Source organism: Pseudomonas sp. KBS0707 (assembly GCF_005937945.2).
Taxonomy (GTDB): Bacteria; Pseudomonadota; Gammaproteobacteria; order Pseudomonadales; family Pseudomonadaceae; genus Aquipseudomonas; species Aquipseudomonas amygdali.
This window is the reverse complement of sequence record NZ_CP041754.1, coordinates 3196814-3254484: the sequence shown is the minus strand read 5'-3', so window position 1 is coordinate 3254484 and position 57671 is coordinate 3196814. Positions and strand designations below refer to the sequence as shown.

General features: G+C 58.5%; 50 protein-coding genes and 2 pseudogenes (2 of these 52 running past the window's edge). 29 read left to right on the top strand and 23 right to left on the bottom strand.

Annotation, left to right across the window (positions count from 1 at the left end):
* From glsB to FFH21_RS15290, 6 genes are all read left to right on the top strand, one after another.
* Positions 1 to 509 carry the 3' portion of a glutaminase B gene (gene glsB / locus FFH21_RS15315; protein ID WP_002553827.1) on the top strand. It extends 400 nt beyond the left edge of the window, so the window shows 509 of its 909 coding nt (coding positions 401-909); its start codon lies off the left edge, out of view; the stop codon is at positions 507 to 509.
* Between the two features lie 80 nt (positions 510 to 589).
* Complete coding sequence (locus tag FFH21_RS15310) at positions 590 to 1660, top strand: DUF1615 domain-containing protein (protein WP_004658518.1); 1071 nt, start codon at positions 590 to 592, stop codon at positions 1658 to 1660.
* 305 nt (positions 1661 to 1965) lie between these two features.
* Positions 1966 to 3777, top strand: a complete 1812-nt coding sequence (locus tag FFH21_RS15305) for an ABC transporter ATP-binding protein (protein ID WP_041924574.1) — start codon at positions 1966 to 1968, stop codon at positions 3775 to 3777.
* A gap of 87 nt (positions 3778 to 3864) precedes the next feature.
* Positions 3865 to 4902 (top strand): NADP(H)-dependent aldo-keto reductase, encoded by a 1038-nt coding sequence (locus FFH21_RS15300; RefSeq protein WP_054072974.1) that lies wholly within the window; start codon positions 3865 to 3867, stop codon positions 4900 to 4902.
* Positions 4903 to 4969: 67 nt separating this feature from the next.
* Positions 4970 to 5770, top strand: a complete 801-nt coding sequence (locus FFH21_RS15295) for an SDR family oxidoreductase (protein WP_011168842.1) — start codon at positions 4970 to 4972, stop codon at positions 5768 to 5770.
* Positions 5763 to 7589, top strand: a complete 1827-nt coding sequence (locus FFH21_RS15290; protein WP_011168841.1) for a glycoside hydrolase family 15 protein — start codon at positions 5763 to 5765, stop codon at positions 7587 to 7589. The genes FFH21_RS15295 and FFH21_RS15290 overlap by 8 nt, the downstream gene beginning before the upstream one ends.
* A gap of 48 nt (positions 7590 to 7637) precedes the next feature.
* On the opposite strand, the gene FFH21_RS15285 is transcribed toward FFH21_RS15290, so the two are convergent.
* The 5 genes and pseudogenes from FFH21_RS15285 to FFH21_RS15265 form a co-directional block, all read right to left on the bottom strand.
* Positions 7638 to 9065 carry a hypothetical protein gene (locus FFH21_RS15285; protein WP_011168840.1) on the bottom strand — a complete coding sequence of 476 codons (1428 nt, stop codon included), beginning with the start codon at positions 9063 to 9065 and terminating at the stop codon, positions 7638 to 7640.
* Positions 9066 to 9119: 54 nt separating this feature from the next.
* Complete coding sequence (locus tag FFH21_RS15280) at positions 9120 to 10085, bottom strand: lysylphosphatidylglycerol synthase transmembrane domain-containing protein (RefSeq protein ID WP_041924573.1); 966 nt, start codon at positions 10083 to 10085, stop codon at positions 9120 to 9122.
* Positions 10082 to 10822 (bottom strand): SDR family oxidoreductase, encoded by a 741-nt coding sequence (locus FFH21_RS15275; RefSeq protein WP_004658507.1) that lies wholly within the window; start codon positions 10820 to 10822, stop codon positions 10082 to 10084. The genes FFH21_RS15280 and FFH21_RS15275 overlap by 4 nt, the downstream gene beginning before the upstream one ends.
* Positions 10819 to 12135, bottom strand: a pseudogene (locus tag FFH21_RS15270) (FAD-dependent oxidoreductase). The gene FFH21_RS15275 and the pseudogene FFH21_RS15270 overlap by 4 nt, the downstream one beginning before the upstream one ends.
* Complete coding sequence (locus tag FFH21_RS15265) at positions 12132 to 13583, bottom strand: UbiA family prenyltransferase (protein ID WP_011168838.1); 1452 nt, start codon at positions 13581 to 13583, stop codon at positions 12132 to 12134. The pseudogene FFH21_RS15270 and the gene FFH21_RS15265 overlap by 4 nt, the downstream one beginning before the upstream one ends.
* Positions 13584 to 13953: 370 nt before the next feature.
* On the opposite strand from FFH21_RS15265, the gene norR reads away from it, so the two are divergent.
* Together norR and FFH21_RS15255 are read left to right on the top strand one after the other, a co-directional pair.
* Complete coding sequence (gene norR, locus FFH21_RS15260) at positions 13954 to 15504, top strand: nitric oxide reductase transcriptional regulator NorR (RefSeq protein ID WP_002553816.1); 1551 nt, start codon at positions 13954 to 13956, stop codon at positions 15502 to 15504.
* A gap of 116 nt (positions 15505 to 15620) precedes the next feature.
* A complete protein-coding gene (locus FFH21_RS15255; protein WP_004658504.1) occupies positions 15621 to 15845 on the top strand; it encodes a DUF6555 family protein in 225 nt (74 codons plus the stop codon).
* A 22-nt stretch (positions 15846 to 15867) separates the two neighbouring features.
* On the opposite strand, the gene FFH21_RS15250 is transcribed toward FFH21_RS15255, so the two are convergent.
* Positions 15868 to 17286, bottom strand: coding sequence for an MFS transporter (locus FFH21_RS15250; RefSeq protein ID WP_011168837.1), 1419 nt, complete (start codon positions 17284 to 17286; stop codon positions 15868 to 15870).
* Between the two features lie 316 nt (positions 17287 to 17602).
* Between FFH21_RS15250 and FFH21_RS15245 the strand changes: the two genes are divergently transcribed.
* Together FFH21_RS15245 and FFH21_RS15240 are read left to right on the top strand one after the other, a co-directional pair.
* Complete coding sequence (locus FFH21_RS15245; protein ID WP_162885670.1) at positions 17603 to 18910, top strand: Nramp family divalent metal transporter; 1308 nt, start codon at positions 17603 to 17605, stop codon at positions 18908 to 18910.
* 61 nt (positions 18911 to 18971) lie between these two features.
* Positions 18972 to 20423 (top strand): MFS transporter, encoded by a 1452-nt coding sequence (locus FFH21_RS15240; protein ID WP_004667692.1) that lies wholly within the window; start codon positions 18972 to 18974, stop codon positions 20421 to 20423.
* An 8-nt stretch (positions 20424 to 20431) separates the two neighbouring features.
* Here the strand turns inward: FFH21_RS15240 and FFH21_RS15235 are convergent, their stop codons facing one another.
* From FFH21_RS15235 to FFH21_RS15225, 3 genes are all read right to left on the bottom strand, one after another.
* Complete coding sequence (locus tag FFH21_RS15235; RefSeq protein WP_041924572.1) at positions 20432 to 20629, bottom strand: hypothetical protein; 198 nt, start codon at positions 20627 to 20629, stop codon at positions 20432 to 20434.
* A 159-nt stretch (positions 20630 to 20788) separates the two neighbouring features.
* Positions 20789 to 20992 (bottom strand): hypothetical protein, encoded by a 204-nt coding sequence (locus FFH21_RS15230; protein ID WP_002553810.1) that lies wholly within the window; start codon positions 20990 to 20992, stop codon positions 20789 to 20791.
* Positions 20993 to 21055: 63 nt separating this feature from the next.
* Positions 21056 to 21544 carry a DUF3828 domain-containing protein gene (locus FFH21_RS15225; RefSeq protein ID WP_004665537.1) on the bottom strand — a complete coding sequence of 163 codons (489 nt, stop codon included), beginning with the start codon at positions 21542 to 21544 and terminating at the stop codon, positions 21056 to 21058.
* A 198-nt stretch (positions 21545 to 21742) separates the two neighbouring features.
* On the opposite strand from FFH21_RS15225, the gene FFH21_RS15220 reads away from it, so the two are divergent.
* Entirely contained in the window at positions 21743 to 22327 is a 585-nt protein-coding gene (locus FFH21_RS15220; protein ID WP_004667690.1) for a LysE family translocator, read from the top strand.
* A gap of 9 nt (positions 22328 to 22336) precedes the next feature.
* On the opposite strand, the gene FFH21_RS15215 is transcribed toward FFH21_RS15220, so the two are convergent.
* From FFH21_RS15215 to FFH21_RS15205, 3 genes are all read right to left on the bottom strand, one after another.
* A complete protein-coding gene (locus FFH21_RS15215) occupies positions 22337 to 23170 on the bottom strand; it encodes an AraC family transcriptional regulator (protein ID WP_011168831.1) in 834 nt (277 codons plus the stop codon).
* 183 nt (positions 23171 to 23353) lie between these two features.
* On the bottom strand, positions 23354 to 23659 hold the full coding sequence (locus tag FFH21_RS15210) for an RcnB family protein (protein ID WP_002553806.1): 306 nt from the start codon (positions 23657 to 23659) through the stop codon (positions 23354 to 23356).
* Between the two features lie 97 nt (positions 23660 to 23756).
* On the bottom strand, positions 23757 to 24614 hold the full coding sequence (locus FFH21_RS15205; RefSeq protein WP_004667689.1) for an SDR family oxidoreductase: 858 nt from the start codon (positions 24612 to 24614) through the stop codon (positions 23757 to 23759).
* Positions 24615 to 24702: 88 nt separating this feature from the next.
* Between FFH21_RS15205 and FFH21_RS15200 the strand changes: the two genes are divergently transcribed.
* The 12 genes from FFH21_RS15200 (at position 24703) to FFH21_RS15145 (ending at position 40332) form a co-directional block, all read left to right on the top strand.
* Positions 24703 to 25131, top strand: a complete 429-nt coding sequence (locus FFH21_RS15200; RefSeq protein ID WP_011168830.1) for a helix-turn-helix domain-containing protein — start codon at positions 24703 to 24705, stop codon at positions 25129 to 25131.
* Positions 25132 to 25269: 138 nt separating this feature from the next.
* Complete coding sequence (mrdA, locus tag FFH21_RS15195) at positions 25270 to 27159, top strand: penicillin-binding protein 2 (RefSeq protein ID WP_011168829.1); 1890 nt, start codon at positions 25270 to 25272, stop codon at positions 27157 to 27159.
* Between the two features lie 151 nt (positions 27160 to 27310).
* Positions 27311 to 29029 carry a ubiquinone-dependent pyruvate dehydrogenase gene (poxB, locus tag FFH21_RS15190; protein ID WP_054073207.1) on the top strand — a complete coding sequence of 573 codons (1719 nt, stop codon included), beginning with the start codon at positions 27311 to 27313 and terminating at the stop codon, positions 29027 to 29029.
* A 430-nt stretch (positions 29030 to 29459) separates the two neighbouring features.
* A complete protein-coding gene (locus FFH21_RS15185; RefSeq protein ID WP_041924820.1) occupies positions 29460 to 31376 on the top strand; it encodes a methyl-accepting chemotaxis protein in 1917 nt (638 codons plus the stop codon).
* 628 nt (positions 31377 to 32004) lie between these two features.
* Positions 32005 to 33165, top strand: a complete 1161-nt coding sequence (locus FFH21_RS15180) for a hypothetical protein (RefSeq protein WP_230383631.1) — start codon at positions 32005 to 32007, stop codon at positions 33163 to 33165.
* Positions 33166 to 33347: 182 nt separating this feature from the next.
* The gene (locus FFH21_RS15175; protein WP_230851978.1) at positions 33348 to 34331 is read left to right on the top strand and encodes a glycerophosphodiester phosphodiesterase family protein; all 984 of its coding nucleotides are present in this window, start codon (positions 33348 to 33350) and stop codon (positions 34329 to 34331) included.
* A 516-nt stretch (positions 34332 to 34847) separates the two neighbouring features.
* Complete coding sequence (locus FFH21_RS15170) at positions 34848 to 35675, top strand: energy transducer TonB (RefSeq protein ID WP_004665076.1); 828 nt, start codon at positions 34848 to 34850, stop codon at positions 35673 to 35675.
* 11 nt (positions 35676 to 35686) lie between these two features.
* Complete coding sequence (locus FFH21_RS15165; protein WP_011168823.1) at positions 35687 to 36373, top strand: MotA/TolQ/ExbB proton channel family protein; 687 nt, start codon at positions 35687 to 35689, stop codon at positions 36371 to 36373.
* A 1-nt stretch (position 36374) separates the two neighbouring features.
* Positions 36375 to 36779, top strand: a complete 405-nt coding sequence (locus FFH21_RS15160) for a biopolymer transporter ExbD (protein WP_032704150.1) — start codon at positions 36375 to 36377, stop codon at positions 36777 to 36779.
* 71 nt (positions 36780 to 36850) lie between these two features.
* The gene (locus FFH21_RS15155; protein ID WP_011168822.1) at positions 36851 to 39151 is read left to right on the top strand and encodes a TonB-dependent receptor; all 2301 of its coding nucleotides are present in this window, start codon (positions 36851 to 36853) and stop codon (positions 39149 to 39151) included.
* A 39-nt stretch (positions 39152 to 39190) separates the two neighbouring features.
* Positions 39191 to 39586 (top strand): prepilin-type N-terminal cleavage/methylation domain-containing protein, encoded by a 396-nt coding sequence (locus tag FFH21_RS15150; protein WP_011168821.1) that lies wholly within the window; start codon positions 39191 to 39193, stop codon positions 39584 to 39586.
* Between the two features lie 23 nt (positions 39587 to 39609).
* Complete coding sequence (locus FFH21_RS15145; RefSeq protein WP_019741675.1) at positions 39610 to 40332, top strand: general secretion pathway protein GspK; 723 nt, start codon at positions 39610 to 39612, stop codon at positions 40330 to 40332.
* A 95-nt stretch (positions 40333 to 40427) separates the two neighbouring features.
* On the opposite strand, the gene FFH21_RS29995 is transcribed toward FFH21_RS15145, so the two are convergent.
* Positions 40428 to 40754: a hypothetical protein gene (locus FFH21_RS29995; protein ID WP_155007587.1), complete on the bottom strand. Its 327-nt coding sequence runs from the start codon at positions 40752 to 40754 to the stop codon at positions 40428 to 40430.
* Positions 40755 to 40888: 134 nt separating this feature from the next.
* Here FFH21_RS29995 and FFH21_RS15140 point away from each other — a divergent pair, with 134 nt between their 5' ends.
* The 3 genes from FFH21_RS15140 to FFH21_RS15130 all read left to right on the top strand — a co-directional run bounded on the left by FFH21_RS15140 (position 40889) and on the right by FFH21_RS15130 (position 42500).
* Complete coding sequence (locus FFH21_RS15140; protein WP_004665081.1) at positions 40889 to 41206, top strand: hypothetical protein; 318 nt, start codon at positions 40889 to 40891, stop codon at positions 41204 to 41206.
* 224 nt (positions 41207 to 41430) lie between these two features.
* Complete coding sequence (locus tag FFH21_RS15135; RefSeq protein WP_019741673.1) at positions 41431 to 41949, top strand: chalcone isomerase family protein; 519 nt, start codon at positions 41431 to 41433, stop codon at positions 41947 to 41949.
* 17 nt (positions 41950 to 41966) lie between these two features.
* Positions 41967 to 42500 carry a DUF3833 domain-containing protein gene (locus FFH21_RS15130; RefSeq protein ID WP_011168816.1) on the top strand — a complete coding sequence of 178 codons (534 nt, stop codon included), beginning with the start codon at positions 41967 to 41969 and terminating at the stop codon, positions 42498 to 42500.
* 39 nt (positions 42501 to 42539) lie between these two features.
* Here FFH21_RS15130 and moaA read toward each other — a convergent pair whose 3' ends face one another.
* From moaA to FFH21_RS15085, 9 genes are all read right to left on the bottom strand, one after another.
* On the bottom strand, positions 42540 to 43538 hold the full coding sequence (gene moaA, locus FFH21_RS15125) for a GTP 3',8-cyclase MoaA (protein ID WP_002553792.1): 999 nt from the start codon (positions 43536 to 43538) through the stop codon (positions 42540 to 42542).
* A gap of 278 nt (positions 43539 to 43816) precedes the next feature.
* Positions 43817 to 45163 (bottom strand): sodium:proton antiporter, encoded by a 1347-nt coding sequence (locus FFH21_RS15120; RefSeq protein ID WP_041924569.1) that lies wholly within the window; start codon positions 45161 to 45163, stop codon positions 43817 to 43819.
* 149 nt (positions 45164 to 45312) lie between these two features.
* Positions 45313 to 46365, bottom strand: a complete 1053-nt coding sequence (locus tag FFH21_RS15115; protein ID WP_011168814.1) for an ABC transporter substrate-binding protein — start codon at positions 46363 to 46365, stop codon at positions 45313 to 45315.
* Complete coding sequence (locus FFH21_RS15110; RefSeq protein ID WP_004658470.1) at positions 46362 to 47546, bottom strand: FAD-binding oxidoreductase; 1185 nt, start codon at positions 47544 to 47546, stop codon at positions 46362 to 46364. The genes FFH21_RS15115 and FFH21_RS15110 overlap by 4 nt, the downstream gene beginning before the upstream one ends.
* Positions 47543 to 48934, bottom strand: coding sequence for an NAD(P)/FAD-dependent oxidoreductase (locus tag FFH21_RS15105; protein ID WP_011168813.1), 1392 nt, complete (start codon positions 48932 to 48934; stop codon positions 47543 to 47545). The genes FFH21_RS15110 and FFH21_RS15105 overlap by 4 nt, the downstream gene beginning before the upstream one ends.
* Complete coding sequence (locus tag FFH21_RS15100; protein ID WP_011168812.1) at positions 48931 to 49221, bottom strand: (2Fe-2S)-binding protein; 291 nt, start codon at positions 49219 to 49221, stop codon at positions 48931 to 48933. Before FFH21_RS15100 ends, FFH21_RS15105 begins: the two co-directional genes overlap by 4 nt.
* A gap of 17 nt (positions 49222 to 49238) precedes the next feature.
* A complete protein-coding gene (locus FFH21_RS15095; RefSeq protein WP_011168811.1) occupies positions 49239 to 50033 on the bottom strand; it encodes an ABC transporter permease in 795 nt (264 codons plus the stop codon).
* Positions 50034 to 50036: 3 nt separating this feature from the next.
* Entirely contained in the window at positions 50037 to 50909 is an 873-nt protein-coding gene (locus FFH21_RS15090) for an ABC transporter permease (protein ID WP_003317898.1), read from the bottom strand.
* Positions 50906 to 51934: an ABC transporter ATP-binding protein gene (locus FFH21_RS15085; RefSeq protein WP_011168810.1), complete on the bottom strand. Its 1029-nt coding sequence runs from the start codon at positions 51932 to 51934 to the stop codon at positions 50906 to 50908. The genes FFH21_RS15090 and FFH21_RS15085 overlap by 4 nt, the downstream gene beginning before the upstream one ends.
* 241 nt (positions 51935 to 52175) lie before the next feature.
* Between FFH21_RS15085 and FFH21_RS15080 the strand changes: the two genes are divergently transcribed.
* From FFH21_RS15080 to FFH21_RS15070, 3 genes and pseudogenes are all read left to right on the top strand, one after another.
* Positions 52176 to 53015 carry an IclR family transcriptional regulator gene (locus tag FFH21_RS15080; RefSeq protein WP_004665088.1) on the top strand — a complete coding sequence of 280 codons (840 nt, stop codon included), beginning with the start codon at positions 52176 to 52178 and terminating at the stop codon, positions 53013 to 53015.
* Between the two features lie 1042 nt (positions 53016 to 54057).
* Positions 54058 to 54837 (top strand): annotated as a pseudogene (locus FFH21_RS31055) (methyl-accepting chemotaxis protein); the annotation flags it as partial.
* Between the two features lie 438 nt (positions 54838 to 55275).
* Entirely contained in the window at positions 55276 to 56769 is a 1494-nt protein-coding gene (locus FFH21_RS15070) for a methyl-accepting chemotaxis protein (RefSeq protein ID WP_019740793.1), read from the top strand.
* 62 nt (positions 56770 to 56831) lie between these two features.
* On the opposite strand, the gene FFH21_RS15065 is transcribed toward FFH21_RS15070, so the two are convergent.
* A protein-coding gene (locus FFH21_RS15065) for a class I SAM-dependent methyltransferase (protein ID WP_011168808.1) crosses the window boundary here: on the bottom strand, positions 56832 to 57671 show its 3' portion. 123 nt of this gene lie beyond the right edge of the window; only the last 840 of its 963 coding nucleotides appear in the window; its start codon lies beyond the right edge, outside the window — the gene reads right to left on this strand; its stop codon occupies positions 56832 to 56834.

The following is a 57671-nucleotide window of genomic DNA, read 5'->3' as shown; positions in this document are numbered from 1 at the left end:
ACTTCGTTCGACGCCTGTGCGGCAACCGTGCGATCACCTCCGATTCCAAAGTTGCGGAATCCGAATACCAGCACCGTTCGCGCAATGCCGCAGCGGCCTATCTGATGAAGTCATTCGACAATTTTCATGGCGATGTGGAAGACGTGCTGCGCAGCTATTTCCACCATTGCGCGCTGAGCATGAATTGCATTGATCTGGCCAAGGCGTTCGGTTTTCTGGCCAATCAGGGCTTCTGCACTCACAGTGGCGAGCAGATACTCACCGCACGCCAGGCCACTCAGGTCAATTCGATCATGGCCACCAGCGGTCTTTACGATGAAGCCGGTAACTTTGCCTATCGCGTCGGCCTGCCGGGCAAGAGCGGAGTAGGGGGTGGTATCGTTGCGATTGTGCCGGAGCGCGCTTCGGTCTGTGTGTGGTCTCCGGAGTTGAACGCGGCGGGCAATTCCCTTGTCGGTATGGCTGCGCTGGAAAAACTCAGCGCGAGGATCGACTGGTCGGTGTTTTAAAGCCTTCTGAAGTGAACGGTGCGGTAAAGCGCGAACCTGGCAGGAGTCATGGATTGAATCGAAGGCTAAGCAAATCGCTCATGCTGAGCGTCGGGCTGCTGGTGCTGGCAGGTTGTGGCACTCAGCGTGTGCAGGAACCTGAACTGAGCCCGGAACAGGCGCGTGCGCAGATCGTGCGCCTGATGCCTGCCACTGTTACGGATCGGCAGGCTTGGGCAACGGATATCCATGCCGCATTTGCCGCGCAGAAAATTCCGATGACCACCGAAAACCTGTGCTCGGTATTGGCTGTGACCGAACAGGAGTCAACCTTTCAGGTCGACCCTGCGGTGCCTGACATGGGCCGCATTGCCCGTGCCGAAATAAACCGCCGCGCGGCGCGCTTGCATATCCCCAATGCGTTGATAGCCACTGCATTGCGCGTACGTTCACCAGACGGCAAGACCTATGGCAAGCGCCTCGATTCAGCCCGCACAGAGAAAGACCTCAGCGCGATCTTTGATGATTTCATCGGCATGGTACCGCTGGGCCAGGCACTGTTCGGCAATTTCAACCCGGTCAAGACCGGCGGCCCGATGCAGGTCAGCATCGCCTTTGCCGAGAAGCATGCGGAAGATTATCCCTACACGGTGGATGGCTCGATCCGACGCGAAGTCTTTACTCGCCGTGGCGGCATGTATTTCGGCATCGCTCATCTACTGGGTTACCCGGTGAACTACACCCAGTCCCTTTACCGCTTTGCCGATTTCAATGCCGGTTGGTACGCCAGTCGCAATGCCGCGTTTCAGAACGCGGTGAGTCGTGCGACCGGCATCGAGCTGGCGCTTGATGGCGATCTGATTCGTTTCGACTCCACCTCGCCAGGCTCCACCGAGCTGGCAGTGCGAACCCTGGCTGACCGGCTGGGCATGAACAAGTCACAGATATGGAACCAGCTCAAGCAGGGCGATACCCTGGAGTTCGAAGAGACCGATCTGTACAGCAAGGTGTTTGCACTGGCGGACAAGGCAGCAGGCAAGCCCTTGCCAAGAGCCATCCTGCCCGGCATCACCCTGAAAAGCCCGAAAATCACCCGCAACCTGACCACCGCCTGGTTCGCCGAACGCGTCGACGACCGCCGCGAACGCTGCGTACAGCGCGCACCGAAGTGAGGGTGAGTCCGGAATAAGCGATCACACATCGATTATCGTTACCACGCTCCGTGTGGTAATGCAGTTCGTGACGCTCCGCGTCACACATTAGAGCCTTGACACCTGATTCAGGCCGTACGAGATGCAGGCCTGAGCTCCGGTTACGCCTGCTGTTTCACCAGACTGAAGATGTGTGACCAGAGCGTCACGAACTGCATGCCAACGCGGAGCATTGGCACGATAGTCATCTCAAGGCTTTGTGTATAACGATGAGCGCTCCAGTGAACTGCCCCCTATATGTAAGGCTCTTCAGGATTTTTTAACGTATGCCGGTTTTCAAACGCTTCACGTCGTTCATGCAGCAGGCCTTACGGGCCATGCATCTGGTCTGGACCACGTCCCGAGCGCTGTCCGTTGGCTTGATCGTTGCCACGCTGGTGGCAGGCTTGCTGCCCGCGCTGGCCGCCTGGCTGGGGCAGCGGATTGTCGATGCGGTGGTCAGTGCCATGCAACTGCATGCCAGCACTGGCGAGGCTCCTTTATGGCCGGTGTTGCGTTATGTGTTGCTTGAGGCCGGTGTACTGGCGCTGCTGGCCGGTGCGCAACGCGGGCTGTCGGTGCAGCAGGCGCTGTTGCGGGTGTTGCTGGGGCAGAAGGTCAATACGTTGATTCTGGAGAAGGCCCAGACCCTGTCACTGTCGCAGTTCGAAGACTCGGAGTTTTACGACAAGCTCGTGCGCGTCCGGCGTGAAGCCTCGACACGGCCGCTGGCACTGGTGACCAAATCCCTGGGATTGCTGCAAAACCTCATTTCGCTGATCAGCTTTGCCGTACTGCTGGTGCATTTCTCGCCCTGGGCGTTGCTGATTCTGGTGCTCGGCGCATTGCCGGTGTTCTTTGCCGAGGCGCATTTTTCCGGCGACGCGTTCCGCCTGTTTACCCGGCGTGCTCCGGAAACCCGTCGGCAGAACTACATCGAAACACTGCTCTCCCACGAGGGCTACATCAAAGAGGTCAAGCTGTTCGGCTTCGCGCCGCTGCTGCTCAAACGTTATCGCGACACCTTTGAACGGTTGTACGCCGAAGACCGCCGCTTGACCGTGCGCCGTGATGGCTGGGGCTTTCTGCTCGGCTTGCTGGGCACTGCTTCGTTCTATCTGGCGTACGCCTGGGTGGTGGTCGATGCGGTGCATGGGCGTATTACCCTGGGGCAGATGACCATGTACCTGGTGCTGTTCAAGCAAGGGCAGGCCGCGGTGAGCAGCAGCCTGAGTGCGATCAGTGGTTTGTACGAGGACGGGCTGTACCTCGCCGACCTGTACATTTACCTCGGTCAGCCGGTCACGCCGTCTGCTGGCAGCCTGACCCAGGGTGCGCTGCCCGGCGATGGCATGCGTTTCGAGAACGTCAGCTTCACTTACCCTGGCACCAGCCGCGCAGCACTGGAAAACATCGATCTGCATCTTGCACCGGGTCGCAGCGTTGCGCTGGTGGGCGAGAACGGCTCGGGGAAGACCACCCTGATCAAGTTGCTGACGCGCCTTTATCAGCCCGACCAAGGCCGCATTCTGCTGGATGGCAGCGATCTGCAGGACTGGGACGAAGACGCCCTGCGGTCGCGCATCGGCGTGATTTTTCAGGACTTCATCCGCTATCAGTTTCTGGTCGGTGAAAACCTCGGGGTCGGCGATACCCACGCCTTTCACGACGAAACCCGCTGGCGCGAAGCCGCTGCGCAAGGCATGGCAGCGCAGTTTATCGAACAGCTCGACAAGGGTTACGCCACACAATTGGGGCGTTGGTTCGCAGGCGGTCAGGAGCTGTCCGGCGGGCAGTGGCAGAAAATCGCGCTGTCACGCGCCTATATGCGCCGCGATGCCGATATTCTGATTCTCGATGAGCCCACTGCCGCGTTGGATGCCGGGGCAGAAGCTGCGGTATTCGAGCACTTTCGCGAGTACGCCAAGGGACGCATGACGCTGCTGATTTCCCACCGTTTTTCCAGTGTGCGCAACGCCGAACATATCGTGGTGCTGGAGCATGGGCGGGTGCTGGAGCGCGGTGATCACGACAGCCTGATCGCCGCCGAAGGGCGCTACGCCGCGCTGTTCGATCTGCAGGCGCAAGGCTATCGTTAGATAAAAAGTGTTGCAGTGAATGACCAGTCGGCGTTTTATGGGAGCCCTGTTTCAAGCTGTATCTTTTTGAATCAAACGGAGACATCGATGCAATTTCGTAAATTGGGCAAAACCGATCTGTCGGTCAGCGCGATCTGTCTGGGCACCATGACCTGGGGCGAGCAGAACACCCAGGATGAAGCATTCGAACAGATTCGTATGGCCAAGGATGCCAAGGTCAACTTCCTAGACACGGCAGAAATGTACCCGGTGCCGCCGCGTGGCGAGACTTACACCAAGACCGAAAGTATCATCGGTGAGTACTTCAAGAAGTACGTGGACCGCAACGACTGGGTACTGGCCAGCAAGGTCGCCGGTCCAGGTCGCATGGATCATATCCGCGATGGCAATCCGCGGCTTGACCGCAAGAACATCACTGCGGCGCTGGAGGCCAGCCTCAAGCGCCTTAATACCGATTACCTGGACCTGTACCAGTTGCACTGGCCGGATCGCAAGACCAACTTCTTCGGCGTGCTCGGTTACACCCACGACCCGGATGATCAGGCTGTCGAAATCGAAGAAACCCTGTCGGTACTGGGCGATCTGGTCAAGGCGGGCAAGATTCGCCACTTCGGCCTCTCCAACGAAACGCCATGGGGCACTCAGCGTTTTCTGCACCTTGCCGAAACCCTCGATCTGCCACGTGCTGTCTCGATCCAGAACCCCTACAACCTGCTTAACCGCACCTTCGAAGTGGGTCTGGCAGAAATCGCTATTCGCGAACAGATCGGCTTGCTGGCCTATTCGCCACTGGCGTTCGGTGTGTTGGCCGGCAAGTACCTGGACGGTGCACGTCCGGCTGATGGCCGCCTGACCCTGTTCGAGCGTTTCCAGCGCTACAACAACCCGCAGGCCGTCACTGCCACAGCCAAGTATGTCGCGCTGGCTCGCGAGCATGGTCTGGATCCATCGCAGATGGCGCTGGCCTATGTCACCAGCCGTCCGTTCGTGACCAGCAATATCATTGGTGCCACGAAACTGGATCAACTGAAGATCAACCTGGAGAGCATCGCCGTCACGCTGTCCGACGAGGTCATCGCCGGCATCGAAGCCATTCATACCACTCAGCCCAACCCGGCACCCTAAGCCGAACTGAACTTACTTTCAGCCTCGTCAGTCAGCACTAGTACGCTTACTCCGAGGCTGAAATTCGATGCATATCTCACTCAAGCAACAAGTCGCTATCGTCACCGGAGCCAGTTCCGGTCTCGGCGCGGGTGCCGCGCGAGCGCTGGCGGACGCCGGGGCGGCGGTGGTGATCAATTACAACTCCAAGGCTGAACCTGCCGAGAAGCTGGCTGAAGAGATTCGCGCAGCGGGCGGTCGCGCCCTTGCTGTCGGGGCCGACGTGTCGAAAGAAGCAGACGTCGAGCGCCTGTTTGCGCAGACCATCGAGCACTTTGGCGCATTGGACATCCTGGTCGCCAACTCGGGCCTGCAAAAAGACGCAGCCATCGTCGACATGAGCCTGGAAGACTGGAACACGGTCATCAATGTCAACCTGACCGGGCAATTTCTCTGTGCCCGTGCGGCGTTGCGCCAGTTCATCAAGCAAGGCATGCGCCCTGATGTGTCACGGGCGATAGGCAAGATCATTCACATGAGTTCAGTGCACCAACTGATTCCATGGGCCGGGCACGTCAATTACGCAGCATCCAAGGGCGGCGTCGACCTGTTAATGCGTAGCATCGCTCAGGAAGTCGGCGAGCTGAAAATTCGCGTCAACAGCGTCGCGCCGGGTGCTATTCGCACGCCGATCAATGCCGACGCGCGCAAGCGCGACGCCGAGAAGGAAATGCTCAAGCTGATCCCTTATGGCCGTATCGGTGAGCCCGAAGACGTCGCCAATGCCGTGCTATGGCTGGCCTCCGATGCCTCGGATTATGTGCACGGCACGACCCTGTACATCGACGGCGGGATGACCCTTTATCCGGAGTTCCGTGGCAATGGCTGACTTTCCCCAAGAAGCGCAAAACCGTATCGAAGACCACGGCATCATCGGCGACATGCGCAGCGCCGCGTTGATCGCCAACACCGGCAGCATCGATTTCTGCTGCTGGCCGGACTTCGACAGCCCGTCAATTTTCACCGCGCTGCTGGATACGCCCGATGCCGGGATCTTTCAGCTGGCGCCCAATTTGCCTGACGCCAGGCGGCTGCAGATCTACCTGCCGGACACCAATGTCCTGCAAACCCGCTGGATTTCCGAGGACGCGGTGGTGGAAGTCACCGACCTGATGCCGATCGGTGAAGATCAGGACGATCTGCCGCGCATCGTGCGTAGGGTTCAAGTGCGTTTTGGCGAGGCCACCATTCGCATGCGCTGTCGGGTACGCATGGACTACAGCCGTTCTGAAACCACCGCTCGCGTCGATGGCCAGGACATCTGTTTCGAGGCCGAAGGGCAGCCAGGCATGCGCTTGTCGGCTGCTACGCCGCTACAGCTGGAGCAGCAGGACGCTGTAGCCGAGTTTCACATGCATAAAGGCCAGACCGTCGAGTTCATTCTTGGCGGTATCGACGACCCGAACGTGGCCGCAGGCAAATGCTCGCGCTATTTCGACGACACGCTGAAATTCTGGCGGCACTGGGCCGGGCAATCGCAATACAAGGGCCGCTGGCGTGAAATGGTCACTCGTTCGGCGCTGGCGCTCAAGCTGCTGACCTCGCGCAAGCATGGCGGCATTGTCGCAGCCGCGACGTTCGGTCTGCCGGAAACCGAGGGCGGCGAGCGCAACTGGGACTACCGTTACACCTGGATACGTGACGCATCATTCACCGTGTATGCGTTCATGCGCCTGGGGTACACCGATGAAGCCAATGCCTTCATGAGTTGGGTGCGCGGGCGACTGGATGACTGCTGTGAACAGACCGAGAAACTCGGCATTCTGTATGCCCTCGATGGCCACGCAGAATTGCCGGAAGACAATCTCGATCATTTGTCCGGCTACGGCGGTGCTCAGCCGGTACGCATCGGCAGTGAGGCCTACAAGCAGGTTCAGCTGGATATCTATGGCGAACTGATGGACGCCGTCTACCTGGCCAACAAGTATGGAGACGCTATTTCCCATGATGGCTGGCAGCATGTCGTTCGCCAGGTCGACTACGTGTGCGAACACTGGAGCGACCGCGATGTAGGCATCTGGGAAATGCGCGGTGGCGATCAGCATTTTCTGCATTCGCGGCTGATGTGCTGGGTGGCACTGGACCGGGCACTGCGCCTGGCGTTCAAGCGCTCGCTGTCGAGGCCCTTCGAGCGCTGGACCAGGGTACGTGAAGAGATCCACAACGATATCTGGGAGAATTTCTGGAACGAAGACCTGGGCCACTTCGTGCAGCACAAGGGCAGCCGCAATCTGGATTCCTCAATGCTGCTGATGCCGCTGGTACGCTTTGTCGGTGCCAATGACCCGAAGTGGCTGGCGACGCTGGACGCCATCGAAGCAGCACTGGTGCGTGACGGGATGGTATTCCGCTATCGCAACGATGATGATCACGATGACGGACTGGCAGGCGAAGAGGGCGCATTCGTTGCCTGTTCGTTCTGGTACGTCGAATGTCTGGCCCGTGCCGGTCGGGTCGAGCAGGCGCATCTGGAGTTCGAACAATTGCTGCGTTACGCCAACCCGCTGGGCTTGTACGCCGAAGAATTCGACGCGCATGCTCATCATCTCGGTAATACACCGCAGGCCCTGAGCCATCTGGCGTTGATCAGCGCGGCCAGTTTTCTGGACCGCAAACTGGGCGGCGGGCAGGCGCTCTGGCAGCCTTGAGAGTGTGCACGAACGTGTCATGAATGTGAGTCAGAGGTTCATTCATGATCAGTTCGCCTGCAATGAATATCCTGCCGGCTGTTCTTCCAGCCGGTAGTTCTGTGTAAGCGTCCCGCAATAGCTCAACCGTGGCAGATAGACGCCGTTGCTGTTCAAGGCCGCTCGAATGGCAATGTTGTCGTCGCACATGGCCAGCCTGCGACCGCCAAGCAGCCCGATGGCTTGCCCGGAGCGCATGGCACCCATCGGTGTCCAGTCGGCGATGATCAACGCACCGTTGGGCACGACCTGTTCATAGGCGCGCACGAACTGCTCGGCAAAGCGGTCGCGCAGGTAAGGCACCATGAAATAACGGATATCGTCGCGGTAGGGCAGCTTCTCCTTATGCTCAGGAAAATGTATGACCCCGTTTGCGTAAAGTGAATACGCCAACAGAACCACTGTCGGCGAGGACAATACCGAGAAATTGAGCAAGGTGCTGCGTGTCACATTGTGTGGCAAAACCCGCCGCAGCTGAATCATGCCGATGATGCTCAGCATCGCCACGCCGGGTAGAAAAAAGGTGAAACGGTCGGTCACGTTATAGGAAATGGCAAAAACCAGATTCAACAGCGCCGCACTCCACAACAACCGCAGCCGACTCTCCTTGGGAAACAGCAGCAGCCCCGCCAACTGCGGCCCTATCAGTGACAGCAGCACCAGTATGGCTGCGTTCCTTTCCTCCAGGAGTTCGTCGAAACGCAACAGGCTGCCTTCCCACTCCGGCCCCGCAATGGTCGCGGACGCACCGGTCAGGTAACGTCGAGCAATATCCAGCAGGCCCAATCCGGTGTTCAGGTCATTGAACACTGCGACAGCCGCTGCTGCGAAGCCGAGCATGAAGCCGGGCAGGGTGATCAAAACGCGCGCTTTATACAGGTACAGCAGATGCAGGTACAGCGGCAGCAGGACCACGAAGGTCAGTTGATGAGTCGAGGCCGCCATTCCAGTCAGCACGCCAATCATGAACAGCTTTTTCAGCGGCGTCAGACGGTTACTGTCATTGAACTGCAGCGTATAAGCCAGCAGTACGAACAGCGTGTGCAGCAGATAAACCTCGGCTTTGGTCGACACCCAGAACACTCCGTGCGCCAATACCGTCGCTGTGCCAGCGAGTACGGCCTGATGTGGCCCGGCGCCGAGGCTTTGCGCCAGTCGATAGACGATCCATGCCAACGGCACGAGGAGTAACGAATTCAGCAGGCTGAGCGCGCGTGAGCCGAACAGTGTGAAGAATACCGAGTTGAGCAGTTGATAAAGCGGATGCTCCAGCGGTCCGAGCGACTGACTGAAATAATGGCCTTCGCGGGCGTTGGCCAGAAACATGCCATTGTCCATCCATTGCACCGGCCCGCTGGAGGCCAGAAAACTTGCGGCGATGGCGGCACCCAGCAGAAACAGGGGCATGGCAATCGAGGTGCGCGAATCGGGTGGCATTGAACAGCTCCTCCGTGAGGTGAACAAAAGGTGTCGGGTGCCTGCTTTACTGCCTCAAGGCTGACGTCCCGTTGGTGCAGCGTTGAATCGGGAAAGCATCACGGCACCGATCGCCACTGCGAACCACAGGGTCGCCAGACGTATCAGCAGCGTGGCGGCAATCGCGTCGGCCCCAGGCATGCCCTTGAACATCAGCAGCCCGACCATCACTGCTTCGGCACTGCCCAGGCCACCCGGCATGAAGCTCAACGCTCCGGCGAGCATTGCCAGTGCATAGGTGAACACGGCAAACGTCAGTGGGATCTGCGCGCCCATCCAGCCAAGCATCCAGTAAAACGCTAGTGCCTCGGCGCTCCAGGCAAGCAGACTGAGCAGGCTGGCGGTCAGCAACACTCTCCCGTGCAGGCATTGACGGGCGGCGAGCAGGATGTCGAACAGCTGCCGCCGCAGCCTGTGCAGTCGTGTGCTCTTCTCCGTCCGCAGCGCACCTCGCATGCGCTTCAGCAAATGACCCTGAGACAGCACCAGCAGCCCCGCCAGAACCAGCGCCAGGCCGATAAAAATCATGGGTTGCGCCTGCGGGTACCACGACAAACCGAACAGCGTCAGCAGCACGATGGCCAGCAGATCGGACAGGCGTTCGCTGAAAAATGCAGCAAAACTTTGTGGGTACGGTACGCCCAGCGGCCTGAGCAATACGCCACGCAATGCTTCGCCGGCCTTGCCGGGCGTGGTTGTCAGGGCGAAGCCGGCCAGGTAGATCCGCAGGCTTTGCCGCCAGGCAAGCGGATGCCCCAGCACCTCAAGGTAAAGCTGCCAGCGTCCGAAGCGCAGCGCGTAGTTGATTGCCGACATCAGCAAGACCAAGCCAATGCCCTGCACCCCGACCTTGCCGGTTGCTGCGCTGACTGCCTGCCAACCGCCCCACAGGGAAAATCCCAGATAGCCCAGTGCCGAGACGATGACCGACAGCAGCACCGCCCGATAGCGCCAGCCTGACAGCAGCGGCATGTCGCTCAAAGGTCGAGCCTTTTGAATAATGGCTGTGGAATCGCGCGAATCACCCACATGATCCATGCCCAGAAGCCCGGCGCATAAAGGCTTGTAGACCGGCGTGCGATGCCCTTGACGATGCGCTCGGCAACAGCTGCCGGTTGCGCAACCAGCAAGGCAGGCAACGGCAGGCCGTGGGTCATGGGCGTGTCGACAAAACCCGGCTTGATGGTCACTACGTGTACGCCGAACTTGAACATCCGCGCCTGCAACCCGTCGCAGAACGTCGAGACGGCAGCCTTGGCCGAGCCGTACAGGTAATTGGAAGGGCGTCCTCGATCACCAGCGACGGAGGAAAGCACTGCCAGTGTGCCGCAGCGCTGCACTTCGAAATGCCTGGCCAGCAGGGTCAGCAAGGCAATAACCGATGCACCGTTGGTGATGAATTCCTGTATGGCCAGGCCTGCGTATTGCTCGCAGGCCTTCTGGTCGGGCAGGGTGCCGTGAGCCAACAGGACGATATCGATCTGCCCCAATGCAGCCAGACAGTCGGCCAGCATCGCCGGGTGCTCTGAAAAGTGCGTAACGTCCAGTCGGTGTGTGTCGATACGCCCGGCACCGCGCGCCTTGAGATCGGCTGCATTGCTGTCGAGCTTCTCCATGTCGCGCGCCACCAGAAAAAAATCACAGCCCTGCGCGGCCCAGAGTCGGGCACAGGCGTGGGCGATGGCTGATGTCGCGCCGATGATCAGAATTTTTTTCATGGCATCACTCGTTTCCAGAAGCGGGACATCAAGGAAGGGTCACGCAGGGCTTCAAGTTGCTCCCAGGCTGGATAGGCCTGGCGGAAATCGCTCCCGGTCATGTGTGCATCTTTTGCCGGATATAGACGTCCACCCGCTTCACGGACAATGGCATCCAGGCGTGGGAACAGTGTTTCGGCCAGCTCGCGCGTCTGCGAAAAATCCAGTGCCAGCGAAGTACCCGGCATCGGGAAGGACAGCAGCCCCGGCGAAGCGATATCGCCGCAGCGCTTGAGTACCGCAAGGAATGAACCCCGGCCCGATGCAGCAATCGCATCGAGCAGCAGTTGCATGGCCTTGGGCGCGCAATGCTCGGGGATCACGCACTGGTATTGCTGAAACCCTTTGCGACCATAAAGACGATTCCAGTGCTGGATGCGATCCAGCGGGTAGAAGAACGCTTCACAAGCGCTGCGGTGGGCCTTGGCCTGTTGTGGATGGGCGTGCCAGTAGATCGAATTGAATGCACGCAAGGACAGCTTGTTGGCCAGTGAAAGCGGGGCAATGAACGGTATGCTCAGACGCTTGGGCGCATCGACCGTTAGCGACCCGTAACGAGCGTGGTCGCCGACGATGTACACGCCACGGCCACTATTACTGCCTCGCGCCAGGCAATCAATCCAGGCCACGCTGTATTCGTGCTGCGCGTCCAGCTCGTGCGACAGGGTAAAAAATTCTGCCAGATTGGCGAAGCGCACCACCGTGCTGTTGATCTGACTGGTACGGATCGGCATTAATTGCAGCTCGACCCGACTGATAACGCCGGTCAAGCCCAGGCCGCCGATGCTGGCAGCGAAAAACAAAGGGTTTTCCACGGCCGAACAAACCATCGGCGGCTCGCCATGACGGATCAATTCGAAACGCATGACATGACAGCCGAAGGTGCCGCGTAGATGATGATTCTTGCCGTGCACGTCGTTGGCAAGTGCGCCGCCTATCGTCACAAACTGCGTGCCCGGTGTGACCGGTAGAAACCAGCCGCGCGGGATTGCTGCCGCCAGCAGTTGTGACAGGGTCATGCCTGCTTCCAGTTGCACCACGCCGTTCTGCTAGTCTGCGGCGATGAAGCGATCCAGTTTGCGCATGTCCAGTACGTGACCACTGCTGGCCAGACAACTGTCGCCGTAGCTACGGCCGTTGCCGAACGGCAGGCTGGTGTGATGGTGCGCAAGTGTTTCCGAGATGTGCGCCGGCAAGCGATTTACCGCCTCACAGTCATGACCTTGCTGGGCAACCTGCGGGTAGCGCCCCCAGGAGTAGAGAGGCGCGCTCATGCGGCGATCCAGAACACCAGCAGGAACAGAAAACCGATCCCCTGGCTGATCCGGTCGCGGATTGCGAAAACTACCGGGTCCTCGTTCATCTGGCCGCGATGGGTGAGCATCCAGATCCGGGTGATCCAGAACAACAGCAACGGGCAAGCCAGCCAGATCACATGCGGATGCTGATACAGGGCAACCGTCGCGCCCTCATGGATGTAAAGCGCCAGGACCATTACCGCCAGATTGCCCGACGATGCACCCAGGGAGGCGATCATGTCCAGATCGCCCGGGTAGTAGCCGCGGCCGCGTGTCTTGACGGTCACATCGCACAGCCTCGCGTCGCGCAGTTCGGCATAGCGCTTGACCAGCGCGAGGCTGAGAAACAGAAACATTGAAAATGCCAGAATCCAGAACGTCAGCGGCAACTGAAACGCCGCTGCACCGGCCAGGATGCGCGTGGTGTAGAGCATCGCCAGAACAATGACGTCCACTGCCATGTGGCGCTTGAGGTAAAGCGAGTAAACCAGCGTCAGCAAGTAATAGGCAGCCAGCACCGCCGCAAATTGCCATGGCAACATGATTGCCGCGCCGGCGAAGGCTGCTGCGAGCAACAGCGGGATCACCAGTAAGCCGGATTCGATCGACAACTGACCGCTGGCGAACGGGCGCTCGCGTTTGCTTCGATGGTGGCGGTCATCTGCCAGATCAAGCAGGTCATTGAGCAGGTAAACACTTGATGCGCAGAGCCCGAAACACAAAAATGCCAGCAAGCCGTCGAGCAGCAATTGCGTGCTCTGGACTTGGTGAGCCGCGAGCAGGGGCACAAAAATCAGTGTGTTTTTCAGCCATTGGTGGAGGCGCAACGCCTTGTACCACGCACTGCGTCGGGACGATGTGGATTTGATCACCTGTTCGACGTTTCCTTGTGCCCGCGCCGCGCGCTCCACACCTGCGAGCGGGCTGGCTACGATGGCCTTGCGTGAGACTTTCCAGATGCACAGGTCGTCCCGGGAATTACCGATGTAATCAAAGCCGCCCTCACCATAATGGCTGACCAGCAAATCGCGTTTGCGATGGGCAGAAAGATTGGTTTTACCGTCCGAGGCCCAGACCTGATCAAACATTTGCAGGTGTGCGGCAATCTGGTTGGCAAGGGTTTCGTGAGAGGCCGTTGCCAAAACCACCCTGCGCCCGTGCTGCCGACTGGTCTGGATATAAGCGATGACTGCAGCATCGTAGGGCAGTAACGCAACGTCGATGTCGGTGCCCAGAGCCAGCCCTTGCTTGAGGGGCGCCTTGCCTTGTAACAGCCAGGTAAAAAGCCTGAATACCTGTAATGGTCGGCCGCGGATAAAAGCTACTGCGGTTTCAAACAGCAAATCTGAACGCAGCAGCGTTCCATCGAGGTCGACAACCAGAGGTGTATCAACCTCAAGAGCTCTTCCTTGAGTGCCGGGCATGAACAGTTGCTCCTGTAAAAGTGAGCGCACTATGGAACAAGACCGGACAATCGCCACATCAATAAAATTAAACGATATCCATCATTCAGCCGTGCCTGTGGCGTCAGAAAATTAAGGGTCGGGCAACTGTAATTGCACGAACGCTATTGATTCATTGATTGATCAAATAACGGAATCTGGTACGGAAACTGTAAAGTTAATGAGTCATTTCAGAGGGCTGATTAACGGCGGTAGCTCTGATTCGCGCGTTGATACAACGTGTTCGACATACGGTGCCAGAACGGGCGAGCCTGGATAAACATCACGGTGACCACTTATTCAGCCTGGCGAGTCATAATGACGCCTTTGTTGGCCGTCTGCTGGAGTCGTAATGACCCACCCCCTGTTGCGTGAGCTGATACCGTTGGTGTCCGACCTGTCCAGAGAACTGCCGGACGAAGAGCGTTATCGGCGTCTGCTGTGCTCGCTGCGCCACTGGCTGCCTTGCGACGCTACAGCACTGCTCAGGCTTGAGGGTGATGTGCTGATTCCGCTGGCGGTCGACGGACTCAGCCCGGACGCGCTCGGTCGTCGCTTCCGGGTCAGCGAGCATCCTCGCTTCGAGGCGTTGCTTGCGAGTGACGGGCCGCTGCGCTTTGCTGCCGATTGCGATTTACCCGACCCTTATGACGGTCTGGTCGACGGTCATGGCGCGTTGGAAGTGCATGATTGCCTGGGCTGCGTGCTGTCTGTTCAAGGGCGGCCCTGGGGGCTTATTACCCTGGATTCGCTGGACCCCTCCAGCTTTGGCAGCGTCGATCTGGATAACCTGCAGGCCTTCGCCAGCCTCGCGGCGGCAACGGTCATGGCGGGCGAGCGCATCAACCAGTTGGCGCGGGGTTTTGAAGATCAGCGCCAACTGGCCGAGGTCTACAAGCGCGCTGCCGGAGGGCGAGCGCCTCGCGAACTGATTGGCCAGAGTGCGGTTCACCAGCGTATGCAGCAGGAGATTGAACTGGTCGGCAACAGCCCGCTGACGGTACTGGTCATGGGTGAAACCGGTGTCGGCAAGGAGTTGGTGGCCGAGTCCATCCATCTGCACTCGCCGCGGGCACACAAGCCGCTGATCAGCCTCAACTGCGCCGCGCTGCCTGAAATGCTGGTCGAGAGCGAATTGTTCGGACATGTCAAAGGCGCTTTTTCCGGGGCGGTCAATGGGCGTAGCGGCAGGTTCGAGCTGGCGGATGGCGGTACGTTGTTCCTTGACGAGGTGGGTGAGCTGCCATTGTCGGTGCAATCCAAGCTGTTGCGTGTGCTGCAAAGTGGTCAGTTGCAACGGGTCGGTGCTGATCAGGAACACCATGTGGATGTGCGCATCATCGCTGCCACCAATCGTGATCTGGCCGAGGAAGTGCGCTCCGGCCGGTTTCGGGCGGATCTCTATCATCGATTGAGCGTCTACCCGCTGCTCGTGCCAGCACTGCGCGAGCGCGGACGGGATGTGTTGCTGCTGGCCGGCTATTTTCTCGAGGAAAACCGTGTGCGTATGGGGCTACGTGGGCTGCGCCTGAGCGCCGAGGCGCAGCGGTTGCTGCTCGCGCACCCCTGGCCGGGTAACGTTCGTGAGCTGGAGCACCTGATCAGCCGGGCGGTGCTCAAGGCGTTGTCTGCCCATCCGCAAAAGCCGCGCATCCTGACGGTCGAAGGGCCAGCGCTGGGTCTCGACGGCTCGGCGTCTGCCACGCCACTGCCCACGGCTGAAAAAGCCCTTTCAGCGGCTGTGCAGGGGGCAGGGCTCAAGGCGTCGGTGGATGCTTTTCAGCGTTCTTTGATTGTTGATTGTCTTGAACGACATCAAGGCCGTTGGGCAGAAGTGGCGCGCGATTTAGCGGTGGACAGAGCCAATCTCAATCGACTTGCCAAGCGCCTGGGTATTCGCTGATATATCCGAATGGGAATGTTCGTTGGTCGCCGATATTGAAAAAAGAATGAATTTCTTTGCAGTGAATGCAGTCACCTATACTTCAAGCCACTGCTGAAAAAAGGATCAGGCTTTCAATGGCACTTCCAAAGCATTACCGCATTGATTATCTGCTGAACGGTTCGTTCAAGAGTTTTTATATACGCACCGAGAATATGGACAACGCTGAAGCATGGCACTGTGCAAGTGTCGACGCGGGTCTTGCGCGCATACCGAAATACCGTTTGGAGAAAGTCGCCAAAGTGTCCAAACCTTATGCGGAACACTTTGGTGTCACCAATGTGGAGTGGGCTCAGGCCTGAACCCACTCCTCGGTCAGTTCACTCAACGGTGGGCTATCTGCTCCAGCGCCAGATTGCGTGTACGTGGTCCGAACCGGCCAATGGTGATGATCACGATCAGCATGCTGCCAACGATGAACGCCAGTACGCCCGGTGTGCCGAAGTGGTCGAGGAAAATCCCGATCAGCAGGCTGCTGAACACCGTTGACAGGCGGCTGAACGAGTAGCAAAAGCCCACGGCACGTGCGCGGATGTTGGTCGGAAACAACTCGCCCTGATACGAGTGATAACTGAAGCTCAGCCATGCGTTGCAGAATGTGATCATGATCCCGCAGAAAATAAGGCCTGCCGCGCTGGTCTGGAAGGCAAACAGGCTGCCGAAGATCATCGCTCCCAACGCTGAGCCGACGATTTGCCATTTGTTCTCGAAGCGGTTGGCAAATTTCACGAACAGCAGCGGGCCGAGCGGGTAGGCCAGCGTGATCACGAACGCGTACCCCAGGCTGTGTGTGACACTAAGGCCCTGGCCGGAAAGCAGGGCGGGTAGCCAGTTACCGAAGCCGAAGAAGCCAATGGCCTGCAAGAGGTGAAATACGATCAGCATCAGTGCACGACGACGGTATGGCGGTTGCCACATATCAGCGAAGCGGCCGTTGCCTGACAGCGCGACTTTCTCCGGTTCAGGTTCATCCAGCGGCTTGCCCTGGTCTTTGATACAACGTGCTTCAATTCCGTCCATGATCAGTTCGGCTTCGTCGAAACGCCCCTGCTGCGCCAGCCAGCGAGGTGATTCTGGCAGTGCTGAACGCAGCCACCAGACAAACAGCGCAAATACCGCGCTGCCAATCACCACCCAGCGCCATCCGGAAAAGCCGAAGGGTGCCTGGGGCACCAGCCACCATGACATTAGCGCCACGCTGGGGACTGACAGAAACTGGATGAAAAATGCGAAGGCGAACGCCGAACTGCGTATGCGTTTGGGCACCAGTTCCGACAGGTAAGTGTCGATGGTCACCAGCTCGACGCCCAGGCCGATACCCACTAAAAAGCGCATGCCAATCACGCCCAGAGCGGAGGTCTGCAGACCCATGATCACCGTGGCAATGGTGTACCAGATCAGCGCGAAGGTAAAAATTGCGCGGCGACCGTAACGGTCGGCAATCGGGCTAACCAGACTGGCACCGAAAAACAGACCCAGAAAGGTCGCCGAGGCAAAGGCTGCCTGATCGGAAAAGCCGAACAGGCCCTGGTTTCCCGTGGCAAAGATTCCGTCGCGAATCAGGCCGGGGCTGATATAGGCCGTCTGAAACAGGTCGTAAAGCTCGAAAAAACCGGCGACAGACAGCAGGGCGACCAGTTTCCAGATAGTGGCAACCGCAGGCAGTCGATCAATACGCGCCGAGATATACGCTGCCCGCAGCTGTTCGCCCTTGGGTGCACCTGTGCGAGGTGATGAGTTCATCGATGGCCATCCTGAGTTCTTGTAGATGCCTGAATGGTACTCTTTACAATTTGTAATGAATGGTCTTTTAATGCGGTTAATGGCCCCTAAAAGATTAATAATTGTTTAGTTGGTGCGGTTTTTGAGTGTTTATACCGGTTGGCTCAGGCTATACGCCGTTGAAATAGCTTGTGATTAGCAATGCAGCGCCAGCCTCAAAGACCAGCAAGCGTCAAAACAGCAGGCATGAAGCCGCCAATGATGTATCAACATGTGTCGCAAAACCTTAGGATGAGGGTCTTGATTTTCTGCCTGTCGGGTTCCCGTGACGTACAAACTGCCCACCACTGCAACAGCCCCTTTCTGCCCATCGGCGACCACCGACAGCGTGAGCATCCCGTCGAACGCATCATTGCTGCGAAAGATGATGCTGTTCGTGGGGCCAGGCCTGCTGGTTTCCATCGGTTACATGGACCCCGGCAACTGGGCGACGGCTATCGAGGCCGGTTCACGCTTTGGTTATTCATTGTTGTTTGTGGTGGTGCTCGCCAGTCTGTCGGGAATGGTCTTGCAAAACCTTTGTTCCCGCCTTGGCATCGCCACCGGGCGTGATCTGGCGCAGCTGTCTGCTGCCCGCTACAGCCGTAATGTCGCCAAAGGCCAGTGGCTGCTGGCAGAGCTGTCGATCATCGCCACCGATCTGGCAGAGGTGCTGGGGGCGGCGTTGGCGTTTCATCTGTTGCTGGGCGTGTCGATAACCACCGGTGTAGCGCTGACCGCTTTCGATACCCTGATCGTGCTGGCCTTGCAGGGCGCCAATTTCCGGCGTCTGGAAGCTATCGTGCTGGGGTTGATTGCAACCATTGCCAGTTGTTTTGCCATCGAGCTGTTTCTGATCAAGCCATTCTGGCCGGATGTGGTGGCGGGCCTGAAACCGAGCTGGGATGTACTGAGCAGCCAGGAGCCGCTGTATATCGCCATCGGTATTCTGGGTGCCACGGTCATGCCGCATAACCTTTATCTGCATTCGTCGGTGGTGCAGACCCGGGTCAATGGTGCTGACCTGGCCAGCAAGGCCACTGCCATTCGCTACGCCCGGCTGGACACTATCGGTTCGCTGAGCCTTGCGCTGCTTATCAATGCGGCGATTCTGATCCTCGCGGCTGCGGCGTTTCACAAGACCGGGCATACCGAAGTGGTCGAGATTCAGGACGCTTATCACCTGCTTGATCCATTGGTCGGCGGTGCCATTGCCAGCGTGCTGTTCGGCGTCGCCTTGCTGGCGGCAGGGCAAAGTTCGACGTTCACGGGAACCATCGCCGGGCAGGTGGTGCTCGAAGGCTTTCTGCAGGCCAAAATTCCTTGCTGGCAGCGGCGCTTGATTACTCGCGCACTGGCACTGATTCCGGCGCTGATCGGCGTGATCTGGCTGGGTGACAGTTCGGTCGGCAAGATGCTGGTGCTCAGCCAGGTGGTGCTGAGCCTGCAACTGCCGTTTGCGCTCTGGCCGCTGATTCGCTTTACCAGTGATCCGCAGTTGATGGGGCCGTTCGTCAACAGTCGGTTGGTCAAGATTGCTGCCTGGGGGCTGTTCGGTCTGATCTCGGCGGCCAATCTGACGCTGCTGTGGTTCTGGGTGAGCTGAACTTGATCGCCGTAAGTCACTCTCAAACTTGACACCAATGTTCGCTGTCAGGGAGCCGGAAATGACCACAACCGATGAAAAGGGTGGAGTGTTCGAAACCGATTTGCCGGCCCGTCTGGACCGCTTGCCCTGGGGGCGGTTTCACACCTTACTGGTTGTGGCGCTGGGTATCACCTGGTTGCTCGATGGCCTGGAAGTGACCCTTGCCGGCTCGGTGGCTGGCGCTCTGAAAGCCAGTCCGGCGCTCAACCTGACCAACAGTGACGTGGGCCTGGCGGGTGCCGCGTATATCGCCGGTGCCGTACTCGGCGCGTTATTTTTTGGCTGGCTGGCGGACCGTCTCGGGCGTCGCAAACTGTTCTTCATCACCTTGCTGCTGTACGTCGGTGCCACGGCCGCCACGGCGTTTTCATTCAGTGTCTGGAGCTTCATGCTGTTCCGTTTTCTGACCGGCATGGGTATCGGTGGCGAGTACACCGCAATCAATTCGACGATCCAGGAATTTACCCCGGCGCGTTACCGGGGCTGGGTCGACCTGACCATCAATGGCACGTTCTGGCTGGGTGCTGCGCTGGGCGCGATTGGCTCGATTGTGTTGCTCGATCCGCAATGGGTAGGTGCCGAACTGGGCTGGCGCCTGTGTTTCGGGATCGGTGCGGTATTGGGCCTGCTGGTGCTGCTGATGCGTCTGTGGCTGCCGGAGAGCCCACGCTGGCTGTTGATTCACGGCCAGGCCACGCAGGCGAAAAAGATCGTTGAACAGATAGAGGCCGATTTGCAGCGCCAGGGCCATGTGCTGTCTCCCGTGCAGGGCAAACCCTTGCGCCTGCACGTGCGCGACCACACGCCGCTGGGGGAGGTTGCCAGAACCTTGCTGGTGACGTTTCGCCAGCGATCGCTGGTTGGCCTGACGCTGCTGACGGCGCAGGCTTTTTTCTACAATGCGATTTTCTTCACTTATGCGTTGGTATTGACCGACTTCTATGGCGTGCCGTCCGAGCGCGTCGGTTGGTATGTGTTACCGCTGGCGTTGGGTAATTTCTGCGGTCCGCTGCTGCTGGGCAGGTTGTTTGACGTGGTGGGGCGGCGTGTCATGATCAGCCTGACCTATGGTGTGTCAGGCGTGCTGTTGGCGATCAGTGGCTATATGTTCAAGCAAGGTCTGCTGGATGTAACTCAGCAGGCCATTGCCTGGATGGTGATTTTCTTCTTTGCTTCGGCAGCGGCCAGCTCGGCCTACCTGACAGTGGCCGAAACCTTTCCGCTGGAAATCCGCGCATTGGCGATTGCAGTGTTCTACGCCTTCGGTACGGGGCTGGGCGGGATGATAGGCCCGACGTTGTTTGGTGAGTTGATAGAAACCGGCGAACGCAGCAATGTGCTGATCGGCTATCTGATCGGGGCAGGGTTGATGATGTTCGCGGCGCTGGTGCAGTCGATATGGGGCGCGGCTGCCGAGCGCAAGTCTCTGGAGGAAGTAGCGAGGCCGCTGTCGCAGGCCGGGGAAAGGTAAATGGTCAGTTACCGGAACACGCCACGAAGGCCATCGACTGACGCACGCAAGCCGACGATCCGCTCGCTGACTTCCTGCGCTTCATGCGGGCGAGAAGTACGCTCCAGGTACAAAAGATGTCCGGCAAGATTGGCCGAGACGAGTTCAAGGTCGTCGGCGGTGCGCCTGACGTAGGCCTGGATGTCTTTCAGTTGTTCGACTTGCACGGATGGTTCCCCTATTGGTCGCATCCGAGCGCACTAAATGACTAAATGAATGGGGGCTGTGATGAACCCCCTCAATCGAATTATCGACCGCTACAGTAGCTTTCTTTAGCGTGGCAGTTAAATAAACAGGTAATAAATTTTTGCCCGCTGCCGCCCAGCCTAATCGTCTTCCTGATCGTCATGTTCCGAGTAGGAATCCAGCAACTCGGCCAATGCCAGGGTACGGTCCAGCCCGCTGCGGCTGGACATGATTTCGGCCACTGCCTGCGTGGCGGCAATTCTGGCAGCTTCGCGTTCGGCATCGGTGTTATTGGGCGTGGCGGCCTGCGCAGCCTCAATAATCGATTGCTCAAAGGTATTCATGGTGCTCGCTCGTGAAATTCAAGTGCCTGTGATACCGAGAATGACGGATTGTTTCAAGGCCGATCAATCACCTTCGTAAGGAAATTCCTCCAGGGTCTGCATCAGTGCGACACCCTGCGGCCCTTGAAGATTGTCCAGCACCCAGCAACTGCTGGCATTTTTAGTCAACAACAGACGAGTGGTCTGGCTGGTGACCGGCTGCTGCGGGGCGTCTTTGTAGCCCAGGTTGTAGGTCATCTCGACCACCGCCTGCTTGTCGGAATTGGACACCAGCTTCCAGTCGATGGGCTTCTGCACATCGCCATCCTGCGCGTCGGTCCAGGGGTTGGCGCTGACTGCGCACTGATCACCGTTCTGACAGGCCCAGTCTTTTTTCAGCAAGCCCAGCAAAGGCTTGGACAGGTAATCAGCCGAGCCTTTGCCACTGAGGTAGAAGTCCTGGTGCTTTTCGTAGAACCAGCGCGCTGTATCGACCGGGGTCGCGGCGGGGCAGGCGGCCTGGGCCGTTGATGAAAGCAGGCAGGCGAAGGCAATGGCGACGGTTCTGGACATGGAGCAGGCTCGCAGAGAAGGTGGCAGTGAGGTTACAGACTGAGAACATTGCATTTGTAAGGCATGCGGACAAAAAAGCAATGGTTTTAGGTGAAGCGGATGGCTGGAATAATATTGTGAGCAATTTCCTTCAATACGCTGTTCATTGCCGTCATTACCTTGAGCGGGTCATTTTTGATCATGTTCAAGGGGTGTTTCATGACTATGCTGATTTCCATGGCTGCGTTTGCACTGGCTTCGTCCATCACGCCGGGACCGGTCAACATTGTGGCGTTTAGTGCCGGTGCGCGCTATGGGGTCTGGCCGGGCATGCGCCACGTGCTGGGTGCAACGCTGGGCTTTACCCTATTGCTGCTGCTCATCGGTTTTGGCCTGTACGAAACCTTGCAGCAATGGCCATTTCTGACCCGAATCATTCAATGGTCCGGCGTGGCATTTCTGCTGTATATGGCGTTCCGGCTTGCAACCGACAACGGTCAACTGAGCCTGGGCGATAAGGCAGTCGGTCCTTCGATGATACAAGGGGCGGTCATGCAATGGCTCAACCCCAAGGCATGGCTGGCATCGATAGCAGGCATGGGTGTTTTTGTTGCCAATGGCGAGGCCACGTTGATCTGGCAATTCGCAACCATCTATTGTGTGGTGTGTTACCTGTCACTGGGATGCTGGGTCTTTGCCGGGAGTTTTCTGAGCAACTATTTGTGCAGCGCGGCAAGTGTGCGTGTTTTCAACCGGATCATGGCGCTGTTATTGGCTGGCTGTGCGTTGTATCTGTTGATCTGACCCGTGCAATCACAACCGATACTGCCCCGGTGTCGCTGCCAGGTGTTTTTTAAACTCACGCTGAAAATGCGCTTGATCGGCAAAGCCGGTTTTCTGCGCAACGTCGGCAATCATCTTGCCGCTTTTCAACTGTGTTTGGGCGTGCTGGATACGGCGGTTGAGCAAGTAGGCATGCGGCGTCAGGTGATAACGCTGCTCGAACGAGCGAATCAGGTATGACGCTGAGAGGTTGGCTGCAGCACAGATGTCGGCGAGTTTGATGGGCCGGGTGAAGTTGTCGTTGATGTACTCAGCGGCGCGCGTGACTCGGGGGGAGAGTTGGAGGGGCGGCGCTGGCGCAGCATCAAATGTCTCCAGCATCAGGGTGAAGAACGCTACCGCCGTGCAATGTTTTTGCAGCGTATCGGCTTTTGCGTCGGTCAGGGTCTGGTACAGCGCCGTCAATTTACCGAACAGTAGCGGATCGCTAGTGTGCGTATAGGGCAGGGGTTGAAAGCCGGATTCAGCGTTCAGCCCTATATCCTGCTGTATGTCGCCTAGCCAATGGCTGTCCACATAAAGCATCAGGTACGACCACGGCTGATTGTTGACCGGGTTGCAGGCATGCACATCTCCGGGGTTCATCAGGACCGCGGTGCCTGCCGTTACGCGCTGTGAGCTCTTTTCGTGCAAATAGGTGCTTTGCCCAGCGGTAATCGCGCCGATGGAAAAAGTCTCATGCGAATGCGGGGCATAGCAGACCAGCCGGCCATCTTCTACCGAGCGCGCCTCAATGAAAGGCAGACACTCATCGCGCCAGAAAAAGGGGGTTGCGGTCGAGTCGCTGGAGTGGATGGTGCTCATGCTGATATCCCGTCGGCAGAGCACCGAGGGTAGCTGAACTCATGTGCCAGCGCGATGCCGATGTGTCGCATTGCGTTAAAAAGCACCGGCTAGTGCAAATGCTCTGCGTCGGCATGCGTGTCGTGACGAGCTGCGTCACTCAGGCATGCTCACGCAGAGCGTAAAAAGCGAAGCGCGTAAGCCTTACTTCTTCACCGGCACGATGTCCATAATCTGGCCATTGACCTTCTGGAAACGCACGTACTTGTCGTTAATCTTTACCCATTCGCTTTCCTTGGCGGGTGTTTCCAGGCCTTTACTTTTCCAGTCCTTCACTTCCAGGTCGCTGCGGCGATATTTTTCCGGAACGCGGGAGCCTACTTCCAGCTCATGGGCGTTGTCCTTGGATTCGGTGACTTTCGGGTCCGCCGTCTCTGCGTGAGCGGGCAGGGTGACGGCGGAGAAGCAGCCCAGCAAGGTCATGCAGGCGATCAACGATTTGCTATTCATGTAAAGACTCCCAGTCTTTGGTATCAGGCGATGGCTTAATGCCTCGTAACAACTGGGACCCTCACGTTTGCAAATCATTCGATCGGGTTTGCCGCGCTTAGCCTTGCAGGGTCTGGGCGATGGTTGCAGAGAGCCTGGTGGTCGGACGGCCGATCAGTGCGCTCAACTGGTGACTGTCATCGAACAGCGCGCCTTTGGCTGCGGCCGCGTCGGAATCAGCCAGCAACTGCGCAACGAAGTCTGGCAAGCCTGCCTGGATCAGCGCGGCTTTGAATTCGGCTTGCGGCAGGTTGACGTAAGGCAGAGTCTTGCCGGCCTGCTTTGAAAGCTCGGCAGCGAACTCAGCAAGGGTGTAGGAATCGTCACCAGCCAGCTCGTACACGCGACCGCTCTGATCCTCGCCGGAGGTCAGCAGCACCGCCGCAGCTTCAGCGTAATCGAGGCGCGACGCCGAACTGATGCGGCCCTCGTCGGCACAGCCCATGACCGCGCCATGGCTCAGCGCGCCTGGAATGCCTGCTGTGTAGTTTTCGGTGTACCAGCCATTGCGCAGCAGGACATAAGGCAGCCCGCTGGCGCGCAGGTAGTCTTCGGTTTCGCGGTGCTCTCTGGCCAGGCCCAGTACCGAGGCGTCTGCATGCAGAACACTGGTGTAAGCCAGCAGTTTGACCCCGACGCGTTTCGCCGCATCAACCACGGCCTTGTGCTGCGGCAGGCGCTGGCCCACTTCGCTGGAAGAAATCAGCAGCACTTTGTCGGCACCGGCAAACGCGCTGTCCAGCGTCAACGGCTGCGAATAGTCGGCGTGACGAACTTGAATGCCCTTTGCCGAGAGGTCATTGGCCTTTTCCGGGCTGCGGACTGCGGCAATGATCTGCCCGGCAGGTACACGAGTGAGCAGCTGTTCAATGACGATACGGCCAAGCTGGCCAGTGGCACCGGTGACAACGATCATGGAAGGATTCCTTGAATCAGGTTGAAAGGAAGCGCCAGCATAGTCATCATGCTTACCTTTCGTAAGTACGTACGAAAAGGTAAGTTTCATGAGTGAATCTGCCTCGCGTCCACAGTCTGAAACGGTCGAGTCCATGCTGGCCTTCGTTCGTCAGGGGCAGGTACTGGCCACTGATTGCCCTTCACGGATTGTGCTCAACCATGTTTGCAGCCGTTGGGGCGTGCTGGTGCTGGTGGTTTTGCGCGGCGGCATGCATCGTTTCAGCGAGGTGCGGCGCAAAATTGGCGGGGTCAGCGAGAAAATGCTCGCGCAAACCCTGCAGCACCTGGAGCAGGACGGCTTCGTCAGCCGCAAGTCACTGCCGGTGGTGCCGCCGCATGTTCAATACCGGCTGACCCCGATGGGCGAAGAAGTCGCCTTGCAGGTTGAAACACTCGCCACCTGGATCGAGACCAATCTGCCGCGCATTATGCAGGCCCGTGAAGCGTCGAATACGCTGCAGATCACGCCCGAATGAGTCTTTTCTGACAGATTTTTCATCCTGCGATTGTCGGCTTGATCGCCTGCAGTCAGCCGCTTCTTGGTATGGTGCGCGCCGAAATCTTTATATACACGTTTAGTTGCGCCGTTTGCCCTTCACCGAGAAGCTGTAGAAATGCCCAATCCAATTCCCCTGAAAGACCACGAAAAAGAGACGCGGCTGGTCAATCAGCGCCTGATTGCCTGCGCGGTGCTGGTCGGCCTGCTGGCTGCCTGTCTGGTCGCGCGCATGTATTTCCTGCAAGTCACCGAGTTCGACTATCACTCGACCATTTCCGAAAACAACCGTGTTCACGTGCTGCCGATCCCGCCCGAGCGCGGTTTGATCTTTGACCGCAATGGCGAAGTGCTCGCTGACAATCGCCCCAGTTTCAACCTGACCCTGACCCGTGAGCGCGCCGGTGACTGGCACAAGGTGATCGATGAACTGATGACCCTGCTGGAGTTGCCCGACGAAGACCGGATTCTGTTCGACAAGGAACTGAAACAGGTTCGTCACCCGTTCGAGCCCGCAACACTGCTGTATGAGCTGACCGAGGAGCAGATCGCCATACTGGCGGTCAATCAGTACCTGCTACCGGGCGTGGATGTGGCAGCGCAGTTCGTTCGTCACTACCCGTTGGGCGCGCATTTTGCTCATTCGATTGGCTATGTCGGGCGTATCAACGAAAAAGAAGCGTCGCATCTCGACAACGAATATCGCGGCACTCAATCCATCGGCAAGACCGGTATCGAGCGCTTCTACGAATCCGAGCTGCACGGCCACGTAGGCTACGAAGAGGTCGAAACCAACGCCCAGGGCCGCGTGCTGCGGGTGCTGAAACATACTGACCCGGTGCCGGGCAAGAACATCACCCTCACGCTGGACGCGCATTTGCAGGCCGCAGCGGAAAACGCTCTGGGTGATCGACGTGGTTCGGTGGTTGCGTTGGACCCGGAAACCGGCGAAGTGCTGGCGATGGTCAGCAAACCAAGCTTCGACCCCAACCTGTTCGTCACCGGCATCAGCTTCAAGCAGTACGCTGCGCTGCGCGATTCCATTGACCGGCCGCTGTTCAACCGGGTGCTGCGTGGCCTTTACGCACCGGGCTCGACGGTCAAGCCGGAGGTGGCGATTGCCGGTCTCGACAGCGGTGTGGTCACAGCCTCGACCAAGGTCTTCGACCCCGGTTATTTCCAGCTGCCGGACTTCGATCACAAATACCGCAACTGGAACCACAGCGGCGATGGCTGGGTGGATATGGACACAGCGATCATGCGTTCCAATGACACCTACTTTTACACTGTCGCGCACAAGCTCGGCATCGACCGCCTGCACGACTACATGACCATGTTCGGCATCGGTCAGAAGGTCTCGCTGGACATGTTCGAGGAATCGGCCGGGCTGATGCCGTCCCGCGAATGGAAGCGCGCTACACGCCGCCAGGCGTGGTTCCCGGGCGAAACGGTGATTCTCGGTATCGGCCAGGGCTATATGCAGGTCACGCCGTTGCAACTGGCCCAGGCCACGTCACTGCTTGCCAGCAAAGGCGTCTGGCATCGGCCGCACCTGGCGATGGAAGTAGGTCATGACGTGCCGCTTGATGAGCACCCGATGCCAAACATCGTGCTGCGCGATCCCAATGAATGGAATCAGGTCAACACCGGCATGCAGATGGTCATGCACGACCCGCGCGGCATTGCGCGCGATGCCGCCAAGGGCGCGCAGTACCGCATCGCTGGCAAAAGCGGTACGGCGCAGGTGGTGGCGATCAAGCAGGGTGAGCGTTACAACCGCCTGAAGACGCTGGAGCGTAACCGTGACAACGCCTTGTTCGTCGGCTTCGCACCGGCCGACCATCCGAAGATCGTGGTATCTGTGACCATCGAGAACGGCGAGGCGGGCGGTCGAGTCGCGGGCCCTGTGGTCCGGGAAATTCTCGATGCCTGGCTGCTCGACAGCGAGGGCAAGCTCAAGCCGCAATATGCAGTCCCTACCAAGGCGCCGGGTAACCCGCACGCCTGAATTGTTTGCCAATGCAAACTGTCTGACCGAGCCCTGAACAGGGCTCAGGTTTTCTGAACTGTCGAGAATTCATCGGGTCGACCACAACAGGCGTAGCAGAGCGCTGCGCGCGTTTTACCGAATTCATTATTGCCTCGACAAGGAACCCCTAATGTCCAAGACCATCGCCGACCATCTTGCGCAAACCCTCGCAGCGGCAGATGTTTCCCACATCTGGGGGGTGTCCGGTGACAGCCTCAACGGCCTGACCGACAGCCTGGAACGCACCGATTCGATTCGCTGGATGCACACCCGTCATGAAGAAGTCGCAGCCTTCGCCGCCGGTGCCCAGGCGGCATCCAGCGGCAAGCTGGCGGTCTGTGCAGGCAGCTGCGGACCGGGCAACCTGCACCTGATCAATGGCCTGTACGACTGCCATCGCAACCGCGTGCCGGTGCTGGCAATTGCTGCGCACATTCCTTCCTCGGAAATCGGCCTGGATTACTTTCAGGAAACCCACCCGCAGGAGCTGTTCAAGGAGTGCAGCCACTTCGTCGAACTGGTCAGCAACCCCGAGCAATTCCCCCGTGTGCTGGAACGTGCCATGCGCGCGGCGATCAGCCAGAAAGGTTTTGCCGTTATCGTCTTGCCCGGCGATGTAGCACTCAGCGAATCCCCTGATGTAGCTGCGAAATGGATCGAGGCCACGCCGCCAGCTGTCGTCCCGGCAGACAACGACTTGCAGTCGATGGCCGACATGCTCAACGACTCGAAGGCCGTGACCTTGCTGTGCGGTGCAGGCTGTGCGGGTGCTCACGAGCAGATCCTTGCACTGGCCGACACGCTGGGCGCCCCCATTGTTCATGCCTTACGTGGCAAGCAGCACGTTGAATACGACAACCCGTTCGACGTCGGCATGACCGGCCTGATCGGCTTCAGCTCCGGCTATCACGCCATGCTGTCCTGCGACACGCTGGTGATTCTCGGCAGCAGCTTCCCATATCGAAATTTCTACCCGGAAAAAGCCAATATCATCCAGATCGACCTCGACCCTACACAGTTGGGTCGCCGCACGCCGGTAGCGCTCGGTCTGGTCGGCGGGGTACGGGAAACCCTCGACGCATTGCAGCCAAAACTCAAGCCGCACGCCGACCGCCGCTTCCTCGACAAGGCCCTCAAGCACTACGCCAAGGCCCGTGAGGAACTGGACGAGCTGGCCACGCCTACGCCAGACGGTACACCTATTCACCCGCAATACCTCACTCGATTGGTCGACGAGCAAGCGGACGCTGATGCAATCTTTACCGTCGATGTCGGCACGCCAACGCTGTGGGCCGCACGCTACCTGCACATGAACGGCAAGCGCAGTCTGCTCGGCTCGTTCAACCACGGCTCGATGGCCAACGCTTTACCACAAGCTCTGGGGGCCAAGGCCGAACATCCGGATCGTCAGGTCGTAGCCTTGTGTGGCGACGGTGGTCTGTCGATGTTGTTGGGAGATCTGCTGAGCATCCGCCAACTGAACCTGCCGATCAAAATGGTGGTGTTCAACAACAGCTCGCTGGGCTTTGTCGACATGGAAATGAAAGCCAGTGGCTACGTGCCGCACGGCACCGACCTGCATGAAACCAACTTCGCCGGTATCGCCTTGGGCGCAGGCATTCTCGGCCTGCGCGTGGAGAACGCCGAAGAGCTGCCTGCAGCGTTGCGCAAGGCGTTCGATCATCCAGGCCCGGTGCTGATTGACGTGGTCACTGCCAAGCAGGAGCTAGGCATCCCGCCGAAAATCAAACTGGCACAGGCCAAAGGCTTCAGCCTGTACATGATGCGCGCGATCATGAGCGGGCGGGGCAGTGAGGTGCTGGAGCTGGCCAAGACCAACCTGCGCTAATAATCCGTGCAACGTGACAGGCGGAATAGAAAACCGCCTTCCTCTCGCCAGACACTGTGGTCATCTCATTTATAGGTGACCACGTTGTCTGGCGTTATGTTTTGCATCTTGGTTTATTGCCGTTAATGTTAATTGCACTTCTTGTGGATCCAAACTTCCCGCGCATTTTCGAATACTCGTCTTCATTAATCTTGTGATGCGAATTGTCAAGATAAATAGTTTGGTAAAGCTCGGCTGCCCTCAGCCGAAACAATGGGACGGAAGCAAGACCGGCTAAGGCAGGCTAATTACCGAATCATCTCTGGCTATTAAAAAACGTCGAAAAATACAGAACGTTAGGCCTCGGATCGTCTTTATAGAACGTCTGCACGTCATGAGGTCTGCAATGCTTAGAAATGCTCCTTTGAGTATGAAACTGCTGCTTATTTTAATGTTTCCCCTGCTGGGCTTTCTTGCCTTCGCAGGTATTTTCGTCGCTGATAAAAGCGAGAACCTCAGCGATATGAGGCGCGCAGTGACGGCCACCAGTGCCGCACAGAAGCTCAGCAACGTCGTCACCACCATCCAGCGCGAGCGCGGTGCCAGTGGCGTGTTCCTGGGCAGTGGCGGCAAGTCCATGCAAGACAAATTGAAATCCTTTCGTCAGGAAACCGACCAGGCGATGGGCGAGATGCGTGCGCAATCGACGGAGGGAATTCCCGGGCCGGAAAAAGTAAACCGCGCATTAGATGACCTGATCGCGCTACGCCTCAAAGTCGATGCGCTGGCAATCAACAATACTGAATCCGGCACGCGTTTCACTGACATCATCAAAACGCTCATCGGGTTTACTTATTCGATGGAAGCGAGCATTGAAGACCCGCAAATACTGCGCGCCTTGAGTTCGCTCAATCAGTTCGTGGACATGAAAGAGCGCGCGGGTCGCGAGCGGGTGTTGTTGGGCCTGGCTTTCAACCAGAATCGCTTCGACGCAGCGCTGTTATCACGCTTCAGCCGTAACCTTGGAGAGTTCTCCGGTTACTTCGAAGCCTTCCAGCGCTGGTCCCCGGAAGCATTCAAAACCAGACTGAATGATGTTCTGCAACAACCAGGATCACTTGAAGTTGCCCGCTTGCAACGTCTGGGTTTCGATACACCCTTGGGCGACCCGCTCAACATCAAGCCTGAAGACTGGTTCAACCTCTCCACCAACCGCATAGACCTGATGGCCAGGGTTGAAGCGGAATTGGGTCAGACTGTCGTAGGCCTGGCCTCCGATGCACGCAGCGCCGCTCAAAGCAGCCTTTACGTAGCGGTTGCCACTGTCATCGTGATGCTGATCGTAGTGTTGTGGCTGGCGTCGGTGATCATCCGCAATATCAAGGTTGCAGTGGTCGACGTGAACCGCACGCTGGTTGCGCTATCCACCCGCGACCTGACCGCCAGAACCCGTTACACCGGTAAAGACGAGTTCGGCGAGATATCACGCAATCTGGACAACATGGCGCAACAGATCAGCGAGGTCATCCGCGAAATCGGCAGCGCTACCTCACAGGTCGCCACCGCCGCCGGGCAGTCTTCTGCGGTGGCGTTGCAGACCAGCCAGAACGTCGCGCAGCAGCGCCTGGGCACCGATCAGGTCGCCACAGCCATCAGCGAGATGAGCGCCACCGTCAAGGACGTTGCGCGCAGCACCACCGACGCGGCCGAGATGTCGCAGCGCGTCAATAACAGTACCGTGCAGGGCAAGACCGAGATCGACAACACCATCGGCCTGATTCAAGGGCTCTCGGTCCAGGCTGAAGAGACTTCACGAATCATTGACGAGCTCAAGGGCGAGAGCAACGCCATTTCCTCGGTGCTCGATGTCATCCGAGGCGTCGCCGACCAGACCAACCTGCTGGCCCTCAACGCAGCCATCGAAGCCGCGCGTGCGGGCGAACAAGGTCGCGGCTTCGCCGTGGTGGCCGACGAAGTGCGCAACCTGGCCAAAAAGACTCAGGACTCCACGGTCAGCATCCAGAACATGATCGCCAACCTGCAGTCCGGCTCCGAACGTGCTGCCGCGTCCATGCAGGAAACCCTGGGCAAGGCGCAAGAGGGCGCCAGCAACGTCGTACGCGCTGGCGAACTGCTGGAAGAAATCGCCGAAGGCATCGCGACCATCAGTGACCGCAACATCCAGGTTGCATCTGCTGCCGAAGAGCAAAGCCTGGTGGCCGAAGAAATCCACCGCAACGTGAATGACATCAACGCGCTGGTCATTCAGGTGAGTGCAGGTGCCGAGCAGACAGCAGTCACGAGTCGTGAACTGGCCAGGCTTGCTGAGCAGCAGCAGGGGCTGGTGGGGCGCTTTAAAGTGAGCTGACGGTAAGGGTTTTGTCTGGTTTACAAAGGCCTGGGAGCGTTAGCTCTCGGGCTTTTTTGTGCTGGTTGTCGGGCCGGCAAGAGTTCGCATGGTAGTTCTTGTGCGATGGCTTGGCTTGCTTTCGGAACTCAAAGAAAATAAAATGGACGGTCATACTTTCGCAATAAGTATGTAATCGATACGCACGTATGCAACATTAAAAAAAGTTTATGTTCGGCGCTGTTCACTACAGGCCACACGCCATATTGTTAGTTGCCTAATCATGTTAATCAAATCAGTGCGTCGTACGTTAATGTCCTCAATCTGTCACATCGAACCCCTACAGTACGAACGCATGTAAAAGAGTATTTCCGGCGCATTAGTTCACCGGTAAATTGCCAAATTCCTGTGGGTGAACATGTCGGCATTGAGAATGTCCTTACCCTGTTTCGGTTCGGAGCGTTAGCGTTAATTGATGCATTACTTTCCGAGTCAATCCGTTTCGTCTTGATAGCGTGCGGATCCAATGCACACTGCGAAACTTGTTTTGTCCGTTCCACCTGAATAGTGGCTTGCCTATGAACGCGCAGTTTTTGAAGGTTGATCAGTTGATTGCAGGTGTAGGCATGCCGCAACGGATGTCTGACGCATGACGACGTACGGGACAACAATGGCATTGGCGGCGAGCGCCATGCTGAGCGCGAGTCTCGCGTTAGCTGCTTCTGCACCGGTCAACGACGAGTCTGTCATTGCCGTCATCAAATTCGTCAAGCGTGAAGAAGGCCCAGGCTTGCGCTTTGACCCGGCAAGTTGCGTCACGTGCAGGCTGGTGGCAGACCCTTACTGGAACGCCGACAACCCGCGCGAGACGGTAATAGCGTTGAAAGTACCGCGTTCAAGGACGCTGGAGCTGGGTTTCGACGGAGCGGTGGCGAACACGTCGCGCGTGATTCTGGAAAGCGGTGATATCCCGTTCAGGCTCGATGACGGACGTTTGTACGTGGTATTGCCCCCTTTGGCAGTGGATGCGATAACGGCATCCGAGGTCTCTACGCACATCGTTGAGCCGGGCATGGTCCTGCGCTTTGAACATGCCGACCCGGCACGCCGCGCGGGTCTTTACGTGCAGGATCCGTTTCCCTCCATTCAGCGCGCTGCGGCCAACGTGCTGGAGTTCGCGCAGCGCGAAGCGGTACGTGATCTTGGGCTTGGCCAATACGTACAAAGCCGCGGGCTGGGCAGGATCCAGATCATGGGCTTCGACACCAATGCCCCACACGGCCATGAAGATGCGCCGCCGCATATGCACATGCACCTGCGCTGGCCCGCGAACACCGGCACGCAAATCGCTCACTACTACATCGGCACGGACGGTTTGCTGCTGCATAACATCGTGGGCGTGAAAGGTATCGATGCTCCGGAAAGGCGCTTTGAGCGCGGCGAGTCATTTACCACGGTCGGCCCTGATGGTCGTCCGGTCTACACCCATCGCATCACGCCACAAGGCGCGCTGCAGATCGCTCGTCCGGATGGTGCAATGTGCCTGATCGAACCCGCCGGGGCAGGGGGGCAAGGCTTTGCGGGTGGCGCCAGCGTGACCTGTTCCACTGGGACCAAACGCATCGTCAACGTCGATGACGACCTGCACAGAGGTCGATTGAAAGTCAGCATCGACAGCATCGAGGAGATCTTCTACTACGACCCTGATACCGGCGCTCTGCTGTCCCCCACGCAAGCACCTCCCGCACCACCTTCGGTGTATGTGCAAGGAGTGTCAGTAAAGAACTGGTCATCGCTGCCATCTGACTAGGCTCCGGTAAGCAAAGTGGCTGCACGCGTGAAGTTGCATTAACGAACAGGCAACACGCGACCCCGAACACCATGATCATTTAACGTTTGTTAAAGCCAGAAGAGTCGAGCACGACTCCGCCCGTACCTTGCCTTTTTTTGTCTTGCCTTCGCCCGTACAGCAGTTAATTCCATTCTGACCTTATGGGAGTCAACGTTATGTTTTGCTTACCGAAAATAGTTCTACTGTGCACGGCGGTATTGATAGTAACGCCCTCTATTGCATTGGCAGAGCACAACACCGACAAGATCGGCGGGATACTCAAAGATGCCCACAACGACCTGACGATTGTCTGCGCGCACCGGGGTCTGCACGGCACTGCCATCGGTACCAACTCTCACCCCGACTGGCTGCGCGATGTGCCGGAAAACTCGATTGCCTCTATTGAGCAGGCTGCCTCCAATGGAATCGAGTGTTCGGAAATCGATCTTCAGCTGGACCGGGCCGGGAATGTGATCCTCCTGCATGATACCAACCTCGGTCGGACCACCAATGCTTACACGACCGCGAATTCGACTGAATATGATCCGTACAGACAGGTTGGCTATAACCCGAACCTGTCGAACTACTTTGGAAACACTCTGAATCTTTCGCTTCGGCATCCCTCTTTGAATGGCTACAGCGACCAGAAACTGCCCACTTTCGATGCCATCCTGGACGCGATCAAGCGGGACAAGATCGCGATGATCCTGCTGCTTGACGTCAAGAACATCGACGCGGCGAAAAAAGCCTGGCAGAGCGTGAAGACTCACAGCAACTGGTGGGGAACACCGGCCGAGCGTTGGGTGTACTTCAAAATGCCTGTCAACTCGATTGGCATGAACGCTGCCACTTTCGAATCCAAAGGGATTATGAATGCCCAGAGTGAAGCAGGCCGTTTCCGCCTGATTCCGGTGTTCGGTGCAGACTTTATCGACACCAGCGGCGGAGCGGCCAATTCACTGTTGAACTGGCAAAGCTATTACAACAAGGATTATGTCTATGCGACCGAGGTGCGCCTCAAGGAATATGACAGCACGCTCAGATTCCCGCTCAACAACATCGTGAACAGCTACAACGCGTTGAGAACCCAGCACAATGTAAAAACCATGGGTGCCTATCAGCCTGTGGCGGAAACCAAACCCTAAAGCTTCTTTGCCGCTGATGGCCATTGCTGTACGGAACCCAAGTACTGGCTCTGGAAATCCCAGAGGGGCTATGGGCAGGAGACAGGCGACAACCGGACAAGCCTCAACTGGATCATGAACACCGCAGGCAAGAGTTTCAGCTACATCATTACCGACGATCCTGTTACCGCCCTGTCGGCGCTCAGAAGTGATGGCCGTCGAAATACCAGCCTGATTTCAAACTGATTATTTAATGACGGTCTTGTTAACGAACATTTTTATCGCGCCGGCCGGACGCGCATGCCGTGTCCGGCCGACAGCGTGGGCGACACTCGTTTCGAAACATGCTCACATTGGATAGTGTGCTATCTAACGATTTGTCTGAAACGCAACATGAAGTAATCTTACTGTTGTTTCGTCAACTAACGTCCCTCTCGTCACAATAAGTACATATAGAAAAGCGTAGCATCGGCACGCTTTTTAAAACCTTTTGAAAGCGGCACGCCGTTATTTATTTCGTCCCGGATTGGTGATGTCATGCCCGCGTTACTTCTATCTCGTCGTCCGCCACAACCCTGTCGCGACGATCTGCTGCCCGCGTTGCCGGCAGGCAGGTTCGATGCCCCGGCGGTGCCGTTACCGGCAATCGCTGTGCCGCGCATTGGCATGCGTCATGTTGCCCTGGCATGCGTTATTGCACTGGCTGTACATGCTGCGGGTTTTCTCTGGTTTCGCAACAGCGCACCCGCGCAGCCGTTACCGCCGATAACCCGGCCCATGCCAATCGCGATGCAAATGGTCGCCAGGCCCACGCCGCCTGCTCCGGCAACGCCCGCCGCAGCGGCTCCTGCGGTTGAGCAACCCACGGCACCGCCACCCGTTATACCGGCAGAGCCAGCCAAACCCCTGGCCGCCGCACCCAAGCCTGAGACACCACGCCCGCAGCCTGCCAAGCCACAGGCCAAGCCACAACAAAAAGCACAGCAACAGGTAGCCGAGAAGCAAGCGCCTGCTGCTGCGCCCCAATCGATACCGGCACAGCAACCCATGCCTGCACCGCCAGCCAGCAGCGAACCGCCTGCCACTGCACCCATCGGTCGCGCTGGTTATCTGAACAATCCGCCACCCGTGTATCCGCCTGCGGCCGCCAAACGCCATCAGCAAGGCACCACGCTGCTGCGCGTGCATGTCCTGGCCAGCGGTCGTCCGGACCAGATTGAGGTGGCTCAATCCAGTGGTTTTTCAGCGCTGGACGATGCGGCCAGGGCGGCCGTTCGACAGTGGTCATTTACTCCTGCCAAGCGCGGCAACAGTCCGGTCGATGGCTGGGTCAACGTTCCGCTTGCCTTCACGCTCGCTCCTTGAGGCGCCTTACCATGACAATCGACTATTCAACACTGATTCAGCAAAGCTCCATGGGCATCCTGCTGCTGTTCTCATTGGCAACCTGGGCAGTGCTGCTGCTCAAAGCCTGGCAGCAGGGGAGGCTGAAAAACCAGAACAAGCGCTACACGCAGGCCTTCTGGGCAGCCAAGGATTTCGACGCAGCGCTGCACAGCGGTCCGCAGAAAAGCCAGTTGGCACGTCTTGCGCAAGTGACCACGCAAGCGCTTTCCGGCGGTCAGGATGGTCATGAACCGGCTGACAGCTGGAGCCGCCAGGAGCTGCTGGAGCGTAGCCTGCATCAACAGATTCACTCTGAACGACGCAACCTTGAAAGCGGCATGATCGTGCTCGCCTCAATCGGCAGCACGGCCCCCTTTATCGGCCTGTTCGGTACAGTGTTCGGCATCATCCATGCCCTTCAGGCTATCAGTACCGCCAAGTCAGCGAGCATTGCCGTGGTCGCCGGACCAATTGGCGAGGCCTTGATCGCCACGGGTATCGGCATTGCCGTGGCAGTACCGGCGGTACTTGCCTACAACTTTTTCAACCGCCGTCTGAAGCTCATGGTGGCCGATCTGGACGCCTTTGCAATCGATCTGCTGAACCGCGCCCAGCGCCATGCCTTCAGATTGAAAGGCGAGCACGATGGCGCTCGCAGCCTCAGCGGGGTTGCTTGAAATGGCCTTCTCCTCAAGCCAGGGCGACGACGCGATCAGCGACATCAACATCACGCCTCTGGTCGACGTGATGCTGGTGCTGCTGGTGGTGTTTATCGTGACCGCACCGTTATTGACCAATGCCATACCGCTTGATTTGCCGCAGACAGCGGCCACCGCACCTCTGGACGACGCCAAGCCAGTGGCCATCAGCATTGACGCCAAAGGCGGTTTGTTTGTCGACGACCAGCCTTTGGCCGAAGAGCAATTACCGGACGCCTTGCAGAACCTGCATGCCAATGACCCCGACGTGGCGCTGACTCTGCGTGCCGACACGGCAACGGACTACGGACGCGTTGCCAGGGTTCTGGCCGACGTGCAGCGATCCGGCATAACGCGCCTGGCGGTGATCACCGAAAGCCTTTGATTCCGGCAATTCCGATTAATAAACGCGGGACCAGAGCCTGCTGACTTCTTACGCCTTCAGGAAACGTTTTCATGATCATGCTATCGACTGCGCGTGCGTCACGTTTTCCCCTTCAACGACTGGTGTTACTGATCGGACTGCATGCACTGAGCCTGGCGAGCTATGCACAGGACACCGCGACGCCGACAGACTCGGCTCAGGAGCCCGCCACCGGCGCAGCGGATACCACGCTCGGTACTGTTTCAGTGATTGGCCAGGGGGAAACGCGCCAGGTACAGCGTGTCGATGAAAAGGACATCAAGGCCTATTCGGCGGGCACCAATCCGATGAAGGTGCTCCAGCGTCTTGCCGGGGTCAGCTTTCAAGCCGGCGACCCGCTCGGGCGTGAAGAAAGCAGTCAGCGCATCAGCCTGCGTGGCTTCGACATGCATCATCTGGGCTACACACTGGATGGCGTGACGCTGGGCAACATGAGTTTCGCCAATTTCAACGGCCTGAGCATCACCCGCGCAATCATCGCGGAAAATATCGCCAAGAGCGAAGTCGCGGCCGGTATCGGTGCGCTGGGCACTGCCTCCAACAGCAACCTGGGCGGCACAATCGCGTTCACCAGTTCAAACCCCGAAAAGGAGTTTGGCGCGCGCCTTTCGCAAACCCTGGGCAGCTATGACACCACGCGCACGTATGTGCGCGTTGATACCGGCGAATACAACGGGCTGGCGGCTTATGTGTCAGGTGAAAAATACGATGCCGACGCATGGAAAGGTCATGACAACCCGCAGGAATCCGACGCGCTCAACGCCAAGGTCACCTACGATTTCGACGCTAATCACCTGAGCTTCTATCACAGCACCTCAACGCACAACGAGGCCAACCTGCCTTCCATGTCGAGCAGCATGATCAGGCGTCTGGGGTACAACTGGAGCTACTACACGCCGGACTGGACCCGGGCTGTGAACGCCGCCAACGGTATATTCACCGGCGGTGTCACCCGTGCGGGAGACGCGACTTATAACGGCAGCAGTTTGCGTGATGATGAGCTGGACATCCTCAGTGGCAACTTTTCCCTCAGTGATGATCTGTTGCTGGATGCCACGGTTTATCACCACCACGACTCGGGGCGGGGCAACTCTTATTATCCATTCGTGTACACCAGTGGCAGTACGACCGTACCCACCAACTCCATTCGCAGCACGGTCTACGGTATCAACCGCTCGGGTTTCCAGACCTCGCTGACTTACTTTCTGAGTCAGCACGAAATTCAGGGTGGGTTCTGGATTCAGTCGAACAAGAATGACGTCTCCCGCTACCTGTTCGACCCGACCGGCACGGCACCGCAGAATCACATCGTGAGAACCAAGGGTTTGCCGCAGGTCGCGACCATTCTTTCTCAGGATTACAACGACCTGACTCGGCAATTCTATCTGCGCGACAGCTACACCTTGCTCGACGACCGCCTGAAACTCGAGTTCGGTGCCAAGAACACAGTCACTACCTCGACGGTGGAAGGCAAGGGTGGCGGTTACGCCAGTGGTTCGCTGCAGGCGCGAGACCGTTTCCTGCCGCAACTGGGGGCGACCTACAAGCTTGATGATCAGGATGAGGTGTTTACCTCCTACTCGGAGAACGTCGCCGCCTTCCCCAGTGGCGGCTACGGCCCGTTTTTCACCACTCAGACGGCAGTTGACGCGGCAGGCGGGTTCAAGAACCTCAAACCGGAAACCTCAAAGACGGTTGAAGTGGGTGTGCGTCGCAGCAACGCGCTTTATTCAACCTCGGCCGCGGTCTACAATACCCGGTTCGACAACCGCCTGGTGGCGATTACCAATTGCACCGGGATCGTGATCTGCCAGAACAGCGTGGCCAACGTCGGCTCGGTGACCAGCCGAGGCCTGGAACTGACCTTCGCACTGACCCCGGACGAGAACTGGAGCTGGTCCAACACAGCGTCCTATAACCACAGCACCTACGACGATGATTATCAGAGCGGTACCAGCGAGGTGCATGTCAAAGGCAGGACGGTGGTCGACACGCCCAGGCTGATGTATTCAAGCAGTCTGGACTGGCATTGGCAGCAATGGAACGCAGGCCTGCAGGGCAGCTACATGAGCAAGCGTTATTACACCTACACCAACGACTCGAGCGTTGCTGGCTATTGGCTGGCCAACACCATGCTGGGCTACGACTTCGGCAAGTTGGGCGCGGTCAAGGACACCACCTTGTCGCTGAACGTAGTGAACCTTTTCGACAAGCGCTACGTCTCGACTATCAACACGGACGCCAGTGCTGCGAGTGACCCCACTGGCGACTTGCAGATACTTCAGATAGGCAACCCGCGCAGTGCGTTCGTGACCATGGCGGTTCGCCTTTAACGCATCGTCCTGGAGGACCCGCCCCCGAGGCTGAACCGCATGTGTGAGAGCCGAGCCGACCCCGCGCGCTACCAGCGTGGGTTCACCTTGCTGGAGATGCTTGCCGCATTGACCCTTATGGCCATTTGCAGCACGGTCGTGCTGGTCGCCTTCGGCCAGAGCGTGCATTCCCTGTCGCAGGCCGAGCAGAGCGACCGCCTGACCGAAGCCGCCATGAGCGTGATGGATCAGGAAGCAGCAGGGCCGTTGGCTGACGGTATCCGCCAGGGCAGTCTGGGTGGCGGTATCGACTGGCAACTGAGCGTCGCCCGGCAACCGACACGTCAAGGCCAACTGCGCCTGTTTCGCCTGGACCTGACGGTAAGCGACGCCCGGCATCAGGCGCGTTTCATTACCTTGAGACTGCGTCCGGCGACTGATCAGGTGCACCTGTGAATCCCCAACGATGGCGTGTGTGCATGATGCAGCAGCGTGGCATTGCATTGCTGGTGGTGCTTTGGGTCATGGCCTTGTTCAGCCTGCTGCTGGGGTCACTGGCCGGCTGGGTGCAACTGGAAAATCGCCAGGCGCTGCATCTTCGCCAGCACAGCCAGGCACTGCTGGCCGCAGAGGCTGGCGTCGAGCTGGCGGTGCAGGCCCTGGCTGACCCTGTGCAGCGCAAAAAGTGGGTCGCCGACGGACGTGAAATAGCCCTGACATTCGACGACACGCAGCTCTACGTCAGCCTGCACAGCGAGAACGGCAAGCTCTACCTGAACAACGCCCAAGCGGAAGACTTTTCCCGTCTGGCAATGGCGTGCGGCGCGAGTCAGGCACAAGCCAGTCAGATAGCCAGTGAACTCGAAGTTCGGCGAAATAACGGCCAGCCGCCATTTCGCTTGCTTGAAGAAGTTCGGCAACTGCCGAGCATGACGCAAGCGCTGTATAGCAGGCTGTTGCCTGAAATCACGCTGTGGAGCGGCTTCGACCGACCTGATCCGGCCTTCGCAAGCCCGCTGATGCGCATGGCACTCAATCTGCCAACAGGAAACGCGGTGGGCGTCGATCCTGGGGAGGTGTTGGTGATCGAGAGCCGCGCGCGGAGGGCAGAGGGGTCTATGGCGCGTCTGCAAGTGACGGTGTTGTTGAATTCGATGGAGGGGCGAGGCAAGGCCTATACGGTGTTGCGGTGGGAGGAGTGAGGCGGGATTGCAGGCTGAGCAAGAGCCTTGAACATCCGTAATATCTGCCTGGAGCAGTGACTATTCAGTCAGTTTTTAACGTAACTACAAGCCCCTCATACAATTATGTAGTTATATAAAATATTCACTACATAATCGTTGACGTACCCGTTTTCCTTTTGCATTATGCAGCTGTCTCCCCGATCGGGAGCGCTGCAAAGTGTATTGAACAGGCTCGGCAAGCCGTCGAGATGTTCCCGGATGTAGGCTGCCCATAAGGCAGATTGATGGAGCTGAACTGGCATTTGTCGTCGATAAGGGCGAGAAGCTGGCGAAACGTCCTCATGATGCTTGTAATGGATCGATTGCCGATCCTGGGTCAGGTCTTTGGGTTTCGTGACTTCTTCTCTCTGCGCTGATGCCGCTGTGTAGCGGCTCTTCATCAAGGCTACCTGCATGTCCTTGAGGGGCTGGAGCGACATTCGACCAACACTTACGTGTGTTGCATTGACGACGCTCTGGCGCATGAACTTGATGTATCAATTATTGAACGGTCTACGAGCGAAGGAGCATCAACATGAATATCAACAAGCAACCGACTATTGATGAACTGGCTCGTCTGTTTGCAGTATGCAAAGACACGCTGGACAACCACATCGTATGGATTGCCGATTCGGGTGAAGTCCATGTCGACGCCATGTCGCCATTCACCCAGGAAGACGAATTCCGTGACGCTCATCCACAGATGCGCACTGCGCTGAAGATGTTTCGCCGCAGTCAGGGTTATGTCGGCAAAAAAGCAGCGGCCGACCGCACATATGTGGAAAATACGCTGCAGGCGCTGAAAGGCGAATGGCAAAAGAGCCGTCTGCAGGCACACTCTCAGGTCGCCTGAATTCAAGGTGCGATAAGTATTGAGCCCTGAAGCCTGTTCCCGAACCTGATCGGGAGCAGGCTTTTTTATTTTCAGCGCCCGAAAGGGTAATTGCCTTATTGGTTGTACAAAGTGTTTTTGCTGGTATAGATTCCGGCCATGAGTCAGTTATCTGGCTTCTCTCATTCCCGGCCTGCCGATGCTTTCATGGCAGCGCCTGCACCTGACCTACACAGAGGTTGCCGATGCGTGCGCCACGATGGCTATGGTTGGTGATGTTGCTCAGCGCTGGCGCTTCGGCGGATTGGCGGGAGGCATTGCCCAATGCCCAGATTGTCGGTGGCGGTGATCTCAGCCTGTTCGGCTTTCGTGTCTACACGGCCAGGTTGCTTAGTCCCGCCAAGCCCTTTGTAGCGAGTGCGCCGCTGGCTCTTGAGTTGACTTACCATCGCGATATTGACCGCGAAGATCTGGTCGATGCCAGTATCGATGAGATCAAGCGTATTTCCGGGTCGAAGGTGAACGATCAGCAACTGGCGCAATGGCGTCAGCAAATGAACCAGTCATTTGTCGATGTTAAGCCGGGCATGAAGATTACCGGGGTTTACCTGCCCGGCCGCGAAGCGCGTTTCTATGTCGGCGACAAACTCCAGCATGTCGTGCCCGACGAGCAGTTCGCCAAGGCTTTCTTTTCCATCTGGCTTGACCCGAAAACCCGTAACCCCGAGCTGCGTGAGCAGTTGCTCGGCAGTACCGGCTCATGACCCATCAAGGAGGGCGCATGCTGAGAAAGTGGATGTTGATGTTGTTTGCGGGGCTTGTACTGAGCGGCTGCGGCGGTGTGCCGGTAACCCGTTACAGTCAGGAAGAGCCCAAGCTCGATCTGCGCCATTACTTCACCGGGCGTGTCGAGGCCTGGGGAATGTTTCAAAAGCGCTCCGGTGAAGTCACCAAGCGCTTTACCGTGGTGATCGACGGGCACAGTGAAGGCGAAGTGCTGGTCATGCACGAGGCCTTCAGCTACAGCGATGGCACCAAGCAGGTCCGGGAGTGGCGTTTGCGTCCTGACGGCCCGGGACGCTGGAAGGGCACGGCAGGTGACGTGGTTGGCGAGGCCTATGGCGAGGTGTCAGGAAACAGCCTCCACTGGAACTATGTGCTCAGGTTGCTGGTGGACGGCACCGAGTATGACGTGAGCCTGGATGACTGGATGTACCTGATCGACAAGCAGACCATGGCCAATCGTTCGTCGATGACCAAGCTGGGTGTCGAAGTCGGGCAGATCACCTTGTTCTTTCGCAAGGCCGGCAAATAAGTAACGCCTCGTATGAGGCGTTATCCTTCAAGGCGGCTGTCAGCCGCCCGTCATATTCATGAAGCGCACCACCTGCACGCCATCGTCGTGGGTGAAGTTGTGGCTCCACGGCTTGATTTGCATCGCATCGATGATGGCTTTTTCGAGTTTCTCAGGCTGACCGGGATTGGCGCGCAGTACCGCTTTCAAGTCCACGGAGTGCTCGTTGCCCAGGCACAGCAGCAAGCGGCCTTCGACCGTCAGGCGCACGCGATTGCAGGTGCCGCAGAAGTTATGGCTGTGCGGTGAGATAAAGCCAATGCGAATGCCTGGTGCTTCGGCCAGACGCCAGTAGCGCGACGGCCCCTGGGTCGAGTCGGTGGAAGGCACTAGCGTGTAACGTTCGGCAATGCGCTCGCGAACCTGATCGCTGGAGTAGAAGGATTCGGCACGGCTGTGCTCGCTGATGATGCCCAGCGGCATCTCTTCGATGAACGAGACATCCAGATTGCGATCGATGGCGAACGCCAGCAGGTCGTTGATCTCGTGATCATTGCGACCATGCATTACCACGCAGTTGAGCTTGGTGTGCACAAAACCGGCGGCATTGGCGGCGTCGATACCGGCAATGACCTTGTGCAGATCACCCGTGCGGGTCAGCTCGCGAAAACGTTGCGGGTCGAGGCTGTCCAGGCTGATGTTCAAACGGGTGACGCCCGCCTTGAACAGCGGTGCGGCCAGTTTGTCCAGTTGTGAACCGTTGGTGGTCATGCACAGTTCGCGCAGGCCGGGCAGGGCGGCGATCTTTTCGCACAGACCCACGACGCCCGAGCGTACCAGTGGCTCACCGCCGGTAAGACGAATTTTACGCGTACCCAGCGCCACGAAGCGCTCGGCTACCTGAAGGATTTCCTCCAGCGACAGAATCTGTTGCCGAGGCAAAAACGTCATCTCTTCGGCCATGCAGTACACGCAGCGGAAATCGCACCGGTCGGTGACCGACATGCGCAGATAATCGACTTTACGTGCAAAGCGGTCCATCAGGACGGGTTCTGACATTTCACCTTCTAAATGATCGAGAGAGCTGTATTCCAGGTTTGGAGGCCAGCGTGCTACAGGGGTTCAGCTCTTTTGCAAGGTGCAGCATCCGGGTCTTTGCGCAGGCTGGCAAAGTGCCCAAGCCTGCTCACATATTAGCTGCACGCGTCAAGCTTTGCACTGGCGGCTATGCACCTGCTACATGGCCGCCACGCTACCGAGTCGAAATGCCGCAGTCCAATTGCTTCTTCCAATACCCTCATCGACCTCATCTATGGCCCTTTGCCGTAGCAGGCCTGTTAATCAGGGTTTGCGGCGGCGCTGCGCTCGTAACGTTCCAGCAAAGGCTGGATGCTGATGCCGTGTACCAGAATGCTCAGCGCTACGACCGAAAGTGTCATGCCGATCACAACATGGCCGACATCGTGTGCCAGACCGTGTGACAACGCAAAACACAGGTAATAAAGACTGCCGATCCCACGAATACCGAACCATCCAACCAGTGCTTTTTGTCGGACGTTGAGCAGGTGACGACTCACCAGCAACCAAACGCTGGCAGGACGAATCACGCAGAACAGCGCGATACCCAGACCAATCGCGCGCCAGTCCCAGTACATTGCCAGCGCAGCGCCCAGCAGGGTGATCAGCAACACTTCCATCGCGCGTTCCACCAGGCTGCCGAACGCGAGCATATCGCCCATCATTACCCCGGCAGCCAGTTGCGAGTCGCTCATGTCTTCGCCCTGCGCTACTGTGCCCTGTTCGAGGGACGCAGTCATATGCCCCAGGACCGGTTGCGCGACATGCTCCGATGGCAGCTCTGAGCGCGTGACACGTACTTCAGCCTGACGCAGCCCGAATCCGGCGGCAAAGACCGAAAGAAAACCGAAGGCTCCCACACCTTGTGCGACCACGTAGGCCAGGGCGATCAATGCCAGCGCCAGAAAGTCATTGGGTGATGTGGTGCTGTCGGCGTTCTTGATGCGCAGAAAGATCATCAGATGGCCAACGCCGCGGCCCATGCCGTAACCAATCAACAAACCGGCCGGAACCGCCCAGATCAGGTCCTTGATCAGCCATCCCTGGACCCAGTCGCTCATTGCGCCCCCGGAACTCAGGTACAGCAAGGCAAAGATCACGAACGGAAACGCCGTCCCGTCGTTGAGGCCCGCTTCGCCGGACAGACCAAACCGCAGGCGATCCTGGTCCTGGGCGTTGTTCACCTGGACCATCCCGGCCAGTACAGGGTCGGTCGGCGACAGCATGGCACCGAGCAGCAACGACACGCCCCAATCCAGGCCGATGATGTAGTGCCCCGCGACCGTCACGCCAGCAATGGTCGCCAGCATCACTGGCCCGGCCAGCCAGTAGGCAGAGTGCCAGGCCTTGCCGCGCAGGGGCAGGCGCAACTTGATGCCCGTCCCGAACAGGGAAAACAGCACCGCTACCTCGGTCAGACGCTCCAGCCATTCGTAGGATTTTTCGAAATCCAGATTGACGATATCCAGGCCCATCGGCCCGATGCCAAAGCCGAATCCCAGGCACACCGCTGACGTGGTGACCGGCATCCAGCGCAGGTACGAGGACGTGAGCGCCAATAGCATCAAGAGCACGCCAAGCATGCCCATGCAGACAATAAAACTCATAAAGAAAGAACCACCGTTAAATGCGCCCGAAGAAGAGGGCGTAACGGTGGGACTCTCTTGTGCGGTAATAAGTTGAAATAATTTGCCGGGCGGTGATCAGCCGGCGCTTGCCTGTAAATGGCACGGCCTTTTGACCTTGCCGCTTGCGGCTAGCGCTCGATACTGCGGCTCCAGCGTGCGTTCCACTCGGGGCGGATCTGGTTGACTTGATCCCAGTCGATGGTCACCGCTGTTTCCAGGTACTTCTCCATGGCCTCGACCTGCGCGCGCGTCTTCTCGGAGGTCGGGGTTTTCGGGTTTGACGGGATCTGATCGCCGAATTCCAGCGCAGGTGCCTGTGCTTCCGGTGTCAGCAGATAGGCCGCCAGTTTCTGGGCCAGCTCTGGCTGGTTGTTATTGGAGATTGCACATTCAGCCACGTTCAACACTACGCCGCCTTCCTTGGGCGAGGCGTACTCCACCGGCACGCCCTTGATCTTCAAGGCGGTCACCTGCGTCGGCGTCAGCGGGAACAGCGCGGCTTCATCGGTTTGCACCATTTCCGAGATCTTTGCCGAACTGGCGATGTATTCCAGCACGTTCGGTCCAATGGTCTTCGGCCAGGCCTTGAAGCCTGGCTCGACGTCTTTCTCGCTGCCGCCCTGGATACGGTTGAACATCAGAAAGCCATGCAGGCCGAAGGTCGAGGAGGCCAGTGACTGGAACACCACCTTGTCCTTGAAACGTTTGTCGGCCAGGTCCATCCATGAGGTGGGCGCGCTCCAGCCCTTTTCCTTGAACATCCGCGTGTTGTAGGCAAGGCCGGTTACACCCAGGCTGACAGCCGCTGCCTGGTCCTTGATTTTGGCCTTGGCAGGCAGGTCAGCCAGACTGGCGCTGGGCTGCAGGGCGTCACACAGGCCCATGGAAATAGCCCGGTACATGATGCCGTCGTCGAGAAAAATCACATGCATCTGCGGGTTGTCTTTACTCGCCTGCACCTTGGCGAGGATGTCGGCCGAGGTGCCGGGCACGATCACCACCTTGACGTTGTTGGCCTTCTCGAAAGCGGGCAGCACCTGATCGGCATACAGGCGCTCCATGGTTCCGCCGTTCATGCCCAGGTACAGCGTGGTTTCGGCCTGGGCAGGCAACGACACGAGTGCGGCCGCCAAGGGCAGGCATGACAAGCCGGTGAGGGCGAGACGTTTGGTGCTTTTCATAGGGACGACCTTCCTCTGTGCAATGGGATGACGTTCGTAGCGGGTTCTATCTCTGTGGGTTGGCTAGCTGCCTGGCGGAAGCGGCCGATGGAAAAGGCCTCGAGCGAGATCGTTGAGGCACCGCCGCAGACCCATTCGGCCAGCGCTTCGCCCGCTGCCGGGCCGATCTGAAAGCCTGCCCCGGCAAAGCCGAAGCCGTGCAGCAGGCCTGGTCTTGTCAGGCTCGGGCCCAACACCGGTTCGCGATCAGGCAGGTAGCCTTCAGTGCCGCTCCAGGTGCGAATGGCCTGGGCGCCGGCCAATGGCGGGTAGAGTTCGACGGCGTTGCGCAGAATGTCGAGCACTGCCGCCTGTCCCGGCCTGGCATGCGCAGGGCCGAGGGCAAAGCCTTGTCCGCCGCCCAGCACGCAATTGCCGCGTGCCACCTGCCGGGCATAGATGCCGCCGCCTTCGACACCGGTGCTGACGTCCATGAACATCGGCAGTGGTTCTGTCACCAGCATCGCCGGATGCCCCGAATACATCGGCACCGGTTCGTTGAATTGTGCCGCCAGCGCTCCTGCCCAGGCGCCAGCGCAATTCAGTAGCCAGGGGGCTCGCAGTGTCAGGCCGCTGGCGGTCGTGACGATGAAGGCGTTGCCGTCGTGACTGACTTCGCTGACCGGCGCCTGCTCGAATACCTGAGCGCCCGCCCGGCGGGCTGCGCGGGCAAAGGCGGGCGATACCAGACGCGGATTGGCGTGCCCGTCGTCGGCGCATAGCGATGCACCGACGGCGACATCGCCCGCCCAAGGGTAACGGGCGCGCAGTTGCTCTCGATCCAGCAGTTGCAAATCCAGCCCGAACCCCTGACTGGCTTCGGCGTAGCTGCGCAGCGCATCCATGTCCTGCTCGCTGCGCGCCAGTTTGAGGTGGCCGGAGCGCTGGTATTCGCCGTCGATACCGATCAGATCGCACAGGCCGCTCCAGATCTGATGCGCCCGTTGCGACAAGGGCAGTTGCGACAAGGGCCTGCCCTGACGGCGCACGCCGCCATAATTGACGCCGCTGGAGTGCGAGCCGCAAAAGTCGCGCTCCAGCAAGGCGACACGCTTGCCCTTCAGTGCAAGCGCCAAGGCTGCCGACGAGCCGACAATGCCGCCGCCGATGACAATCGCATCGCTTTCAATCAGCGTGCTCATGGTTGTGTCTCCGCTGATTGCTTGTCCACGGGCAGCATCTCCAGGCCGAACGGCAATGGCTTGATCGGAGCCTGGCCGCGTAGACGGCCGACCTGCTCAACTGGCCGGCCGCTCTCGCGGGCGATGATCTCGGCGGCTGCCAGGCCGCACATCCGGCCCTGACAGCGGCCCATACCGACCCGGCACATGGCCTTGACCCGGTTGATCTCCCAATGGCCGTCCTGCACGGTGGTACGAATATCGCCCGCAGAGACTTCTTCACAGCGGCACACCAGCGTGTCATCCGTTACATTGGCAGCCCAGTCTTCGGGGAACGGGAAAACGGTTTCCAGCCCGTGGCGGAAGCGTTCGATGCGTTGCAGTGCGGTTTGCAGGTCACTGATACGCACGGCGTCGACGGTGACACCGCTGTCTTGCAGCAGCCCGAGCGCGGCCAGTTCTCCGGCCATTTCCGCCGCGTCTGCGCCCATGATTCCAGCACCGTCGCCTGCCAGATACACGTCTGGCACGCTGCTGCGCCCACAGTCATCGCGAATGGGCAGCCACGCTCGGTTAAGCGGGCTCCAACCGAATTCACAGCCGAGCAGGTCGGCCAGTTGTGTCTCGCTGCGCAGTGCATGGGCAAAGGCTACTGCGTCGCAGGCCAGTTGGCCTGATTGGCCGTTGCGTTGCCAGTGAATGCCGTCTACGCGTTTGTCACCGTTGATGCGTGTGAGGTGTGCGCCCTGGTGCACGGGAGTGCCATGCGCACTCAGCCACGCGCGGTAATACAGGCCCTTGGCAAGGGTTGCCGGTTGGCCGAGCAGCGCAGGCAGCGCCTTGCATTGGGCTGAAAACGGCGCGCTGTCGAGCACCGCCAGCACGTTCGCGCCAGCCTTGGCGTATTGATAGGCGACCAGATACAGCAAGGGGCCGCTGCCGCAAAACACCACGCGTTCGCCAATCGCACAGCCCTGATATTTAAGTGCGATCTGCGCTGCACCCAGGCTATACACGCCGGGCAGTGTCCAGCCGGGCACTGGCAGAATGCGGTCGGTGGCACCTGTGGCGACAATCAGTCGGGTGAAATCCAGGGTTGCGACTGTTCCGTTGTGCAGGGTATCGAGTTGATTGCCTTCGACGTTCCACACCAGCGTCTGCGTTCGGTAGTCGATCTGTGTTGTCAGTGCATCGAGTGCCTGATGCAGTGCAACGGCCTTGCCGCTTTCAAAGCCGTAAAGCGCCTTGGCCGAACGCTGGAAATTCTCTGGCTGGCGACGATAGATCTGCCCGCCGCCGCGCAGACCTTCGTCGATCAGGCAGGCTTTGACACCGTGCTCCAGCAGCGTCTGGGCAGCGCGAATCCCGGCTGGGCCGGCGCCGATAATGGCAACGCGGTCTTTGCTCATGGCCGCCGCCCCGGTTCACGAATAATCGCCTGGCCAGCTTCCAGCAGCGTCGAACAGGCACGCACTCGCTGGCCGTTGCCGAGTCTTACCCAGCAGTCCTGGCAGGCGCCCATCATGCAGAACCCGGCGCGCGGCTCGGCACTGAAGTCACTGCCGCGCAGGTGCTCACTGGCGGTCAATAACGCAGTCAGCACGGTGTCGCCCAACAGACCATTGGCCGGTTGCCCATCGAGGGTGAAGGGCAGAACGGGGCGATCATGTTCAGCCAGTCGTTTCAGCAATGCCATAACGTGAAAGCTCCGGATCAGTGTTTGCCGACCAGCACCCGATCCAGCCCATAGACCCGGTCGAGCAGGATCATGGTGGCGGCGGTGAGGGCGATGACCAGTGCCGATACGGCGGCCATCATCGGGTCGATGGATTCGGTGGCGTAGACATACATGCGCACCGGCAGGGTCTGCGTCGCGGGCGATGTAACGAAGATCGACAGCGTGACTTCATCGAAACTGTTGATGAACGCCAGTAACCAGCCGCCTGCCACGCCTGGCAGAATCATTGGCAGGGTGATCTGCCGAAACAGCGTGAAACGGTCGGCCCCCAGAGACTCGGCGGCGTGCTCGGCGCTGCGGTCGATACCGATCGCCGCCGCCAGCACCAGACGCAGTACGTAAGGCGTGATGACCAGCACGTGGGCGAAGATCAGCCAGGTGAAGCTGCCGTTTACGCCCATCAGCGCAAACAGGCGCAGCATCGCCACCCCCAGCACCAGGTGCGGAATGATGATCGGCGAAAGAAACAGCGCATTGAAAAAGTTGCGGCCCGGAAATGTATGGCGGGTGATCGCCAGCGCAGCAGGCACCGCGATCAACGTCGCCAGTGTTGCGGATACAAACGCCAGAATCAGGCTGTTGTAGAACGAGTCGATAAAGTCGGCGCGTTCGAACACCGCCCTGAACCAGCGCAGCGAGAAGTCGGTAGTGGGCAGGCTAAGGGTGTTTTCCGGGGTAAACGCCACCAGGCACACCACCACCAGCGGGGCCATCATGAAGATCACTACCAGCGCATGAAACGACAGGGCCAAAGGACCGTTCTTGGACATGGATCATTCCCCCAGAGTTTTTTTGTAGCGGCCTTCGATCATGCGGTTCCACGACAGCATGACCAGCAGGTTGACCAACAGCAGCGCCACGGCAAGGGTTGCGCCCATCGGCCAGTTCAACTCCGAGAGGTACTGGTCGTAGATCACCGTGGCGACCATTTTCAGACGTCGTCCGCCGAGCAGGCCGGGAATGGCGAACGAACTGGCGGCCAGGCCGAACACGATCAGCGAGCCGGACAGCACGCCGGGCATGACCTGCGGCAGCACGATCAGGCGCATGACTTTCGCCTGGCTGGCGCCCAGCGACAGCGCGGCCTGCTCGGCGGTGGGGTCGAGCTTCTGCAGCGAGGTCCAGACCGGAATGATCATGAACGGCAACATGACGTGGACCAGCGCAATGACCACGGCAAACGGGGTGTACAGCAGTTTCACCGGGCGACCGCCCATGAACTGGATGACCTGATTGATCAGGCCGTCCGCGCCCAGCAGCAGGCTCCAGCCGAACGCCCGGACCACCACCGAGATCAGCAGCGGCGTGAGAATCAGGATCAGGAAGATCGAGCGCCACGGCGTGCCCATGCGGCTGAGAATGTAGGCTTCGGGGACGCCGATCAGCACGCACAGCAGGGTGACCAGCGCGCTGATCCAGAAGGTGCGCAGGAAGATTTCATAGAAATACGAGTCGGTGACCACGGCCATATAGTTGGCCAGCGTGTAGCTGTCGCTTTTCACCCCGACCTGATAGTCGAATACGTTGAACGACAGCACCAGAGTCAGCCCCAGGGGCAACACCAGCAAGCCGATATACAGCGCCAGCGCCGGAGCCGACAGCCAATAGCCGCGACCGCCCTGACGCATTTCGCTCAGCAGGCTCATGCGCGCACCTCGTCGGCATCCAGCACGCGCAGCAACTCGGTGGGCCAGTCCATGTCGACCGCTGCGCCTTGTTCCAGCGGCGCTTGGCCATCGTTACGGCGTACAACCGTCACTTCGCCAATTCTGGTCTGGATGCGATACAGCCACTGGCTGCCAAGAAAGTAACGGGTGACGATGCGCCCGGACAGTCGTCCGCAGCCAGGTGCTACAAGATCGATCTTCTCGGGACGCAGGCTGAGGGTCAGGCTGCCATCGCCGGGCACCTGACGAATCTGCGGGATGCCGCTGCTGTCCAGATCTCCCTGCAACATGTTGGCCTTGCCGACGAAACCCGAGATGAAGCGTGTACGCGGGTGTTCGTAGAGCTTGTAAGGCTCGTCGATCTGGGTGATACGACCGGCCTGCATCACCACCACCCGATCGCTGATCGACAGGGCTTCGGCCTGATCATGGGTGACCATCAGCATGGTAATGCCGACTTCGTTCTGAATGCGGCGGATTTCGAACTGCATCTCTTCGCGCAGGTTGGCATCCAGGTTGGACAGCGGCTCGTCGAGCAGCAGTACTGGCGGCTCGATGACCAGTGCGCGGGCCAATGCGACCCGCTGGCGCTGCCCACCGGACAACTCGCGCGGATAGCGCTCGGCATGCTGACCGAGGCGCACCAGCTCCAGCACCCGTTTGACACGCGGGTGCAACTCGGCGGCAGGCACCTTGCGCATACGCAGGCCAAACGCAACGTTGTCAGCCACAGTCATGTGCGGAAACAGCGCATAGCTTTGGAACACTACGCCGAGGCCCCGGCTGCTGGGTTTGGCGTGAGTGATGTCGCGCCCGTCGAGCACAATGCGTCCGTCACTGACTTCAACGAAGCCGGCGATCATTTGCAGAGTGGTGGTCTTGCCGCAGCCGGAAGGGCCGAGCAGTGAAACGAATTCGCCCTTGTCGACGGCCAGGTTCGTGGCGACCACAGCGTCTATGGAACCGTAGCGTTTGGAGAGACCTTCGAGCTGCAGAAATGCCATGCCTGCTTCCACCTGTGTGCATGCGCGCCGAGGCACGCGTTTGTCATGGGCAGATGCGAAATGAAGTCATGCAGTTCTGTGGACGTTGGTGCTCGCTCTGAGTCGGCTACCGTTGATTGTTCAAATCGCCCCTGTGGACTGAGAGTAGGTCGAAGGCTAGGATGGGCTCAACAAGGAATTTCACTGAATAACATCTTTCTTCAAATTAATTCTTTCAGTGGAAAAATAGCGAGCTATATTCATGAATAATTCTACTGATCGGAATACTGATTCTGCGCAAGTGGGCGTCGGCGCGGTGTCGCGTCTGTTCGCCGTATTGCGTTGCCTGGGCGATTGCGACGAGGGCGGCGAGCGGGTCACACAACTCGCCCAGCGTGTCGGGCTCTCGCAACCCACCACGCACCGCTTGCTGCGCAGCCTGATGGATGAGGGCATGGTCGAGCAGGACCTGCTCAGCAAGCGCTATCGGTTGAGCATCGAATTCTTTGCGCTGGCCGCCAAGGCGGGCAACACCGGCAATCTGCGCGACGTGGTACGCCCAAGTCTGTTACGCCTGTCTGCATCGCTGGGCGACTCGCTGTTTCTGCTGGCACGCAGTGGCTTTGACGCGATCTGTCTGGACCGCAGTGAGGGCCCGTACCCGATTCGCACGTTCACCGGCGACATTGGTGGCCGTGTTGCGTTGGGCGTGGGGCAGGGCAGTCTGGCGATTCTCGCGTTTCTTCCCGAGGACGAGCGGGAAACGGTGATTGCCTACAACCTGCCACGGCTCAAGGATTTTCACCTGTACGACGAGGTGTTTCTGCGTTCAGAGGTCGAAAACGTGCGCCGCCTCGGCTACGCCGGGCGCAACACCGGCGCGCTACCGGGCATGGCCGGGCTGGCCGTGCCGATCCTGGACCGCAGCGGCCGGGCAGTGGCAGCGCTCAGCGTGGCAACTATCTCCGACCGGTTGGGGCCTGACCGCCTGATGACCTTGGTAGAACTGCTCAAGCGTGAAGCCACGGCCATCAGTGCCAGAATCAATCCCTTCGATCCTTCGCTGCGACGGCCCAGCCAGGTATTCGGGCAGGCGGATTAGATCTTTTACTCTCTTTTTGGCGTTTTTTTGACGTATTTCTGACATTTATACCGACTGTCGCTGTTTTTAAAGAAAAATTGGCGCAAGCCGATGATGATCTCATAGAGCACACGTGCCGGGCTGTCTGGCTCGGCCGTAAGGAATGAAGCTCGTCATATTCTGCGTGCTGACGCAGACCCGCTTTTCTCCAGAGATCATCATGATGTCGAAATCCCTGAGGCTCCAAATCCTTGGCTTGCTTGGCGGTAGTCTTGTACTGGTGCTGATCATTGCGCTGGCCTGTTTCAACTTCCTGTCCGGTAACGTGCAGTCCTATCGCAGTCTTCTTGAAGGTCCGGTCCGTGCCTCGCAGTTGGTTGATGAGGCCAACCTGCAATTCAAGGTTCAGGTCCAGGAGTGGAAAAACGTTCTGTTGCGCGGCAAGGCATCGGCAGACCGCGACAAATTCTGGGGGCAATTCGAAGAGCAGGAACGCAAGGTGCAAAGGACGTTGGGCCTGCTGGCAGAAATGGAAGGCACCGATCAATCGTTGAAAAGCCAGGTGCAGGCACTGCAGCAGGCGCACCGCACATTGGGCACTGCCTATCGCACTGGCCGTGATGCATTCATCGCGGCGGGCAACGATGCTTCTGCTGGCGACGCCGCAGTCAAAGGCGTAGACCTTCCGACGAGCGAGCAGATGGCCAGCCTGGTTGATCAACTGCACAAGTCCAGCGATGCCCAGTCGGTTGCAATCAGTCAGCAAGCCGACCGCACGATCCTGACTGGTGCCGTTGTAATGCTCGTTTCTGCGCTGTTTGTAGGCCTGCTTGCCCTGTGGATTGTCAATCGCAATCTGGTTGCGCCGATTCGCATGCTTATCGAATACGTCGCCCAGTTGAGTGAAGGGAAGATGGCATTCAGCTCGCCGCCAGCAGTATCGAGGTCGGTGGTACTGCGCTTGAGGCGACTGAAAGTATCTGCCAGAAAATCACGTAGCGTGTTCGCTGCGACGGCCAGACGGCCGAGTTCGTCCTGGCGCGTCACATCAACGCGTGCAGCCATTGCCGAATTAATGGCTCAGGGCACTCACGAGCAATTTGAGCGTACCGATCAGGTCGCTACCGCGATGACCGAAATGTCCGCTACTGCCCAGGAAGTTGCCCGCCATGCGGCATATGCTGCACGGGCTGCGGATGAGGCTGACCAAAGCGCGCAGGACGGTGAGAAAGTCATGCAGTCGACCATCGCCACCATCACCCGGATGCGCAGTGAGATTTCCTCTACGGCCAACGTCATTCAGCGCCTGGAAACAGACAGTGGTCGTATCGGCAAGGTGCTTGAGGTGATTCGCGGGATCGCTGATCAGACCAATTTACTGGCGCTCAATGCCGCCATCGAGGCTGCGCGGGCAGGTGAAGCCGGGCGCGGTTTTGCCGTGGTGGCTGACGAAGTCCGGACATTGGCACAACGTACCGCAGTATCCACGGCCGAGATCAATCAGATCATTAATTCAGTGCAGACCGGCGCAAGCGACGCGGTGCAGGCCATTCAGGGCGGTCAGGCGCGCAGCGAAGAGAGTGTCGAGCAGGTTACACATGCTGGCGCAACACTGCAGCGCATTACCGTGGCAGTCGAAAATATTCGCGACATGAATCGCCAGATAGCGACTGCTGCCGAAGAGCAGACTTCTGTAGCAGAGGACATCTCGCGCAACCTGACTGAAATCACCGCAATCGCGGTGACCAATCAGGACAACGTCAAACGTACCCAGAACGCCAGCCATGAACTGAAAGGCCTTTCAGCTGGCCTTAACGATGTGATCTCGCGCTTGAGCGCGTGATCCGCTTAACAGTGTTACCGCTCTCCGGTCATGGAGAGAGGTAACACTGCAGGTGTTATTTGTCAGTATAAACAGAGCATCAAGCGTTACGGGATTTACCCTGATGAGGTAGTAATACTAAAAGCATAGTCTCAACTGAGAAGTCTGACTATTGGTGGGTTTAAAGCACTATTAAAGGCGTTATGTGGTGCCAGGAGTTTTTGCACTAAACAGTAGGTTTTTTATTTTTAAATCATTAAAGTGATGTTGGGGTGCCATCATTTGTGCATGGTTCCCGCCCTACCGTTGTGACAGCAAGGGGATCTATAAAATGCCAATAAGAAATATAGGTTTGAACTTGAGGGTGCTTCTCAGCTTCGGCATTATTTGCCTGCTGCTTGCCGGGGTTGGCACGAACGCAGTCTTTAAAATGAACGGGTACACCAGTCCGCCGACCAGTTGCAGCCAAACTGGCTGCCCAGCGTCAGACAGGCTGGACGCATAGAGACGGCGGGCCTGTTGTATCGCCTCGACGCGCGACGTTTTGTGATGGATGACCAGCGGCAGTCGCCGGAGTCTGTCAATAAGCTGAACGGATTGAAGAATGCCTTACTGCAAACAGCCGACACTTACGGCTCGCTGGTGTCGAGCCCACAGGAAGAACAGGTCTGGAAACAAGTCAAAGCCGATGCGCGGGCCTACAGCGACAAGATCGACCAGCTGGTTGAACTTAGCAAAAGCAAATCCGACAGCGAACTATTCGTATTTATCCGTGATATTACCAGCCCGCAGGCGAAGGCCTTGCAGTCATCTATAGAACAATTGATCGAAGTCAACGTCAAGGGTGCAGAACAATCAGGGGCCATAGCAGACAAAAACTATGACAGTGGACTAACCGTCACCCTTACACTTGTTGTTCTGGCCGTGATTATTACCCTGATTGTTGCCACTTTATTCACCCGCAGCATCGCCAGACCCGTTCAGGCATTGCTCGAGTCGACACGCAAAATCGCCGAGGGCGACTTGCGTACCACGGTGGAAGTCAACGGGGCCGATGAGCTGACCGAACTGCAAAAAGCCACTGCAACCATGCTCTCAAGCCTCATGGGCACCATTCAGCACATCTCCGATGCTTCGGGCCTGTTGGCGTCGGCTGCTGAAGAAATGAGCTCCATCACTCAGGACTCCACACAAGGTATCCAACGCCAGACGATGGAAACCGAGCAGGCCGCCACGGCGGTCAACCAGATGACCGCAGCCATTGAAGAAGTTGCACGCAATGCGGTCGCTGCTTCGACCTCCACGCAAGCCTGTGAAAAGTCTGCGCAGACCGGCCAGGATTGCGTCGGCCAGACCATCGCTGCGCTGGAAAAACTCAGTACCACAGTGGACAAGACTGGAGTTGAAGTAGAAGGACTGGCCCATCAGGCGCAGGATATCGCCAAGGTGGTCGATGTCATCCGCGCGATTGCCGAGCAGACCAATCTGCTGGCGCTCAACGCCGCTATCGAAGCCGCCCGCGCGGGTGAACAGGGTCGTGGATTTGCCGTGGTCGCCGATGAGGTCAGGGCGCTGGCCCATCGTACTCAGACGTCTACCCAGGAAATAGAACAGATGATCCAGGGTATTCAGAAAAACTCCAGCGGTGCCGTCCAGTCGATGAAGCAGAGCAATGCGGAAACCGACGCGACGTTGCTGATTGCTCAGCAGGCTGATGTTGCAATCAGGGATATCACCACATCGATCAGCCACATCAATGAGCGCAACCTGATGATTGCAACGGCTTCGGAGCAGCAAGCGCATGTTGCCCGCTCTGTCGATGAGAACCTGGTGAGCATTCGCGATTTGTCAGTCCAGAGCTCTTCTGCCTCCAGCCAGACCTCCACAGCCAGTCAGGAGCTGTCCCGCCTGGCTGTGGATCTGAGTCGCCTGGTATCGAGGTTTTCAGTCTGATCCAAACCCGGTCCGAGCACGGGCCACTGTTTTGAAGGCTTGATTGAAAGTCGTTACGGTGTTCACGCCCACCCTGTGCGACTCAAGCCTTCAGCCTTGAACACCAAAGCCTTCAGGCCGCCATCGAGCCGCGCATCCGGGAATTCCGGCGGGTTCTCCAGGCGTTGCTCGAAGCGGAGGCACGGTGCCTCGATTGCCGTGTGCTGGATCAGAAAGTCCGGCCCCAGCGCCGGATCGTTCATGCATGCCAGCACCGAACCGTCTTCATCCAGCAACTCTGGCAGACGGCGCAGGACTCGCTGGTAGTCCTTGTCGAGCATGAAGCTGCCTTTCTGGAAAGACGGCGGGTCAATGATAATCAGGTCGTAAGGGCCGGAGCGGGTGACTTTGGCCCATGACTTGAACAGGTCATGCCCGAGAAAGGTCACCCGGCCCAGGTCCTGATCATTGAGCCGGTGATTCTCACGACCGCGATTCAATGCCGCGCGGGCCATGTCCAGGTTCACTATATGGTCTGCACCACCGGCAAGGGCGGCGACCGAGAAGCCGCAGGTGTAGGCGAACAGATTCAGGATGCGCTTGCCCTTTGCCTGGGCCTGCACCCATTCGCGGCCATAGCGCATGTCCAGAAACAGACCGCTGTTCTGCTTCTTGCCGAAATCGACTTTATAACGCAGGCCATTTTCGGTGATCACCCATTCATCGACGACCTCGCCGGTCAGCCATTGCGTAGTGCTTTGCGGCAGATAGCTGTGTTGCAACAACAGGGTATGGGCCTGACTTTGTTGCCACTGCGGCGTTTCGATCAACTCGTTCAACAGCTGCGTCAGAGCTGCCAGTTCGGGCTCAAGAGGCTCTTTGAACAGCGAGACCAGCACCACGCCCTGCATCCAGTCGACGGT

What these genes read in the sequence shown, in the direction of transcription:
- FFH21_RS15310 (WP_004658518.1), top strand. Translation starts at nt 590, where the DNA reads ATGCTGAGCGTCGGGCTGCTGGTGCTGGCAGGTTGTGGCACTCAGCGT.
- FFH21_RS15305 (WP_041924574.1), top strand. Translation starts at nt 1,966, where the DNA reads ATGCCGGTTTTCAAACGCTTCACGTCGTTCATGCAGCAGGCCTTACGG.
- FFH21_RS15300 (WP_054072974.1), top strand. Translation starts at nt 3,865, where the DNA reads ATGCAATTTCGTAAATTGGGCAAAACCGATCTGTCGGTCAGCGCGATC.
- FFH21_RS15295 (WP_011168842.1), top strand. Translation starts at nt 4,970, where the DNA reads ATGCATATCTCACTCAAGCAACAAGTCGCTATCGTCACCGGAGCCAGT.
- FFH21_RS15290 (WP_011168841.1), top strand. Translation starts at nt 5,763, where the DNA reads ATGGCTGACTTTCCCCAAGAAGCGCAAAACCGTATCGAAGACCACGGC.
- FFH21_RS15285 (WP_011168840.1), bottom strand. Translation starts at nt 9,065, where the DNA reads ATGCCACCCGATTCGCGCACCTCGATTGCCATGCCCCTGTTTCTGCTG.
- FFH21_RS15275 (WP_004658507.1), bottom strand. Translation starts at nt 10,822, where the DNA reads ATGAAAAAAATTCTGATCATCGGCGCGACATCAGCCATCGCCCACGCC.
- FFH21_RS15265 (WP_011168838.1), bottom strand. Translation starts at nt 13,583, where the DNA reads ATGCCCGGCACTCAAGGAAGAGCTCTTGAGGTTGATACACCTCTGGTT.
- norR (WP_002553816.1), top strand. Translation starts at nt 13,954, where the DNA reads ATGACCCACCCCCTGTTGCGTGAGCTGATACCGTTGGTGTCCGACCTG.
- FFH21_RS15255 (WP_004658504.1), top strand. Translation starts at nt 15,621, where the DNA reads ATGGCACTTCCAAAGCATTACCGCATTGATTATCTGCTGAACGGTTCG.
- FFH21_RS15250 (WP_011168837.1), bottom strand. Translation starts at nt 17,286, where the DNA reads ATGAACTCATCACCTCGCACAGGTGCACCCAAGGGCGAACAGCTGCGG.
- FFH21_RS15240 (WP_004667692.1), top strand. Translation starts at nt 18,972, where the DNA reads ATGACCACAACCGATGAAAAGGGTGGAGTGTTCGAAACCGATTTGCCG.
- FFH21_RS15230 (WP_002553810.1), bottom strand. Translation starts at nt 20,992, where the DNA reads ATGAATACCTTTGAGCAATCGATTATTGAGGCTGCGCAGGCCGCCACG.
- FFH21_RS15225 (WP_004665537.1), bottom strand. Translation starts at nt 21,544, where the DNA reads ATGTCCAGAACCGTCGCCATTGCCTTCGCCTGCCTGCTTTCATCAACG.
- FFH21_RS15220 (WP_004667690.1), top strand. Translation starts at nt 21,743, where the DNA reads ATGACTATGCTGATTTCCATGGCTGCGTTTGCACTGGCTTCGTCCATC.
- FFH21_RS15215 (WP_011168831.1), bottom strand. Translation starts at nt 23,170, where the DNA reads ATGAGCACCATCCACTCCAGCGACTCGACCGCAACCCCCTTTTTCTGG.
- FFH21_RS15210 (WP_002553806.1), bottom strand. Translation starts at nt 23,659, where the DNA reads ATGAATAGCAAATCGTTGATCGCCTGCATGACCTTGCTGGGCTGCTTC.
- FFH21_RS15205 (WP_004667689.1), bottom strand. Translation starts at nt 24,614, where the DNA reads ATGATCGTTGTCACCGGTGCCACTGGCCAGCTTGGCCGTATCGTCATT.
- FFH21_RS15200 (WP_011168830.1), top strand. Translation starts at nt 24,703, where the DNA reads ATGAGTGAATCTGCCTCGCGTCCACAGTCTGAAACGGTCGAGTCCATG.
- mrdA (WP_011168829.1), top strand. Translation starts at nt 25,270, where the DNA reads ATGCCCAATCCAATTCCCCTGAAAGACCACGAAAAAGAGACGCGGCTG.
- poxB (WP_054073207.1), top strand. Translation starts at nt 27,311, where the DNA reads ATGTCCAAGACCATCGCCGACCATCTTGCGCAAACCCTCGCAGCGGCA.
- FFH21_RS15185 (WP_041924820.1), top strand. Translation starts at nt 29,460, where the DNA reads ATGTTTCCCCTGCTGGGCTTTCTTGCCTTCGCAGGTATTTTCGTCGCT.
- FFH21_RS15180 (WP_230383631.1), top strand. Translation starts at nt 32,005, where the DNA reads ATGACGACGTACGGGACAACAATGGCATTGGCGGCGAGCGCCATGCTG.
- FFH21_RS15175 (WP_230851978.1), top strand. Translation starts at nt 33,348, where the DNA reads ATGGGAGTCAACGTTATGTTTTGCTTACCGAAAATAGTTCTACTGTGC.
- FFH21_RS15170 (WP_004665076.1), top strand. Translation starts at nt 34,848, where the DNA reads ATGCCCGCGTTACTTCTATCTCGTCGTCCGCCACAACCCTGTCGCGAC.
- FFH21_RS15165 (WP_011168823.1), top strand. Translation starts at nt 35,687, where the DNA reads ATGACAATCGACTATTCAACACTGATTCAGCAAAGCTCCATGGGCATC.
- FFH21_RS15160 (WP_032704150.1), top strand. Translation starts at nt 36,375, where the DNA reads ATGGCCTTCTCCTCAAGCCAGGGCGACGACGCGATCAGCGACATCAAC.
- FFH21_RS15155 (WP_011168822.1), top strand. Translation starts at nt 36,851, where the DNA reads ATGATCATGCTATCGACTGCGCGTGCGTCACGTTTTCCCCTTCAACGA.
- FFH21_RS15150 (WP_011168821.1), top strand. Translation starts at nt 39,191, where the DNA reads ATGTGTGAGAGCCGAGCCGACCCCGCGCGCTACCAGCGTGGGTTCACC.
- FFH21_RS15145 (WP_019741675.1), top strand. Translation starts at nt 39,610, where the DNA reads ATGATGCAGCAGCGTGGCATTGCATTGCTGGTGGTGCTTTGGGTCATG.
- FFH21_RS29995 (WP_155007587.1), bottom strand. Translation starts at nt 40,754, where the DNA reads ATGAAGAGCCGCTACACAGCGGCATCAGCGCAGAGAGAAGAAGTCACG.
- FFH21_RS15140 (WP_004665081.1), top strand. Translation starts at nt 40,889, where the DNA reads ATGAATATCAACAAGCAACCGACTATTGATGAACTGGCTCGTCTGTTT.
- FFH21_RS15135 (WP_019741673.1), top strand. Translation starts at nt 41,431, where the DNA reads ATGCGTGCGCCACGATGGCTATGGTTGGTGATGTTGCTCAGCGCTGGC.
- FFH21_RS15130 (WP_011168816.1), top strand. Translation starts at nt 41,967, where the DNA reads ATGCTGAGAAAGTGGATGTTGATGTTGTTTGCGGGGCTTGTACTGAGC.
- moaA (WP_002553792.1), bottom strand. Translation starts at nt 43,538, where the DNA reads ATGTCAGAACCCGTCCTGATGGACCGCTTTGCACGTAAAGTCGATTAT.
- FFH21_RS15120 (WP_041924569.1), bottom strand. Translation starts at nt 45,163, where the DNA reads ATGAGTTTTATTGTCTGCATGGGCATGCTTGGCGTGCTCTTGATGCTA.
- FFH21_RS15115 (WP_011168814.1), bottom strand. Translation starts at nt 46,365, where the DNA reads ATGAAAAGCACCAAACGTCTCGCCCTCACCGGCTTGTCATGCCTGCCC.
- FFH21_RS15110 (WP_004658470.1), bottom strand. Translation starts at nt 47,546, where the DNA reads ATGAGCACGCTGATTGAAAGCGATGCGATTGTCATCGGCGGCGGCATT.
- FFH21_RS15105 (WP_011168813.1), bottom strand. Translation starts at nt 48,934, where the DNA reads ATGAGCAAAGACCGCGTTGCCATTATCGGCGCCGGCCCAGCCGGGATT.
- FFH21_RS15100 (WP_011168812.1), bottom strand. Translation starts at nt 49,221, where the DNA reads ATGGCATTGCTGAAACGACTGGCTGAACATGATCGCCCCGTTCTGCCC.
- FFH21_RS15095 (WP_011168811.1), bottom strand. Translation starts at nt 50,033, where the DNA reads ATGTCCAAGAACGGTCCTTTGGCCCTGTCGTTTCATGCGCTGGTAGTG.
- FFH21_RS15090 (WP_003317898.1), bottom strand. Translation starts at nt 50,909, where the DNA reads ATGAGCCTGCTGAGCGAAATGCGTCAGGGCGGTCGCGGCTATTGGCTG.
- FFH21_RS15085 (WP_011168810.1), bottom strand. Translation starts at nt 51,934, where the DNA reads ATGGCATTTCTGCAGCTCGAAGGTCTCTCCAAACGCTACGGTTCCATA.
- FFH21_RS15080 (WP_004665088.1), top strand. Translation starts at nt 52,176, where the DNA reads ATGAATAATTCTACTGATCGGAATACTGATTCTGCGCAAGTGGGCGTC.